The organism is Bradyrhizobium sp. SRL28, assembly GCF_018596315.1.
Lineage (GTDB): Bacteria > Pseudomonadota > Alphaproteobacteria > Rhizobiales > Xanthobacteraceae > Bradyrhizobium.
Genome location: NZ_JAHEAG010000005.1, coordinates 1 through 53,230 on the forward strand (window position 1 = coordinate 1; position 53,230 = coordinate 53,230).

Here is a 53,230-nt window from a genome sequence, read left to right on the forward strand (position 1 = left end):
CAAGAACCTGATCAACGTGCTGCAGACCGGCTCGGGCAACCTGACACTGGCCGACACCAACGAGGAAGCGGCGAACAGCCAGGCGCTGTCGACCCGCCAGTCGATTGCGGTGTCCGCACTGGCGCTGGCCAACCAGAGCCAGCAGAGCGTGCTGCAACTCCTGCGCTAAGCGGGACGGCAACGTCAACGATCAAGGCGGCGGGGAACACCCCGCCGCCTTTCTTTTTGGGTCCGAAACTTTTTCCAGTTTGAGAAGAAGAAAACTTCGGCATGAAGAAAAGCACCGAAGCGGAGAATTTGGGCCTCGATCTTAATTCCATCAGAACCGATGGCCGGCATGCTGACGCAAATATGGATTTTTTGCCGGACTGCCGACACAATCGGTAACTCTTGCTAACCATATTTAAAGGCGCAACCTGTATGAAAGTTGGGCAGTTTTTCTGAAGTCCCGCGGTCCTGCAAAACCGCTTCCCCATCGAGGTTCGTGAATGTCTAATGCAGCCCAGGCCTACGCGCGTACATCGCAAACGACGACGTCCCCCCGTGAAATCGAAGCGCAGGCGCTGCTGAAGGCCGCACGGCAACTCCAGGAAGTCCAGTCCAACTGGAACGGTCCCGACACGGCCATGCACAATGCGTTGCTCTTCAATCGCAGGCTTTGGTCGATTTTCATGAGCGCCGTGGAGACCAACGACAATCCTCAACCGATCGAAGTCCGTCAGAACATCGCCAATATCGGCGTGTTCGTGATGAAGCAGACCGTCGACATGCAGATGAACCCGGATCCGGCCAAGCTGAAGTCGTTGATCGAAATCAACTGCAACCTCGCTGCCGGCCTTTCAGGCCGCGGCTGATTCGATTGAGTGTGCCGCTATGGCTGACCTCTGGAACATCATATCGGCCAACTACAAGACGGTGGGATTGACCGTCCCGTCCAAGACGCCGTACGTGGCGGTCGATCCCAATCTCTATGAAGGCAGCTGGACTGGAAAATACGCCGATCAGAAGACGTTCAAGATCACGGTCTCGAACGTCACGGGCTTCCGCGCCAAGGTGCAATACCAGAGCGGCGGCACCAACAAATATCAGGAAGTGCTGATCAAAGACAATACGTTCCGGATCGGCGACACCAAGTTCGCGCTCGCGGGTAACGATAAGGCGCTGATCAAGAACGTCGTCACCGATCCGTCGAGCGGCCAGACCTATCTCGACCAGGCCTATGCATCACGCTCGAGCTAGCGTCAGCCGTTACGCGTCCTATGCCTGGCGGTCGGTTGCGCGGAGCCGCGTGGGCGCGTCCTTGGTCAGGTCGAGCGTGTGGAAATAAGCCCGCCGGCGCAGCACGGCTTCCTCGGGAAACTGCTTCACCACCTGGCTCGTCCTGGTATCGATGACCTGATAGACGACGGCGCGGGCGTCGCGATCGATCACCACCTGGTTCGACACCGAAGCATTCGAAATGGAGACGCGAACCGCGGCGGAATCGGTGCTGGCGCGCGCGCTTGAATCCACCGCCGCGACGCTCTGGCTCGCCGGCAGTTCGGTCGCGACCGCATGATGTGCCGCCTCGCTCACGTGCTGAACGATCGGCGCGGCAACCGGTGCCCCCACCGGTTTGATGTTGAAATCTGTACTCATGGCAGCCTCCAGGCTTGCGCGAGTCAAATCCCAACCCCTCGTCGGTTGCAATATAGCCCCCTACATCTCAACGCGATGTTAGGGAACACGCTCAATTCCGCGCTGACGCGGACGTGCAAACTTAGTGAAAATTGTAGAGATCCAAAGACCGCAGTCGCTTACAGCGAACGGCTGACCGAGAGCGGGGTGATGTTGCGCGGTCCCGGCACGGCGCGTTGTCCCGAAGCCGTATAGGTGTTCGGAATGTTCTTGCGCTGGATCTCGGCGTTGACGCCGCGCACGATGCCTTCGGACACCGCGTGCGCGGTCGCAAGGACGGTGAGGTTGATCTGCAGCATCGCGCGGAAAGTGTCGTGGTGGCGGCGCAGCGTGGTCAGCAATTCCGGCGACACCTGCGCCAGATATTTTTGTGCATTCTTCAGATTCTCGACCGCGACCATGTAGCGGCGCGACAGCTCGCCCTTCTGAGCTTCCAGCCGCATCGCCTCGCGCACATTGCCGGCGCGAACCAGTTCGGTTTCGCGTTCGATGACGCCGAGCAGGCCGCTCATCACGTCCATCAGATCTTCCGCGAGCTTGCGCGCTTCGGCCGGCGTGGAGATCGCTCTTGCTGGTGCCGGCGCGGGGTTGGCCTGAGGACGCTGATTCATGTCGGGTTTCCTTTTGGATCAGCCGGCGCGGTTGGCTTGCTGCAGGATCAAGGTGCGGAAGACATCGTTGGAAATGCCGATGCCACCGGACTTGGCAAAGGATTTCGAATATTCGTCCGTCAGCATCGAGCGCCAGGCGCCGGTGCCGGTGGTGTCGCCGAACGGCCCTTCGCCTTTGACACCGGTGGTCATCTGCGAAAACATCGAGTTGAGGAACATCGCCTCGAAATCCTGGGCCTTGGCGCGCGTCTTTTTCTGCGCCTCTGGCGAAACCTTTTTTAGCGCGTCGGCGAGTTGCGGATCGTTGCGGCCGTTGATCAGCGAAGTCTTTTTCTTCGAATATGCGCCGATGCTATTGATAAGGCTCGTGTCCATTACATCACCTCGATGTCGGCCTGGATCGCGCCGGCGGCCTTGATCGCCTGCAGGATGCCGATCAGATCGCGTGGGCCGATGCCGAGGCCGTTGAGGCCGTCGACGAGCTGCTGCAGCGAGACGCCGTCCTTGACGACCGCGAATTTCTTGCCGTCTTCACTGACGCTGACCCCCGTCCGCGGCGTCACCACGGTGCGGCCGCGCGACAGCGGGTTGGGCTGGCTGACTTGCGGGCTTTCGGAGATCGTCACGGTGAGATTGCCTTGCGCCACCGCCACGGTGGCGACGCGGACGTCGCGGCCCATCACGATGATGCCGGAGCGTTCGTCGATGACGATCTTGGCGGCGAGATCCGGCTCGACCTGCAATTGCTCGATTTCGGTCAGGAAGGCGACGACGTTGCCCTTGAACTCGGCGGGGATCGCAAGCTGCACCGTGGAGGGATCGATCGGCTCGGCGGTCTTGACGCCGAGGAAATCGTTGACGGCCGCCGCGATGCGTTTGGCGGTGGTGAAGTCGGCGTTGCGCAGCGCCAGCCGGACATTGGGCAGGCGATTGAGCGCGAACTCGATCTCGCGCTCAATGATGGCGCCGTTGGCGATGCGGCCGACGGTTGGCACGCCGCGGGTGATCTTGGCGGCTTCGCCTTCGGCCTGAAAGCCGGAGATCGCCAGCGAGCCCTGGGCGACCGCATAGACGTTGCCGTCGGCGCCGAGCAGGGGGGTGACGAGCAGGGTGCCGCCCTGCAGGTTCTTGGCGTCGCCGAGCGCAGACACCGTGACGTCCATCCGCGTGCCTTGGGTGCCGAACGCCGGCAGGTTGCCGGTGACCATGACGGCGGCGACGTTGCCGGTGCGGATGGTGGCGCCGCGGATGTTGACGCCCATGCGCTCGAGCATCGCCTGCAGCGATTGCTTGGTGAAGGGGATGTTGTTCAGCGTGTCGCCGGTGCCGTTGAGGCCGACCACGAGGCCGTAGCCGATCAACTGGTTTTGCCGCACGCCTTCGATGTTGGCGAGATCCTTGATCCGCGAGGTCGCGCCCGCGGACGAGGGCGATAGCCCCAGCACCAGCAGCGCGGCGCAGGCCACCCAAATCAGTCTTGCCGAACGGATGCCGGGCATCCTGTGCTCCCCTCGAGGTCTTCCACCGGACCGCTGACGCCACTCCCATGACGGCGGTCCGCCATTAACTATGCGAGGGTCATGCCATGTCGCGTTTCTGAGGCAATGCCTTGATATTGCGGAATGTTCGCCGGAGACATGATGCCGCGGCGGCTTCACCACGATGGGCGAAACTGCCGCACGTCGGCAGATTTTGCCGGGCTATTTACGCATCATTAACCATAAGGAGGCGAAGGTCCCTGTATTCTCACGCCGAGAGCACCACGATGCGCATCTACGGACCGAACGGCACCACGCTTGGATCGCCCGCGAGTAACACGCGGCGAACCAGTTCAAGCGGCTTCTCGCTGCCGGAAGCGCCGTCGACTCCCGAGGAGCCGCGCTCGGCTGCTGCACCCAGGGCCGCCGGCAACATCGATGCACTGCTCGCGCTGCAGGGCGTCGAGGATACGACCGAGCGCCGCAAGCGTTCGGTCGCGCGGGGCAGGGGCGCGCTCGATGTGCTCGACGAACTCAAGATCGGACTGCTCTCCGGCAATCTCGATGCTTCCACGATGAACCGGTTGCGTGATGCGGCTGCGAATCTGAAATCCTCCTCCGGCGATCCCGGCCTCGATGCGGTGCTGTCCGAGATTGAGCTGCGGGTTGAAGTCGAACTGGCGAAGGCCGGACGGTTCTAGATTTCAAATGTCGTTGCCTGGCTTGACCGGGCAGCCTGTATTCCAGAGACGCCCAGGCCTGACCGACAGGCCGCGGCGTACTGGATGCCCCGCCTGAAGCGGGGCATGACAGTGGTGGATGGCTTCACGCCGCCATGTCCTTGCGCGCCGCGTCGTAACGGCGCTGCGCGTTCAACACCTCTTTCAAATTCTTCTCCGCCCAGTCCCGCAACGGATCGACGGCGCCGGCGAGTGTCGTGCCGAGCGGTGTGATCGAATACTCCACCGTCACCGGCACGGTCGCGATCGCACGGCGCCTGATCAGTCCGTCGCGTTCGAGCGACTTGAGAACCTGGCTGAGCATCTTCTGCGAGATGCCTTCAATGGTGCGGCGTAACGCATTGAAACGCATCGGCTCGTCGCGCACGAGAAGCAGGATTAACACCGCCCATTTGTCGCCGACGCGATCGAGAATCTGGCGCGTCGGGCAATCGGCCGAATAGGCGTTCGGGGTTTTCGAATTGGCGGCTTTCACGGCGGTTACTCCGGCGTAATCAGGTGACCCACAAGTGCTCTCTTCACACTTACATCCCTTTCGCTATCTAGTCACTATTGGATACCGAATTCGCGTATCGCAAGGGAGACTTTCCATGAAAATCGCCGTCATCGGCGCATCCGGTAACGCCGGTTCGCGCATATCAGCCGAACTCGCCCGCCGCGGTCACAGTGTGACCGCCATCGCCCGCCATCCCGAAAAGATCGCAAGCGGAGCCAACGTCACGCCGACCAAGGGCGACGTGATGGATCAGGCCGGGCTTGCCCGGCTGCTGGCCGGCCACGACGCCGCGATCAGCTCGGTGCACTTTCTTGCCAGCGATCCGGTCAAGCTCACCGGCGCCGCCAAGGAATCGAAGGTCGGCCGCTACCTCGTCGTCGGTGGCGCCGGCAGCCTCGAAGTGGCCCCGGGCGTCCGCCTGGTGACCACCCCGGGCTTCCCCGTGGCATACAAGGCGGAAGCCGAGAAGGGGGCCGCTTTCCTCGACCTGCTTAGAGCTGAAACGGAACTCAATTGGACCTTCCTGTCGCCCTCGGCCCTGTTCACGGCCGGCGAGCGCACCGGCAAGTTCCGCCTCGGGACCGACCAGCTTTTGACCGCTTCCGACGGCAAAAGCTCGATTTCCTTCGAGGATTTCGCAGTTGCACTCGCCGACGAGGTCGAGCGGCCGGCCCATATCCGCCAGCGTTTCACGGTGGGGTATTAAGGCAACGGGTCGCCCCGATAGTTTTGCCTGTGCAAGGTCTTGGGGGCGGTACTCCCACGGGGACGGACGATATTGTCTGTCACAACCCGCCGCTATATAAGGCCGGCGCGGACGGACAATTTTCCGCCCCGCCTTGCACGTGAAGATGGGCTGACCTTGGAAAAGTTGAAGAATTATCGACCCTCCGAAAAAGAGCCTTTCATGAACGACCGCCAGCGCGACTATTTTCGCGCCAAGCTGCTGGCGTGGAAGGATGAGATCCTGAGGGAATCGAAGATTACCCTGCAGACCCTCCAGGAAGAGAACGTCAATCATCCCGATCTCGCTGATCGCGCCTCTTCCGAAACCGATCGCGCCATCGAACTGCGCGCCCGCGACCGCCAGCGCAAATTGATCTCCAAGATCGACGCCGCGCTGCAACGCATCGAGGACAACACCTACGGCTATTGCGAGGAGACCGGCGAGCCGATCTCGCTCAAGCGGCTGGAGGCCCGCCCCATTGCAACGCTGTCGGTGGAAGCGCAGGAACGTCACGAGAAGCGCGAGAAGGTTTATCGCGACGAGTAGAGCAATGCCTGATGTCTGACCGCGTCCGGTCAGCGCTGCAGGCCGCAAACGAGAGAGCCGCCGCTGATGGACAACATTCTTGCGGCCGCACAGACCATTGCTACGGCCCGCCGCAACCGCGCGCCGCTGGCCTCGCTTCCCGCTGAGCTCATGCCCGACGATGAGGCGGCAGGCTATCGCATTCAACGCGCCGTCCACGACCTGCTGCTGCCGCAGACCGGCAGCCTGGTCGGTTACAAGATCGGCTGCACCAGCGCGGTGATGCAGGAATATCTCGACATCCCCCATCCCTGCGCCGGCGGCGTGTTTGCCAAGGGCGTTCACGACAGTGGCGCCAAGCTGCGCCACGGCGACTATGTCCGTGTCGGTGTCGAATGCGAGATCGCGGTGCGGCTCGCACGCAATCTTGCGCCGTCGGAAGCTCCGTTCACCGCGGAGTGGATGATGGAGGCGATCGAGGCCTATCACCCCGCGATCGAGATCGTCGACGACCGTTACGTCGAATGGGAGGCGATGGGCGCGCCGACGCTTGTTGCCGATGATTTCTTCGCCGCCGGCTGCGTGCTCGGCAAGGCGGTGGCGCGCAACAAGGCGCCGGACCTGCTCAAGGTCAAGGGCCGCGCCATCGTCAACGGCAAGGAAGCCGGGCGCGGCACCGGCGCCGACGTGCTCGGCCATCCCCACAACGCGCTGGCCTGGCTCGCCAATCATCTCGCCGACGAGGGCAAGGGGCTGCATGCCGGGCAGGTCGTGCTCACGGGTAGTCTGGTAAAAACCGTATGGCTCAGTGCCGGCGACAGCGTGAAGATGGAACTGGATGGGTTGGGGACGGTCGAAGCGAAGTTCGCGTAGATTTCGTAGGGTGGGCAAAGCGAAGCGTGCCCACCATTCAGCACAATGATTTTGAGAGATGGTGGGCACGGCGCGAAGTGCGCCTTTGCCCACCCTACGGGACGAGTGGGTGTGATGGCTGAGAGCGTTCCGTCGGTTCTCGAATCAGAAGCGAGAGGCGAAATCGCCGACATCTATGCCGACATTCGAAAAGTTCTCGGCACCAGCGTGGTCAATCTGATCTGGCGTAACCTCGCGACGATGCCGGGCGCGCTGGAATGGACGTGGTCCACCGTCCGTCCGCTCTATCTCGGCGACGGCCCATTGCATGCCGAAGCCGTCAGGCGAACGATCGCGCTGCCGGACTGGCCCGGCTTTTCCACCGACACCTTAGCTGCCGCCGGCGTGGACGAGACCGAATGCGCGCTCATCCGTGACGTGCTCGACAGCTATCAATATACCAACGCGCTCGCACTCGTCGTGTTGTCCGCGCTCCTCGCGCATTTCGAACCGCGGCCAGCAGATGCGGTGAAGCCTGCCGGCGCCGCGCCAAACCCGTCCGGCGCCAAGATCCCGGAATTGCCGCCGATGGATGCGCTCGATCCCGAAGTGGCGGCGCTGATCGGCGAATTGAATTCCTTCGGCGAAGACACCGAGCCGCAGCTGATCGCGAGCATGTACCGGCATCTCGCGTACTGGCCGGCCTATCTGGCGCTGGTGCGAACCATGCTGGCGCCGCTGCAGCGGGAAGGGCGGCTGAATGCGCTGACGCTTTCGACTCGCGCGCTTGGGTATGCCCATGGCGCAATTCTCGCGCCGCAACTGAAACCTGCCACGCCGCCGGATACGCTGAACGGAGCGCTCGCTTCCTGCCGACTATTCGTCGAACATCCGATCGCGCGAATGACGGGCTCTGCGCCCTGATCCGGCGCGCGACGCCGGAGTGACGCATCAGCCGTCGGAGCACTTCAGATCGGATTTATCCCAGAATGCCTTGATTGCATTGAAGGGCACGCTGAGTCGTTCCCGATTCCCCATCAATCGCAGCAAGACCTCGAAGCGGTCATCCTTTATGTTCAACTGCTCGAAGTCATTCTGCAGGATGATGGTCATATCGTCGGGATACTTCGACTTGAGGCCGATCGATAGCTTCACACCTTCGGCGTGGGTGCGGAACGTGACGTTGACCGGCCGCTGCTCCGAGGCGAGCTTGAGCGTCTCGGCGATTTTGGCGCGCGCTGTCGGCTTGCTGCACGGCTCGGCGAACGCGGGCGAGGCGGAGATGAGGATCGCGAGGAGGAGAAGCATTGCCGCATAGGAGATGGTCATACCCTGCACTTGCGGGGTATCCAGTACGCCGCGACCTGTCGTGTCCATCACTACTGTCTCTGGAATACTCGATCGCCTGCCTGCGAGCACGAATGACAACTGGCTGTGTTTCGCGTTGCCGCGGCTCGCTTCACCCAAGGTCATGCTAACCGGTTCCCTCAAAAAAGAAAGAGGGCGCAGGGAAGGCAGGGCCGGGCACCCGCAGCCCGTGTGCATTGGTCGCAGGCACGCGCCCGTCACCAACAGGTACGCGGGATCACCCGGCGCTTCCTGTGCAGTGGTTTTAACGGCTTAAGTCGCGCTCTCGCCGACGAGTTCGTCTTGCCGCCGTCGCCGGAAATTAATTAATGGTTAATCGAAAACCTGGTCGGGCTCGAAGAAGGTTCGCCTGCGTGGCGCTAATATTGGATGCCAGGACTACTCGATCGTGCCGCTCGCAGCTTCGTTAACCATCGTATCGGGCGGGCATGGCTGCCGACCAAAGCGCTGACGGAGACGTTGAGCGCCGTTCGTTTGTGCGCCGTTGCGCACTCAGGGAATAGCGCCCTGCGACAAACTTGCACACACACGACGTTGCCGCGCCACCGCATCGTCCGTGACGATTCGCATCATGTCTTTCTTGCGCGGACGCATTCGTGGCGTACCCGCCTTGCAAGGAATACAGGAACGTATGCAGGCAGCTGCAATTAGGCGTGTATCGCTGGCGACCATATGAACGACATACGACGACCGGCGGAGCCGCGATGAAGAACGGCGACCGGCAGCTCCAAGCCTTCGCCGAAGGACGCCAGCACGTAAGGCGCGGGAACTGCGGGCGCGGTCGACAAGAAGGGTGATGCCACTTCTCCTCGCGAAACCATGAAGAAGTGACGTCCGGGAAGGAACGATTCTCTACCGGGAAAATTATGCAATCGTGTCGCTAGACACGAGGTAAACCTTGTCAGGCTTCGGCGCAATCTTTCCCCCCAAGAGGCGCTGGAGCCTTGCTTTTTACCGACCTTCGCGAGGAGACGCGAAGTTCGTTCCGCTTCCCTCGCTCCTGATCGGGGTGAGCGATGGTTTGGGTCGACGCGATGGAACGCGCGATATAGGGAAATGACAAACGTGCCGGTGGCCGATTCCGGCGCCTTTGGTCGAGTTGTCGGCAATCGCCTCGCCCTCACAGGCTGATGACATACGCACTCGTCGCCAGCAAAACGGCGACGCTAATAGCGATAATGATCAAGAAGAATTTTCCCATTGCTCTGTCTCCCGCAGATCCCAACGCCAAGCAGCAGGAATAGTTCTCTGCCGACAGGGGAGCGCACCTGTGTTCGCAGAAGGGCCCGCCATCGAGGCGGGCCCTTCGGGAGTCAGGGTGTGACCGCGATCAGATCGCGACGCCGTAATAGTCGTTGACGGCGCGGGTCCTGGTCGGGTCGCTCCAGTTCCAGGTGTTGTCGTTGCGGTAATGCGGCGCGTCCTTGAGCTGTGCTTCCGTCACGCCGGTGACGTAGCCGCCGAGCGAGGTATCGTATTTCAGCGATTGCCAGGGCAGCGGATAGTGGTCGTCGCCGATGCCGAGAAAACCGCCGAAGGAGAGCACGGCGTAGGACACCCTGCCGCTCTTCTTGTCGATCATGACGCGCTCGATCGAGCCGATCTTGTTTTGATCGGCGCCATAGACCGCGGTTCCCTCGACCTTGTCGCTGCCGATCAGGTTACCGGTTTCGTTTGCTTCCAAAGACATTGTTTTCCTCCAGTTGGGGTTTGAAGGACGGAAAACGAAACGTGCGAGGAAACGTTCCTGACAGGAGGGCTACGCGTCCGCCATAGGCGCTGAATCGTGCGAGTTGCGGAGTTCCTGTGTTACGTTTTGAACAAGCGATGATTGCTGATCGCCGATGTCGCGCCAGTTGCCCGCGAAGAAATCGCGACGCGGCCGTGAAGCGCGCTCGATCACCTGACAGTGACGTCAGCGATGTGAAGCACCTCATGCGGTGCTTCCGAGATTGGGCGCAACGAATGTCGGAGGAAACGTAGGAGGGAAAGATGCGTATAGTATTTCTTGCCTTCGTTACATCGGCAATTGCCTTCTTCACCGGCATTAACGCGGCCTCTGCGAAGGATTACCCTTATTGCATTCAGGGCGACGACTTCGCCGGCGGGCCGGGCGAGTGTATCTTCACGACCAACGCGCAGTGCCAAGCTGCGGCTTCGGGCCGGACGGCTTCTTGTGTGGAGAATAGCAACTTCAGCGCCAACGCCCAGCTCATCGACAAGAGCCGTGCGCGTCGTCGTTCGAACTGAAACCGGACGGCGCCAGTCGCATTCGTTGCTTTTCGCGATACAGCCTTCAAAAAACGACCACGGCCTCGGTCAGGGGAGTTGGCGAGGGCCGTGTTGATACATTTCATCGCGCCTAGGTTCGCGCAATGGGGTGTAGGAGCTCGGGATAAGACTCAGAACGCCATCACCTGCTGGCCGTAGCGGGCATGCGAGCCGCTGCAGGGCTTTCCCCTGCGGGGTTCGGCTGTTATTGTCCCGACAGAGAGCCGGAACGGCCCGCGAAAACGACCAGGGAGATGACGGATGGCGAGGACATTCGTGACGATGGCCGGCGCTGCTGCGCTGATCGGGGCACTCGCTGCTTTATCGGCGCCGGCGATGGCGCAATATCCCGACCGTCCCATCAAGATGATCGTGCCATGGGCCGCGGGCGGCGATACCGACAACATCTTCCGGCCATTCGCCGTCGAATTCCAGAAGCACATAGGCCAGCCGGTGGTCGTCGCCAATGTCGGCGGCGCATCCGGCACGACAGGTGCGCGCGAAGCCAAGGCCGCGGCGCCTGACGGCTATACGGTCTACGCCGTGCACGACTATATCCATCTGACGTTCTACGCGGGCATCAGCGACGTCAAATACAGCGACTTCGAGCCGATCTGCCTGGTCGCAGCGACGCCCTCGGTACTGACCGCAAGCGCCAAAACGCCCTGGAAGAACTGGCAGGAGCTAGCCGACGATGCCAAGAAGCGGCCGGGCGAGATCACGGTCGGCGCCACGCTCGGCTCCACCAGCCATATCTTCCCGGCAATGATCGAAAAGGCGGCCGGCGTGAAATTCAAGTTCGTTTCCTACGACGGCCTGGCCCCGCGGATGAACGCGCTGCTCGGCGGTCACATCAACCTCACCGACTCCAACCTGACGCAGAAGGGCAAGGTCGAAGCCGGCCTGCTGCGCTACATCGCGATCGCCAGCGAGAAGCGCGATCCGGAATCGCCCGATGTGCCGACGCTCAAGGAACTCGGCATGAACATCGTGTACGAAGTGGCGCGCGGCATCCTGGTCCCCAAGGGGACGCCCGCGCCGGTGCGCGCCAGGCTCGAGGAGGCTTGCACCAAGGCAACCGGCGAGCCAAGCTTCGCCCAGGCGATGAAGCTCCAGGGCACCCGCGTGGCGTTCCTCAATGCCAATGAGTATGCGCAGTTTCTCGCCAAGATCGACGGCGAGAACAAGGTCGTCATGACCGATCTCGGCCTGATCAAGAAATGAGCATCGGACGCGACGGAATTGCCGGGCTGATCCTGCTCGCGATCAGCCTGTTCCTCCTGTTCAAGTCCTTCCAGCTTCCGTCCCTTCCCATCGTTCCGGTCGGGCCGGGCTTTTACCCGGCCATCGTGCTGTCGTTCATGGCGGCCGCGAGCGCGCTGCTGGTCCTGCAGGACCTCATGAAGCGCCGCCCGGCGGCCGCAGCCGGCGAGAGTGACGCGCCACGACGAAATTATCGCTTGGTCGTGATCGCATTCGCGATCGTCGGCGCCTATGTGGTGCTGCTGCCGCTCGTAGGATTTCGCGTCGCCACGGTCCTGTTCGTCGGCGCGTTGCAGGCCGCATTGGACCGGCCGCGAACGGTGCGGCAATGGGGTGTGCTCGCTGCGATCGCGCTCGGCACCGCCGTGGTGAGCTATTTCATCTTCGAACGATACCTGCTGGTGCTGCTGCCACGCGGCGCGTGGACGGGTTTCTGATGCTCGATTTACTCTGGAACGGCCTCGTCAACGTCGCCCAGTGGAAGTATCTGCTGCCGCTGTTCGCCGGCACATTCATTGGCGTGATCGGCGGCTCCCTGCCGGGCGTCACCATCACCATGACGGTCATCGTGGTGCTGCCGTTCACCTACGGGCTCGATCCGCTGGCGGGCCTTGCGGCAATGACCGGCGTCTATGTCGGCGGATCGACCGGCGGCCTGATCGCCTGCTGCCTGCTCGGTATTCCTGGCTCGCCTGCTTCGATCGCCACCACGTTCGACGGCTTTCCAATGGCGCGCAACGGCGAGCCGGGCCGCGCCATCTGGCTCGGCGTCTGGGCTTCGGTGTGGGGCGGTCTGCTCGGCGCTTTGTTCCTGGTGTTCCTGACCGGGCCGCTTGCGGCGATCGCGCTGGAATTCGGGCCATGGGAATACTTCTCGCTGTTCGTGCTCGCCATGGCGATGGTCGCGGGTCTCACCGAATCCTCGCTGCTGAAGGGACTGATCTCGACCGCCATCGGGCTGTTGATCACGGTAGTCGGCCACGATCCGATCGGCAGCGTGCCGCGCTTTACCTTCGGCTCGGCGTTCATCGGCGGCGGCTTTCCGTTTCTCCCCGTGCTGATCGGCATTTTCGCCTTCGCGCAGATCATGACCGATCTGGAAAAACTGAATTCGCCGCGCGGCCAGGCGGTGCAATCGCTGGTCGGGATCAGGCTCGAGCGCTTCTCGCATCTCAAGGTGAACCTGGAAATCTTCAAGCAGCCGTTCCTGCTCGCATGGGCAACGATCGTCGGGCTGATCATCGGAATCCTGCCTGCCATCGGCGGCAGCGCATCGAGCGTCATGGCCTATGATCAAGCCAAGAAATTCTCGAAAACGCCGGAGCGTTTCGGCAAGGGCCACCCCGAGGGCATCATCGCTTCGGAAGCCTCGAACAACGCCAATGTCAGCGGCTCGCTGATGACCATCATGGCATTCGGAATTCCCGGTGACGCCGTGACCGCCGTGATGCTCGGCGCGATGACGATCCACGGCATTCAGTCGGGACCGCTATTCATCTCGCAAAATCCTGATATCGCCTATGGCATCTATGCGGCCTACATCCTGGCGCACCCCTGCATGCTGCTCATCTGCCTCGCGCTGATGCCGCTGATGCTGCGCGTGACCTCGGTGCGGATGGCGGTGCTGGCGCCGGTCGTGCTCGTGCTCTGCGTCGTCGGCGCCTACGCGCTCAACAATACGATGCAGAGCGTTTACGTGCTTCTGATGTTCGGCGTCGTCGGCTACGTGCTGGTCAAGCTCGGCTTTCCGCTCGCGCCGCTGATCCTCGGCTTGATTCTCGGCGACCAGATCGAGATCAACCTTGTGCGCGCGATCATGACCGACGGGAATCCCTGGCTTTTCCTGACGCGGCCGATTTCCGGCTTGCTGCTGCTGGCGGCGGCAGCCTCGGTCGGGCTGGCCATATGGCAGCATTGGCGCCACCAGGCCAGGGTGGCTGAGGAAGAGCCGGATTTTTGAGCCGCAACGAGGTGCCGTTCGGCAGCCTGCGCCGCGGCGACTGTAGTGGCGAGCGGCGTTTAACTTCGGCTCCCGACGCTTGCAGCCTCGGAAAGAAATCCAGCGTAATCCTGGCTCCACGCCACCCGTTCACCTAACAGTGAGCCGGCAGATGCGAAATAGCTCACGCTGCACATGCTCCAATCGGCCCTAGGAAGGAGCGGGCGACTTAAATTGCAGGAGAGAGAAATGCGTACCGTAGTTATTGCTCTCGCGACCTCCGCAGCCATATCCGCTGCCGCCTCAACTCCGTCAGCAGCGCAGACCTATCTATACTGCCTTCAGAGCGAGGAGTACGCCGGCGGGGCAGGCGACTGCAGCTTCTCGACCTACGCGCAGTGCCAGGCGAGTGCTGCAGGCCGAACGGGTTCCTGTGCACCCAATCGCAACTTCAATGCCAACGCCCAACTGATCGTCAAAGCCCGGCCTCGTCATCGTTCGAACTGATATCGTCCGAGCGGCATGGCAATGCGGCCTCCGCCGGGGAAGCTGACGGAGGCCGTCAAACATCGCGTCGCGTCCAGGTTGGCAACGCGACGAAGGATTGCGCCGCCGATCCAGGCCCGACGCTAACCATCAGGTCCAGCTCTTTAGATCGATCGCCGTTGCCGGCCCGCGAAGAAACCGTAGACAAGGAGCACAATGATGGCACCGACTACCGCACCGATCAGACCCGCGCCTTCTCCGGGCCTGTACCATCCGAGCGCCTGGCCGAGATAAGTCGCCACGAAGGCGCCGACGATGCCCAGTATGGTGGTGAGAATGAAGCCTGAGGGCTCGTTATCTCCAGGCATAACGAACTTGGCAACTACGCCGGCAATGAAACCAATGATGATCGTCCAAATTATGCCCATCTCGATGCTCCGTTCCTGATTACCCCGACGTCACGTCCATCAATTCATGCTGCGGGCAAACGGCCGTCCGGCGTGTATTTGTCGACGGCTGCCGGAAGCTCGCGCGACAATCTCGCCAGGAGTTCCTCCTGCGACAGTCCGGTTTGCTGTTCGAGTTGTGCCAGAACGTCGGAGCCGATCGCCTGCTTCAATTCCGGGGGCGAGACATCCTTGTTCGGACCCTGATTGACCCAGGATTCAGCCTTGTCGCCCTGGCCGTTTTGCTGGAACTTATCGAGCAGTTCGCCGATCCCGCCGTTGAGGAGGCCGCCAACCCCGGCGCCGCCCAACATTCCGCCCAGGTTGCCCAGCAAGCCGCCCAGAGGCTGCTGGCCGGCGCCTGCATCCGGCTGGCCGCCGCCAGCGCCCTTGAGAAGTTCTGCCAGTTTGTCGCGGTTCTGATATCCGGCAATGGCGAGTAGCCCGAGAAGGGCAGTCATCGATGGCATTCCGCGGCCCATGGTAGCCTCCCTTGTAGTTCGGTTCCCTGTATTCGATGCTGTCAGCAACGCAGGGTGGAAGCTTAGGTTCCATTGCGTGAGCGGTCGTAAGGAAGACAACACGCGCCCGGGCCGCCGCAAGCTCAAGATGATCCTCCCGCAAACGACCACGGCCTCCGTCAGGGGAGCTGACGGAGGCCGCGTTGATACACTTCATCGCGCCTAGGTTCGCGATGGAGTGTGGGAGCTCGGGAGGAGGCTAGAACGGCAGCAGCACGTCCATCACCTGCTGGCCGTAGCGGGGTTGCTGCACGTCGGTGATCTGGCCGCGGCCGCCATAGGCGATGCGGGCCTGCGCGATCTTGCTGGAATCGATGGTGTTGTCGCTCTGGATGTCCTCGGGGCGGACGATGCCGGCGACGATCAGCTCGCGGATTTCGAAGTTGACGCGGATTTCCTGCTTACCTTCGACGACGAGATTGCCGTTCGGCAGCACCTGCGTCACCACGGCGGCGACGTTGGTCTGCAACGCTTCCTGGCGATTGACGGAACCCTTGCCGTCGCTCGACGACGTCGAGTCCGTGGTCAGGATCTTGCCGGGCAGGATCTTGTTTGCCTGCGTGATCGTCTGGGATCCGATGAAATCGGTAATGCCGGAATCTTCCTTGCTGGAGCGGCTGCGTTGGGTCTCGTTGGACAGGTTGGCCTTGTCGGTGATGTTGACGGTCACCGTCAGGAGATCGCCGATCCGCGCCGCGCGCTGATCCTTGAAGAAGGCGCGGCTGCCATTCCGCCACAGCGAGTTGGCGTTGTAGGAGGCCTGCTCCGGCTTCGGCATCGGCATCTGCACCGGCTTGTAGCCGGGCTGCGTGGTCGGGTTTTCGATCTCCGTCAGCCTTGGCTTTTCGCCGATCTGCGACAGACGGTCGATCGAGGAACAACCGCTGGCCAAGGCGGCCAGCGACAGCATGGCGCCCGTGAGAATGATGCGGTTGAGACGGATGACTGACATTTACATTACTCGGCTTTTGGAGCGACTGGCGAACTGACGGTAGCTACGGCAACGGGCGCGGGTTGGGTTGCGCCAAGCGAGGAGGTGGCATCGCTGGTCTGCGGCAGGCGGGACGGCGCCGGCGTGATCGAAATCTGGCCGCGGCCGGTCACGGTGCCCGACAGCGTTCGCTTCGACTGCAGGTTCATGACGTTGACGACATCGCCTTCGGTGCCGTTTTCCAGCGCCTTGCCGCGCATGGTGAGGTAGATTCCGGGCGCCTCGTAGATCAACGTGACGTTCTGGTCGCGCTGCACCAGATCGGGCTTGACGAGATCGGCGGTGCGGATCGCCTGGCCGGCGCGGAGCTGGCGGCGGGCCTGCATGCCCACCGCGCGATCGCGCGCGGCGGGATCAGCGCCGACTTCCGCTTTCGGGCGCCGCTCGACCACGACGTCGGATGATTTCAAGATCTCATTGCGCTCGACATTACGTGCCAGCACCGCGGCTTCGACGGTCTCGATCGCCGTGCCGGTGAAACGCAGCTTGGCCGCGGCGGCGCCGTTCTCGTTGCCGATTTCAAAGGTGACGTCGAAGCGGCCGTTGCGGTTGTCGTAGCGCACGATGGCTGCTTGCATGGCGCCGGTGAAGCCGGCGTCCAGCCTGACGTCGCTGGGGTCGCGGTCGAAGGTCAGCGACAGATTGGCGGCGTCGCCGAGACCGTTGCGGCGCTCCAGCGCGCGGGCGATCTGCATCTCGATATCCTTCCCCTCGAGCGTACGGGCCAGGCGCGTCACCGAAATTTCCCTGAGGTCGCGGGTATCGACGCCGATCACTTGATGGGCGCGAAGGGAGTTGAGCACTTGGGCTACCGGCAGCGAACCCGTGGTGCCCAGGTCAGGCGCGCGGTAGATCGCGATCTGCGCGGCGCTGCCGGCATTGTCGATGACGTCGCCGATCCGCACCAGATCGCCCGACACCTGCACGTTGGCGCGCAGCATCGGTGCGGCGATCAAATTGCGGTTCGTGAAGGTTTCCTGGGCCTGTGCGACCGCGGCCGCGCTCGATGCGGCGATCAGGGCTGTGGCAAGGAGGAGGGCGCGGGCGATCATGACCAGTCCTTTAGCGGAACATGTTGGCGGTCGATTGCATCATCTGGTCGGCCGCGCTGACCACCTTGGCGTTCATCTCATAGGCGCGCTGGGCGGCGATCAGGTCGGAGATTTCGGTCACCACCTCGACATTGGCCTGTTCGAGGTTGGCCTGCTGCATGTCGCCGAAGCCATCGGTGTTGGCGACGCCGTCCTGCGGCGCGCCGGAAGCCGGCGTGTCCGTGAACAGATTGTCGCCGATCGGGTTGAGGCCGGCCTTGTTGATGAAACGCGTCAGGCCGATCTGGCCGACCTGGGTCGGCGTGGTCGAGCCGGGCACAATCACGGTGACTTGACCCTGCGCGTTGATGGTGATCTGCGAGGAATTCTGCGGGATCGTGATCGTCGGCTGCACCGGATTGCCCTGTGCGGTGACGACGCGGCCTTGCGCGTCCATCATGAATGAGCCGTCGCGGGTATAGGCATAGGTGCCGTCGGGCACCTGGATCTTGAAGAAGCCTTCGCCGCGGATCGCGATGTCGAGGTCGTTGCCGGTCGGCGACAGCGTGCCCTGGCTCATCAGGCGCGGCGTGCCGACGGTCTTGACGCCGCCGCCGATGTCGACGCCGACCGGCAGGATGGTGCCCTGGTCGGAGGCTTGCGCGCCGACGCGGCGCACGTGGTCATAGATCAGGTCCTGAAACGCCGCCCGCTGCTTCTTGTAGCCGGTGGTGCGCATGTTCGCGATGTTGTTGGAGATCACCTGAACGTTGAGTTCCTGTGCCGCCATGCCGGTCGCTGCTGAGTATAAAGCGCGCATCGATCTATTCCTTAAGCGTTATGCCGGAACGTCGGCGAGTTTCTCGACTGCAGTTCGGTGCAGGTCGTGCTGCTGCTGCAGCATCGCCGAGATCTGCGTGTAGGTGCGCGTGATCTCGATCATGCGGCTCATTTCGTGGACGGAATTGACGTTCGACTTCTCGATAAAACCCTGGCGGACCCGCGAGGTGGTGTCGGGCTGGGCGGCGATGCCCTGGCCCGCCGAGTAGAGATTGCCGCCCTCCTTCACGAGCTTCTGCGCGTCGGCAAAATTGACCAGCCGCAGCTTGCCACGGACCGAGTCGGTGCTGCCGGTGCCCTCGAGGACCGTGATGTTGCCGTCGGCTGCGATGTTGATCGCCTTGTCGGTCGACTGGAACACGATCGGGCCGGAGGTGCCCAGCACCGGATCGCCGCTCGCGGTGACGAGCTGGCCCTGATTGTTGATCTGCAGGCCGCCGTCGCGGGTGTAGCGCTCGCCGGCGGCCGTCTGCACCACCAGGAAGGCGTTGCCGTCGATCGCGACATCGAGCGGGTTCTTGGTCTGCTCGGAGGGACCGGCTGCGAAATCGTGGAAGGTGGCGCGGTCGTGCACGAAGGACACGCGGCGGTCGGCGCGCATGAAATTGTCTTCATGCGCCGGCGAGCGCAGATATTCCTCGAACAGCGAGCGGTCGGCCTTGAAGCCGGTCGTGTTGATGTTCGCGACGTTGTTGGCAACGACATCCATCTGCCGTTCCAGCGTCATTTTCCGCGAAAGTCCGATGAGAAGCGTATTCTCCATCGGTGGTTCTCCCCTTGATCGATCCGAAGCAGGCTCTCCCAAGCCCGCGGTCCGGATCCGTCGTAAACCTTGGGGCTCTCCCAAGCCGGCAGGTCACGCCAGTTACTCAGCGAAAGCCGTGCCAAGTCATGAAGTGCTGATTTTTTAAGGGGTTAGGCATTTTTCGGGGCGCGGCGGGGGCGGCAGAAAGGTCTTGTTGACCATGTTTGCCCGGCAGATTTTTCCTACTTGGGCGCCAATGGAAAGGTTCCGTTAACCATTATTACCCTAGCGTTGCACATGTGGAGAGCGCGTGTGCGCTGGCGGCTTTTGTTTCGCGTTGTGGGGGCATCGTTACCCAGGCTGGTGGCAACCGCGTTCGCTTTTCGGAATCGAAGCGGGCGGGGCAATGGCTGACAACGAGCAAGCGGAAGGCGCAGACGGCGCAGATGCCGCACCGTCGAAAAAGGGCAAGCTCAAGCTGATCATTGCGGCCGCCGGGTTCGTCGCCATCCTCGGCGCCGGCGCCGGCTGGTTCTTCCTGATGCGCGGCCATGGCGAAGAGAAGCACGCCGAAGCGCCGCCGCCGAAGCCGCCGTCCTTCGTCGAAGTGCCCGATATGATGGTCAACCTGGTCGGAGCCCCCGGCGAGCGGGTGCAATATCTCCGCGTCAAGGTCGTGCTCGAGATCAAGGATGAGAAGCATGTCGAGGCGATCAAGCCGAACCTGCCGCGCGTCACCGACCTGTTCCAGACCTACCTGCGCGAATTGCGGCCCTCCGACATCAACGGTTCGGCCGGGCTGTTTCGCCTCAAGGAAGAGCTGACCAAGCGGGTCAACAACGCGGTGGCGCCGCAGCAGGTGAGCGCCGTGCTGTTCAAAGAAATCGTCGTGCAGTGATGGGACGGATCTAGCATCATGGCCGGCAACCAAGACCAGATGGACCAGGACGCCATTGCCGCGCAATGGGAAGCCTCCCTGGATTCCGAAGATCCCGCGGCGGCTGCGGAAGAAGCTGCCGCCAATGAACTCTCCGAGAGCATGGCGCTGCAGTGGGCGGCCATGGTCGAGGATGGCGGCCGCGAGTTCGGCAACAAGAATTCCGGCGAACGGGTTCTGTCGCAGGAAGAAATCGACAATCTGCTCGGTTTCACCGTTGGCGACGTCAATCTCGACGACCATTCCGGCATTCGCGCCATCATCGATTCCGCGATGGTGTCCTACGAGCGTCTGCCGATGCTCGAAATCGTGTTCGACCGCCTGGTGCGGCTGATGACCACGAGCCTGCGCAACTTCACCTCTGATAACGTCGAAGTCTCGCTCGACCGCATCACCTCGGTTCGCTTCGGCGACTACATGAATTCAATTCCCTTGCCGGCAGTGCTCAGCGTGTTCAAGGCCGAGGAGTGGGAAAATTTCGGCCTTGCGACGGTGGATTCCAGCCTGATCTATTCGATCATCGACGTGCTGCTCGGCGGCCGGCGCGGCCAGACCTCGCTGCGCATCGAGGGCCGGCCCTACACCACGATCGAAACCAACCTGGTCAAGCGGCTGGTCGAGGTGGTGCTCGCAGACGCCGAACAGGCATTCCGGCCGCTGTCGCCGGTGACGTTCTCGATCGACCGGCTGGAAACCAATCCGCGCTTCGCCGCGATCTCGAGGCCCGCCAACGCCGCGATCCTGGTGCGGCTGCGCATCGACATGGAAGACCGCGGCGGCAATATCGAATTGCTGCTGCCTTACGCCACCATCGAGCCGATCCGCCCGGTTCTGCTCCAGATGTTCATGGGCGAAAAATTCGGCCGCGATCCGATCTGGGAAGGACATTTCGCAACCGAAGTGGCGCAGGCCGAGATATCGGTCGATGCGGTGCTCTATGAAGCCGACATTCCGCTCAAGCAGCTGATGATGCTGAAGGTCGGCGATACCCTGCCGCTGGAAATGCGCCCTGAAGCACTGGTGCAGGTCCGCTGCGGCAACGTGCTTTTGACCGAAGGGCGCATGGGCCGGGTCGGTGACCGCGTCGCCATTCGCGTCACCAAGCAGTTGCGCAAGCCCAATACCACCTTCGCGATGTTCGAGAAGGCCGACGAGCAAACCAAGTTGATGGAGGCACAATGAGTCATTCCCTTGGCGTTGTAATTGAGAGTCTGGTGGCGGTGCTGCTGATGCTCACGATCGGCTACTGCATGCTGCTCAACAAGCGGCTGCAGCGGCTGAAGGCGGACGAGCATTCGCTGAAGGCCACGATCGCGGAACTGATCACCGCGACCGAAATCGCCGAACGGGCGATCGGCGGCCTCAAGCACACCGTGCGTGACGTCAACGAAAATCTCGGCAGCCAGCTTACGGCGGCGACGCAGATGGCGGGGCATCTGAAGAACATGCTCGCCGAAGGCGACGGCGTCATTCGCCGGCTGTCCAAGATCGCGATCGCGGCGCGGCCCTCGCAGGAAGCCGAACCCGAAGCGCCCAAGGTCTCTTCCGCCAAAGCGGTTGCCGCGGCGGCTGAAGCATTCTCCGAACGCCGAAGGGCCAGTGGCCTCGCCGCATGAAGTCGTTTCGCGACATCCGCGTCATTCCGGTCGTGCTGGTCGCGATCTTCGGCCTTGCAGTGCTGAAGATCGCGGGCCTCGTGATCGATGGCGGATACGTGTTCGACTATCAGGTCAGCCAGCCGGCCAAGCGTTCGTGGGCGCAGGACAATCTGGGTTATCCGCGTAGCGCCAAAGCCGATCCCGCCGACATCACCGGTTCGGTCAAGAAGGAAGAGAAAAAGGAAGAGCCGCCGAAGCCGGCCGCTCCCGCCACCGAAACGCCGAAGCCCGACGGCGTCGTGGTGTTTCCGGACCAGAACCCGCAATCGGTGTCGCCGTCGGAGCGCGCCATTCTGGAGCGGCTGCAGGCGCGGCGCCAGGAACTGGAGCAGCGCGCGCGTGAGGTCGAAATTCGCGAAAGCCTTTTGAAATCCGCCGAAAAGCGCATCGAGGGCCGCGTCGAGGAAATGAAGGCCACCGAGGCAAAGATCTCGACCGCGACGGGGCAAAAGGCGGAGCAGGACGCCGCCCGCTTCAAAGGCATCATCACGATGTATGAGAACATGAAGCCAAAGGACGCCGCCAAGGTATTCGACCGGCTGGAAATGTCCGTGCTCTACGAAATCGCCTCCCAGATCGCGCCGCGCAAGATGTCGGACATTCTGGGCCTGATGCAGCCGGAAGCGGCCGAGCGGCTGACGGTCGAACTGGCCCGCCGCGCCGGCACCGATAAATCCACATCCACGGCCGAGCTGCCGAAGATCGAAGGCAAGATCCTGCAGCAAAAGCCCAATTAGCGCGGGGCGCCGGGCACCCCACGGTAAAAGGGCATTGGTGCCGCCCGGTCAGAACCTACGCGGCCCCGACGAAACGAACGAGCGATGAGCTACGGAGAGCGCGCCGCGCTCGTTGGTTTCAAGGGCGATCTTCTGCGCCAGCATGACATCGCCTGCGACGAGGTCGCCATCCGGAACGAAGCACCATTTGCAGACGTGGTGGCCCGTGCCGTTGAGTTCCTCGATATTCGTCTGCGTGCCATGATGGATTCGATAGCGCGTCCCGGTGTCGCTGCCGATGACGTCGAAATATCGGAAGCGCTCGTAGCAGGCGCGCTGCTTCGGCGAGAGCCAGCCCCTCAACAGGGCCAGCGCTCGTGCCTCGGTTTCGAAGCGGAACGATCTGCTGCATGAACCAGATCGCGCCACCACCAGCGAAAGTGCCGAAAGCAGCAGCGTGCCAAGCAAAGCCAGGATGAACGAGCATATCGCCAGAACGATCTGCTGGGTCACGGCCGTCAGCCACCGACGAGACGCGGATAAAACAGCGTTTCCTCCGCCGTAGGATCGAAGGAGCGGATAACCCGTTGTTCGCCGGGCCCGGATCGGACCGCTGCCGTAAAACCTGCGCCGGTCAATTCCCTGAACCGCCGCTCGGCCTTTTCGACCTCCGCGCGATCATGGATGTCGAATGAGTGGCGGGTGTCACCGGTACGATCCATCACGATCTGGGTTGCCATTTCACGCACTCCGAATTGGCTGCCTGAGGCAGGTTTGGCGACCCGGGGCGCATTGCTTGATTGACTGCCGGCCCCGCGTCCCGGGTCCATTATTTCCCTAAGACGGGATGGCTGATGTTGGTTCCATCCCGTCGTGAGATTAATGATCTAGATCAAAGAGCGGGGCTGCGCTGTGACAATAACCGCAGCCCGCGAACCGGCGCGTGCCGGATGATCACGAAAAGGGGTCGGATTCCGACCCATCCTGCGACGTGTAATGCGTCGCCTGGGCGTCGATCTGCCCCTTCAACGAAATCAATAAGTTGACGTTAACAAAGCCTTAAGCCGGCCAATCCAAGATTCAACGTACAGGCGAGGGCGCTTCGCCGCTGAATTCATTGAGGCACGAGATCTTCTGGATGGGGCGAAGGGCTGCCGCTGGAATTGGGTCGCCGGGCCGCGCATTGGCGCGGGCGGTGAGGCGTTGCCTTCACAACCTCGGCCAGACCCTTGCCCTTGCTCTGCTATTTGCCAGTCTGACGTTTTCGCAAGCGTGCCGCGCCGACGATCCGGTCCGGGGCGAGGCGACCTTTACGGCCGCAGGTGGTTTTGCCCGGCTGGTGCTGAAGCTGGCGGAGGACGTCGAATCCGACGTTTCGACCGCGGGTTCGATCATCATCATCCACTTCAAGCGCCCGGTGGATATTCCCGTCGACAAATTGTCGGACGCCGTTCCCGATTATGTCGGCTCGGCGCGGCGCGATCCCGACGGTACGGCGATCCGGCTGTCGCTGGCGCGGCGGGCCACCGTCAACACCATGACGGCGGGGGAGCGGATCTTCATCGACTTCCTGCCGGATAGCTGGACCGGTCCGCCGCCCTCGCTTCCTGCCGAAGTCATTCGCGAACTGGCGGGGCGGGCGCGGGCCGCCGAACGGGCGCTGCGCGCGCAGATGGCGGTCAACGCTGCGAAGAAGCGGCCGCCGGTACGGGTCCGTGCCTCGGTGCAGCCGACCTTCGTCCGCTTCGTGTTCGAGATGCCCGACGGCGTCAACGTGTCGTCGGTGCTGAACGATCAGAAGCTGACGCTGCAGTTCAACAGCGTGCTCAATTTCGACCTGGCGGATGCGAAGGTGGCGGCGCCGCCGAACATCGCCTCGATCAACCAGCGGGCCGACGTCGACTCTTCCGCAGTCGACATCGTGCTGATCGGCGAGGTCGACGTGCATTCCTTCCGCGAGGAAAAGAACTATGTGATCGATGTCGCCTTCCAGCAGGCGGAAAAGCCCGCTTTGCCCGAGCCGCAAGCCGCGGCCAAGCCGGCCGTGCCGGCCAGACCGGGCCCTGCCTCGCGGGTTTCGCGCGACAAGGCCCTGAAGGAAACGCCGCCACCGCAACTGCCGGCGGAGATTCCGCCGGTTACTTCGGAGATGATTGCCGAACAGGCCAGGATCGAGATCAAGCCCGCCCAGGTGACCGAAGCACCGGCCGTGGCCGAGGCCGCAACGCCTGCCCTCGAAAAAGCGACGCCGGCCAAGGACAATGCGGCTCCCGCGGCCGAGAAGATGGCGGCTGCACCTGAAAAGACATCGCCGCCGGCGGATGCCGCGAAAGTGACGCAGCCTGCCGAACAGGTCCAGGCCGCCGCTGTGGAAGCGCCGAAGGCCGTGGCGCCCACGCAGGCTCCGCCTCGCACGGAGCCGTCGAAGGGGGCCGCGCCGGCGGCATCCAGTCCGCCGCCGGAAAGCAGCGCCAGGGACAAGACCGCCACCGTCGAGGCGAGGCGTGACAGCGACGGCCTGCGCGTGAAGTTCTCCTTTGCCACGCCGACCCCGGCTGCGCTGTTCCGCCGCGCCGATACGGTGTGGCTGGTGTTCGACCACACCAAACCGATCGATGTCGAACCGATCCGCGCCAAGGGCGGCGCCATCATCGGCGATGTCAGCCGGCTGCCGCTGGAAAAGGGTCAGGCCATCCGCCTTCGCCTCAACCGGCCGCAGATCCCTTCGCTCGAAAGCGAAGGCCGCGCCAACGGCGCCGAGTGGACGCTGACCTTTGCCGACCGCGGCCAGGCGTCGCCACTGCCACTGATGGTGCTGCGGAACATTGCCGATCCCGCGCTCGCCAATGTCACCGTGCCGCTGGCCAATCCCGGTGCGATGCACCGGCTGGTCGATCCCGACGCCGGCGATACGCTGTTGGTCGTCACCGCGCCGCCGCCGACCCGCGGCCTCATCAAGCGGCAGGATTTCGTCGAGCTATCGCTGCTGGAATCCGTGCACGGCATAGTCGCGCATCCGAACTCCGACGATATCAACGCTGAGGTCGGCGCCGACAAGGTGATGCTTGGACGGCCCGGCGGATTGACGCTGTCGTCCGCCGACGTCGCGGCCGAACGCGCCACCGCGGCGGTGAGGCCGCTGTTCGATGGCAACGATTGGCGCAAGAACCGGGAAGAGAAGTTTTTCGCCAAACTGGATGCGTTGAACAAGGCCGCGGCCGCCGCGGGGCCTGAGCAAAAGGCGCAGGCCCGCCTCGAGCTTGCCAATTTCTACATGTCGCGCGGGATGTATCAGGAGGCGAGGGGGATGACCAACCTCATCCTCTCCGAGACCGACCAGGGCAACGAAGATGCCACCGTGCTGATGGTGCATGCGGTCGCCAGCATCCTGATCGGCCATCCCGAGCGGGCGCTGAAGGATCTTGCAAGTCCTGCGATCGGCAACGGCTACGATTCCCAATTGTGGAAAGGATTTGCGTTCGCCCGTCAGGAAAAATGGGCGGACGCGCGTGAAAAGTTCAAGAATGCCGAATTCTCGATTGCCGCGCTGCCGCTGGAATTGCAGCGCATCGTCACCACGGATGCGATGCGGGCCTCCCTCGAGGTAAAGGATTATGCCGGGGCTTCGCGGCGGCGCAGCGAACTCGAGGTGATCGGCATTCCCAACGAGATGAAGCCCGAGATCGCGGTGCTGCGCGGGCGGCTGGCCGAAGCGCTGGGGCACGACAAGGACGCGCTCGACGCCTACAGGTACGCGGCGCAGTCGAGCGATCGCCAGGCGTCGGCCGAGGCGAGGCTGCTGGAAGCCCTGCTGCGGCACAGGCGCGGCGAACTCGGGCAGGCCGAGTTCATGGCCGAACTGGAGGCGTTGTCCGTGATCTGGCGCGGCGACGCGATCGAGTTGAGGACGTTGAACAAGCTGGCCGAGATCTACTCCAAGAACGGCCGCTATGCCGATTCGCTCACCGCCGCCAAGACCGCGACGAAGCTGCAGCCCAATTCCGAATTGTCGCGACAGGGCCAGGATGCGGCGTCCGCCTTGTTCGCGGAGATCTATCTCGGCTCGAAGGGCGACGACATGAAGCCCGTCGACGCGCTCGCCATGTTCTACGAGTTTCGCGAATTGACGCCGATCGGCCGGCGCGGCGACGAGATGATCCGGCGCCTCGCTGACCGGCTGGCTACCGTCGACCTGCTCGACCAGGCCGCCGAACTGCTGCAGTACCAGGTCGACAAGCGGCTGGAGGGAGCCGCGCGCGCGCAGGTGGCGGCGCGCCTTGCCATGGTCTACCTCACCAACCGCAAGCCGGACCGGGCGATCGCGGCGCTGCGCTTGACCCGGATCGCCGATCTCTCCGGCGAACTGCGGCAGCAGCGGCTGCTCCTTGAGGCACGGGCCCAGAGCGACATCGGTCGCCATGACCTCGCGCTTGATATCATCTCCAACATCACCGGCCGCGAAGCGATCCGGTTGCGCTCCGACATCTATTGGGCGTCGCGGCAGTGGCGGGAGGCTTCCGAACAGATCGAATTGTACTACGCCGACCGCTGGCGGGATTTCAAACCGCTGAACGCCGCCGAGAAGAGTGACGTGATCCGCGCCGTGGTCGGCTATGCGCTGGCCGGGGACGCGATCGGCCTGGCCCGTTTCCGCGAGAAATATGCGCCGCTGATGACCGGCGAGGCCGACCGGTCCGCTTTCGAGACCGCGAGCAAGCCGGCCGCCTCCAACAGCACCGAATTCGCCCTGATCGCCAAGATGGCCGCCAGCGTCGACACGCTCGACGGCTTCATCCGCGAAATGAAGATCCGCTTCCCGGATGCGACCGCCCGCGCGCCGCTGTCGCCGGAAATGTCCGGGGCCGAGCCGGTCCATACCGGTGCCTTGCCCGCGATTTCAGGCATCCGGCGGATCGATTTGAAGAAGCCGGCGAAGTAGCGGATTTGGCCGCAGGTTCGGCCAATTTTTGACCAGTTGACGCATTACGCAGGACGTCAGCGTCGCCTTGGCGCTGCCTGTTACCGTCTCTAGCTAGCCGTCCAAAACTGGCCGTCCGATGCCGCTGACCCGCGACCGAATTATTGGACACGACAACGAACGCCTGGCGTTCAGGTTCACCATGCTGAACGCCGCCGATACGGTCGAGTGTCAGATCAGCGATGCCGCGATGGACGAACTGGCCGGCACCAAAGGAACGGAAAGCATGGCCAGGCAGGCGCAATTCCTGGCGTTGCGGGATGCCGTCGAAGGCATTGCATCGGATATGTTCGACCGGGTGCCTGTCGTCAAAGGCCGCGTCATCAGGATATTCACCAAGCACGTTCAGAAGTCACCGTCATCGCTGGCCGACCCGAGCGCGACCGGCTCGGAGCCGGATACGGACAACACTGTTTCGCTGCGGGTGATTGCCGAAACGAGGTCGGCAAGCGCGGCGCAATAACGCGCCGCGCTGCGATCGCCTCGAGAGCGGCCGCAAAACAGCGGCCACGTGTCCAGTCACGGTCCCGGCGTCACCCAGGCGGTTACAATCATTCCTTTCGCGTCCAGCGCAATCCGCCAATGCGAAGCGCCGTTTTCGTGCCTGACGGTGTAGACATCTTCGCCTTGGGGGGCCACACCGAGAAATCTGATGGACTCGACGGCGCGCAGTTCAGCAAGGCCAGGTTGCAGGTTTGGCAATTGCTGGCGGGTAGCTTCGGCGAGCGCCGCACTCATTTCGTCGTAATTGGGCTGGCCGCTGATGAGGCCGTCAATCAGGCGACGAAGGGCCGTCTCGGTCCCCGGGCTGGCGGACTGGCTTTTCACCTTCTCTTCCGTCCGGCTTGCAATCTGCTGCGCCGTTGCCGCGTCGATGCGTTGCATCGGATGACTCCCGCCACCCTGATGCAGGATCACGGATGTCGGCAGCCCGCGCTCGTCCCGGACGAAAGTGATCTGTGCGTCGACGACGTCAGTGAAGAATTCGGTTGGGCTCTGCGCATAAAATGCGACGTGCCGTTGCCCGGTCAGATGGGTGAGCAAATGATCCGCCTCGCGCGTCACGGTAAAGACGGCGTTGTCGCCGAGCTGGTAGAAACCGGCATAGTCGTCGAGAATTGCCGTATCTACGGCGACCTTCTGCCGCGCAGCTTGGTCAGGTGGGCTGTTGCCGGCCGGCGGCGATGCTGCGGGGGAGCTGGTCTGACCGTTGCTGGACTGAATTCTTGCAGCCAGCGCGTTCCAGTCCCGACAGCCCAGAATTTTGGCAATCAGCTCCAGGGACTCGCTGTGGGTGAGGGAAACGGACTTGGCGTTCAGCGCTTCACGTAGTGTTTGCGCCATAGCTTTTGCGTCGCGGAAATCGCGCATGGACGATCCTCTGCATCGACGAACGGAGATACGTCAGGGGCTTGCGTTGCTGACCCGTTCGCTCGGGGCATGAGGAAAGCCTCAAAGCTCGGCTTGATACATTCGCCATACCCCGGGAGGGGCGCAAGCAGCGGGTCGTATCCACCCGTCGACTATGTGTGCTTGCGATCCCGGATTTGTCAATCGTGACGGCGGACGGAATGGGGCCATCGAGCGCGACGAGATGGCGCGTCGTTCCGTCACCCTCGACAGATGCGTGTCAAAGCGGCAACCTGCGGGAAAACAACCTGCCGGAGGACACCGTCACGATGAGCAAGCCCGCCAAAACCGAAGCCGAACTCATCGAGATGGCACGGGCCGAATTGAAGGTTCACGCCAATTGCCCCGACGGCATCGTCATCTCGGTGATCCCTGATGGCGATAGCTGGGAATTCCGCGCCGAAGCCGACGACGCCACGATCGCCAAACCGGGCTATCCCGAATGCGTCGCCATGCTGGTCCAGATCGGTGACCATCTCTGCAAGCAGTATAATTTCAAGGAGTGAGGGGGCAGTTGCGAGCGCCTGGCCCGGCTTGATCGCCCTGGACGTCTTCACACCGTGAAGATCCGCCCCGGGTTCAAGATGTTCTTCGGGTCCAGCGCGCGCTTCAGCGCGCGCATGGTTTCGATTTCCTCTTCGGTGCGACTCATTTTCAGGTAAGGCCGCCTCGAGATGCCGATACCGTGTTCGGCCGAGATCGAGCCGCCGAATTCGCCCGTGAGGTCGTAGACCAGCTTCTCGAACTCATCGTGCTTCTCGGGCGTATGTTCATGATACACGCTGGGATGCAAATTGCCGTCGCCGACGTGTCCCATCACGATGGTGAAGGCTTGCGGATCGATCGCTTTGACGCGTGCATCAAGCGTATCGGCATATTCCTCCATCCTGTCGATGGCCACACTGACATCGAACCCCATCCGTGCCGTGAATGGAAAGCTGCGACCGAGTTCGACGCTGGAATCGCGGATGCGCCACATCGCAGCCACGGACGCGTTCGAGGTAGAAAGCGTGGCGTCGAGTATCACGTCATCGCCCATCGCCGCCTCCAGCATTTTCTCGAGGCCGTCCCGAATGCGTTCAGCGTCGCTTCCGGAGGCCTCCAGCAGCACATAGAACGGATGATGGGTCGGCAGCGGGCCCACCACGCCCTTCACACGTTCGACGGTCTGGCGGTAGTAGGCGTTCCACATCGCTTCGAACGCGGTCAGCTCGCCGCCGAGCGATTTTCGCGCCAGCTTGAGCAAGGTCATGACCTGCCCGAACGAAGGGAGCGCGCACAGCGCCACCTGGCGTTCCGCCGGCGCCGGAAACACGCGGAGTGCGGCGCGCGTCACCACGCCCAGAATACCTTCGGTGCCGATATACAGCTGCTTCAGGTCGATGCCGGTGTTGTTCTTGATATATTTGCGCAGGCCCTTGAGCACGGTGCCGTCGGCCGTGACGACTTCGAGGCCGAGGATCAGGTCGCGCGTCATGCCGTAACGGATGACGCGGTTGCCGCCGGCATTGGTCGAGATATTGCCACCGATGGTGCAGCTGCCGCGTGCGCCGAGGTCGAGCGGAAACATCAGGCCGTCCTGCTCGACCCGCTCCTGGAGCTTTTGCAGTGGTGTGCCGGCCTGCGCGATCGCGACGCCGGCGGAGGTATCGACCTCTTCAACGCTGTTCATGCGCTCCATCGACAGCACGATTTCGTTCGCATTCGGCAACGCGCCGCGCACCAGCCCGGTCATGCCGCCCTGCGTCGTAACGGGGACACCTTCGCGATGACAGAGCCGCAGCAACGCGGAGACATCCTCCGTCGTTCTCGGCCGGACGACCGCGCGCGGTTTCGGCACCGGATTGCCGGCGAGATCGTGATGATAGCGCGCGTCGATATCGCCGCCTGATAGCACCGCGCCCTTGTCAAGCGCGTTGCGCAGTTCGTTAATGAAGTTCTCGGACATGCCCCTGCCTCTTCTTTATGGGAAGTTTGGCCGAAGCTTTACATGCGGCATGGCCAGGAAGAAACCCGGTCCGGACGCAATCGCGGCGTTTTCCGAACTGGAAAGACGCGCTCTGAAGCCGCCATCCCTGGGCCGGTGCTGTGACCGGCGATCAGTGCGGCTGTCGGCGGGAGATCCTGTCCGTGGTCTTCTTGATGCGCGACTTCGGCATCGGCGGGGTGGTGGTGGGGCTGATGGTGGGGCTGTCCTGCCGCTCCGGCTCGACCGACGTGATCTGGTTGCAGGCGTCGCACTTGTAAACGTAGACGAGGGGGCGCAGTCCGATCCGGGGCAGCTTTCCGATCCGGGCCGTGCTTACGCCGCAGATCTCGCAGCGCGGCGGCAGACCGGTATCTGAAGGATGGACGGGCATATCAACTATCGCTGAAACAACAAAACGACTCAAACGACTCAATCCAACAATGGTGGCTGCCGATTGCATCCTAATCGTGGACAGAAAGTCCGTAAGACTACGAGGTCGTGCCGCTCATTCGCCGCAAGCATCCATTTTTTGCCACCAAATCGACCCTGCCCGGGCATCCAAGCAACATACTGCACGGTGCAAACTCACAACGCCAACGCGTGACCACACGGAAATTCCACCGGATCGAATCCCGGCCGAATTCCAATTTGTAAGGCGTACAGAAATGTCTTCCACCAACGGTCACGACACATCGATGCAAGCGATGCTGGCCCTCGTGGAGGCTGCGGCGTCCCGTCCATCGCCCGCCGACAGATTCAATATTGACCGGGAAGGGCCGGCGAAGCGCGCCGTAAAACTTCGGGCGTTGCAGCAACAATTCCAGAAACTGAATGAGTATTGCGACGAGGCGGCCGCTGAAATTCGCGCTTCGCTGGAGCGGGCGCCGCGCTAGCGCCTGACTTTCCTGGGAATGTTCGAGCGGGCGTTTGCGGAGTATCAAGGCAAGCCCGGCCGGATTGCCTTGATGTGCATTTAACGCCGGGCGGCTCCCTGTTCCGGATGGGCAGCTCCGATGACAAAGCCCGGACTCCCGAAGCAAATGACATTTCGAGGAAACGTCATTTGCTTTGGGAGTCCGGGCCTTGCTATTCTCTGATCGAAGCGATCACGAGGTTGACGTCGCTTCGGTAGCGCCTCACTTCTTGTCGATCTTCGTGACGGCGTCAGCCTTGTCGATCTTCGTGATGGTCTTGGTCCCCGCCGTTTCGCTCACGGCGAAGGTGACCCTGTCGCCCGCGTGCAGGGCGTTCAGCCGCGCGCCATCCTGAATCTTGAATTCTTCAGTCGCCGCGCCTGTGTTCGCGCCCGTGGTCCCATCAGGCATATCCTTGATCGTGATAGTGCCGCTGATCCGGTCTATTCTCGTCACCATTCCGGTCCGCGCCTGCTGGGCAAGAACCGACGTACTGGCGATGCTGAGGGCCGCGGTGGCGGCCATAATCATCCCTGCGATTTTCATGGAATACTCCCGGCTGTGGGACGTCTGCGATAAGCCGGGATTGCGGCATTTGTTCCGTGCCGGAGCCGGATTGCGGCTTTTTCTTCCGTACGAATCCGGGCAATTCCGCAAACTGCAAAAGTGAAGGCGGAATTCTGATTCGAACAGAACAGATGAAGTCCTAGGCCGCGCCGGCCTCGGGCTCGAGTTCGGTTTCCGTCACCGTGCGGTTGCGGCCGAGCCGCTTGGCTTGATAAAGCCCGCGGTCGCAGCGCTCGATCATGGCGTCCGCCGATTCGGCAAGGCGGAATTGCGCCACCCCGATCGAAACCGTGATGCTGCCGATTTCCTTGCCGGTTGCGCGGCGGGTCAGCTTCGCCTCGGCAATGCGGCGGCGAATACGCTCGGCGACCGACGTGCAATCCTCGAGATCGGCTCCCGGAAGCACCGCGATCAATTCCTCGCCGCCGTAGCGGGCTGCGAGATCGACTTCGCGAACACCTTCCTGCAGGACCTTGGCCACAAGGCGAAGCACCTGGTCGCCGACCTGATGGCCGTAATCATCGTTGAATTTCTTGAAGTGATCGATGTCGATCAGGAAGACGCTGAGCGCCTCGTCCTTTTCCATCGCCGCGATCTGGGCGAGGCGGAGGAATTCATCCATCGAGTGCCGGTTGGCGAGCCCGGTCAGCGCATCGGTGTTGGAGCGTTGCTCAGCCGCTTTCAGCGAGTCGCGGATGCTGTCCAGTTCCTCCGAGGTGGCGGCGAAATTTGCCTCCAGCGTTGCGGCTCGCGCCGTTGCCTTTGACAATTCGTCAACCAGCTTCGAAATGATTGTCCGGGGATCGCCGGTGACAGCGGCTTCGGAAGATACCTGGTCGAGCGCCTTGATGTGGGTCTGGTTGTCGGTGACGGCCGTGTTGAGGAATTGCTGGGCGGTGGCGATCAGGCCGCTTAATTGCTCGGGAAGGTCACCGAGCGGGTCGGGGCTGGACTGCGGCGTCACATAGGTAATGTAGAGTTCGTGGTTGATCGCCGGGTCGAATTTGCGCTTGCCGGCGATCAGGATGTCGATGGTCTTTCGCAGCGCCAGCGAACTGCCAAGGGCATATTCGAACCAGACGGCGAAATTGGTCGGGGTGGCAGGAACGGACTGCTGCGCCATCAACCGCATTGCCCGGTCGGCAATCGTCGTGGCGTATTCGGCGTCCATATCGCCGATCGGCTGGCCTGCCATTGTTTGACCCGGTAATGCGCTTGCTGCGAAAATCTGTTCCCTGGCATCCATTGTTGTGCACGAAGGAACTAATCTGACCTTAAATTCGCTCGGAAACTCCTCGGCAAATACGTAACTAATATTGACCTATTTGGCCGTGGAGCCTGCGGGAACCGGCCGCTAGCTGCCGCCGTAGCTCTGCACCAGGCTCCCCGCCACCAGCGACCAGCCGTCGACCAGCACGAAAAAGATCAACTTGAACGGGAGCGACACCACGACCGGTGGCAGCATCATCATACCCATCGACATCAGGACCGATGCGACGACGAGATCGATGATCAGGAAGGGGAGGAACAGCAGGAAACCGATCTCGAAGGCGCGTTTCAGTTCGGAGATCATGAAGGCTGGGACCAGGATCCGCAGCGACAGGTCTTCCGGCGTTGCCGGCGGCGGCTCGCCGGAGAGATCGACGAACAGCTTCAGATCCTTTTCACGAACGTTCTTCTGCATGAAGCCGCGCAGCGGCACCGAAGCCTTTTGCAGCGCTTCCTCGACCCCGATCTGGTTGGCGACGAGGGGTTTGATGCCGTCGTCATAGGATCTCTGCAGGACGGGGCCCATCACGAACGCGGTCAGGAACATCGCGAGCGCAATGATCACCGAGTTGGGCGGGGCGGTCGCGGTGCCCAATGCGGTGCGCAGCAGCGACAATACGACGACGATCCGCGTGAACGACGTCATCATGATCAGGATCGACGGCGCGATCGACAGCACCGTCAACAGCGCGATCAACTGGATCGCACGCTCGGTGACCCCGCCGCTGCCCTGGCCGAGATTGATGCTGATATCCTGCGCCATCGCCGGATCGGCGAGCGATCCGGCGGCGGTCAGGATTAAGAAAAATAAAACTCTACGCGGAGAAGCCGGCGGCCTCACGAAGGATTCTTCGGACGGCCCAGCAAGGACGCCATTTCGTCTTCGAGATTTTCGAAGCCGCTCTTCTGCGGAGCGGGTGTGGGAGCGGGAGGCTCGCTGCGGGAGTTACGGGCGGGCGGCGTTTCCGGCGCAACCGGCGGCGCCACCGGCTCGGCCGGCCGGCGCAGGGCGGCTTCCAGGCGCTGCGCCATTTCAGCCAGGTTCTGGTCGGCACTCGACGGCGCGGGGGCCGGAGGGGACGGAGGCGGCGGCGCCGCGGCGCGTTCAGGCGCTCGGGCCGGCGTCTCACGAGCGGCCGGAGTGTCGCGGACAGGCTGCGCCTCACGGATTGGCGGTGCCTCCCGGGCTGGCGATGCCTCACGGACAGGCAGTACGTCGCGTACCGGCGGCGCCTCACGGGCTGGCGGTTTGGGCAACTCGCGCTGCGGCCGTGGCATCAGCGGTTCGTTGCGGGGCAGGCGCGGGGGGGCCGGTTCGGGGCGACCGCTGATCGATTCCGGCGTAAAGCCCGTCAATGGATCGCTGCGACGTTCCGGCATCGGCGGTGGCGCAGGGCGGCGGATTTCGTCGGCGAAGGCTGGCCGTGCGGGGCGCGGCGGCGGCTCCGGCATTTGCGGTTCGGGATGATCGAAGGTGTCGGTCGATCGCGAATCGGATCTTGCCGCCTCGTCGTTCCAGGCGGCGTCGGGCAGCGGCGCGATGCGCGGCGGCTGCTCGCCGACCGCCGGGCGCGGCGCCATTTGATCGCGGTTGGGCATTGCGCGCACGATGTTGGGTTCGACCACGATGTCGCTCGGGCCGCCGATCATGAGCAGATGCTCGACATTGTCGCGCCGTACCAGCACGAGGCGCCGGCGGCCGTCCACGGCGGCGGCGTCGATGACGGCGAGCCGCGGCATCCGTCCGCGCTGGGTGTTGGCGCCGAGGCGGTTGTTGGCGAAACGGCGAACCAGCCATGCGGCCACGCCGATCAGCGCCAGAACGGCGATGAATGCGAAGAGGAATGTCAGTGTCTGCATTCTTTAGTCCCCGGCCACGGGCCGTTCTCTTGATGCTGGATTCGACAAGTGCGGTCTTAGGTCTTGCTGTCCGAGCATGTTCCCCGGGAACACGGTTCCCGCCATCCTGACCATGCTCCGAAGCGATCCGCAGACGGCGAATCACGCCCGAGATCAGCCTTATTCCTTAATTCCCCGCGGCGAACGCCGCCGCCCGGTTAATTAATAGACCAAGAATCGCTTGAGCCAAAACGACTTCTGTGCGCCCCAAGCCGCGTCGGCTGCTGCTGGTTAACGCAGTTTTCGTGGCGAAAATGCGCTCGTTTTGTCGCAGTCAGCGGGCAATGGCTGATGTCGGCGGCGGCAGAATCCAATTTTAACCGGCCGTTAACCATACACCGGGCAAATTCTGCCTACCTCGCGGCGCCTGCCAGAGGTTAACGGGGAGCCGCTCGCGATGGCCATCAACGACCTTCCGATCCTGTCGGCGCTGCGCACCAAGATGCAGTGGCACCAGGAACGCCAGCGCGTGCTCGCCGAAAACGTGTCCAACGCCAACACCCCGAATTTCAGACCGAACGACTTGGTCGAGCCGAAATTCGACAACAAGGGCGCGAACGTCGGCGGCGGGATGGGCTCGCTTGCCATGATGCGCACCGCATCGACCCATATCGGCGTTTCCGGCGGCGCACCAAGCTTCAGGGGAGACGGCGGCAAGAACGGCTTTTTGACCAAGCCGGCCGGCAATGCGGTCAATCTGGAAGAGCAGATGCTGAGGGTTTCGGCCAACCAGATGGACTACGCCGCGGCGACTTCGCTCTACAGCCGCAGCCTCGGACTTCTCAAAACCGCCATCGGAAAACGCTGACGCGTAAGGGAGCCGGATCATGGCAGACGACGGAAGCGATTTTGCCCGCTCGATGAGCATCGCGACGTCAGGCCTGCGCGCGCAGGCAGGGCGTATGCGGGTGATCTCGGAAAACATCGCCAATGCGGACTCCACCGCGCCGACCGCGGGCGGCAACCCGTATCGCCGCAAGGTGCCGACATTTTCGTCCGCGCTCGACCGCACGTTGGACGCCCGGGTGGTGACACTCGGCAAGGTCCGGACCGACCAGTCGGCGTTTCGCGTCAAGCACGAGCCGAGCAATCCGGCGGCCGATGCCGCGGGCAACGTCAAATATCCGAACGTCAATCCGCTGGTCGAAATGACCGACATGCGCGAGGCGCAGCGGTCCTATGAAGCCAACCTCAACATCATCAGCGCCACGCGCCGCATGATTCAACGCACGCTCGACATCCTCAAGGCCTGAACAGGAACCATAGAAAATGGCTTCACCGACCGTTGCAGCAAACGCCTACGCCGCGCTTTCGCGCATCATGGAAACCGGTGGCGCCGAGAAAAGCGGCTCATCCACCGGCGGCCCGTCCTTCAGCGCGCTGCTCAAGGACGCGGTGGGAAGCGTGCTGGATGCCGGCAAGAAATCCGACGCCCAGACCATGGCGATGAGTTCGGGCAAGGCCAACGTCATGGACGTGGTGACCGCGGTCGCGGAGACCGACGTCGCGGTCTCGACGCTGGTGTCGGTGCGCGACCGGGTGATCCAGTCCTACGAAGACATCATGAAGATGCCGATCTGACGTCTATTGGGACGTTCGGACTCCATCGTTCGTCATTGCGAGCGCAGCGAAGCAATCCATCGCCCGCAAAAAGAATGGATTGCTTCGTCGCTGACGCTCGTCGCAATGACGGTGGGGAGAGCGCGGGCTAGATTAAGGAAGTCAACTATGACCGGTGCTGAAACCCTCGACGTGGCGCGCGATGCGATCTGGACCATCGTGGTGGTGTCGTCGCCCTTGATGGTGATCGGCCTTGTGGTCGGCGTCGTGGTGTCGCTGTTCCAGGCGCTGACCCAGATCCAGGAACAAACGCTGATCTTCGTGCCGAAGATTCTCGCGATCTTCGTGACATTATTGCTGGCGCTGCCGTTCATGGCGGATTCGCTGCACGGTTACATGATGCGGATATCGTCGCGAATCATAGGCGGTTGATGCATTGTAGATGAATGCGCGTCGACATATCCCTGCTGCCGGCCCTTGCCGCCACATTCATGCTGGTGTTCGCCCGCGTGGGCGCCATGGTGATGTTGATGCCGGGGTTCGGCGAGAGCAACATCCCGGTGCGCATCAAGCTTGGAATCGCGCTGCTGCTGACGCTGATCATCCTGCCGCTGCACCGCGCCGCCTATCAGGTCGACCTCAACTCGATGAGCTCGCTGGGCGTGCTGATGGTGCACGAGATCGTCATCGGCATCGTGCTCGGCGCCACCGCGCGCGTCACGCTGTCGGCGCTGGCGGTGGCAGGTTCGGTGATCGCCCAGCAGCTCGGCCTCGGCTTCGTCACCGCCGTCGACCCGACCCAGGGGCAACAGGGTCTCTTGATCGGCAACTTCCTCACCATCTTGGGCATGACGCTGCTGTTTGCCACCGACAGCCATCACCTGGTCATATCGGCGCTGAACGAGAGCTACCGGATTTTCTCGCCGGGCGAATTGCCGCCGAGCGGCGACGTCGCGGCGCTCGCTACGCGTGCGTTTGCCACGGCCTTCAAGATCGGCATGCAGCTTTCGGCGCCATTTCTGGTGTTCGGCATCGTCTTCAATATCGGCCTTGGCGTGCTGGCGCGGCTGATGCCGGCGATGCAGGTCTATTTCGTCGGCGTGCCGTTGTCGATCATGGCAGGCTTTCTGATCCTCGCCCTCGTCCTCACCGGAATGATGGCGACCTATCTCAACTACTTCATCGGCGTGATGCACGAGCTGACGCCGCTGAAATAGAGCATGATCTCCGGGCAAACGCGGAACGCGTTTGCGCGGAGATCATGCTCAAACAAAATGCTAGGACGCCGCGATGGCCGACGATTCAGACGACAAAACAGAAGACCCTACGCAAAAACGTCTCGACGATGCGCTTGCCAAGGGGGACGTCGTCAAGAGCCAGGAGGTCAACACCTGGTTCATCATCGCGGGCGCCACGCTGATATTATCGACCTTCGCGGGATCGATCGGCGGCGGCATCCTGACGCCGTTGCGCAACCTGATCGCCAATGCCGGCCAGCTTCGAGCCGACGGCGCGGCGCTGCTCGCGCTCAGCAACACATTGGGCTATGCCGTGCTCGGCGCCATCGGCGTACCGCTGTTGATGCTCATGCTCGCCGCGGTCGCCGGCAACATGATCCAGCACCGGCTGGTATGGTCGTCGGAATCGCTGACACCGAAATTCAGCAAGGTATCGCCCGGCGCCGGACTGAAACGCATCTTCGGCAAGCAGGCGATAGCGAATTTCGTCAAGGGCCTGTTCAAGCTGATCGCGCTCGGCGCCGTTATGATGGCGGTGCTGTGGCCCGAGCGGGACCGGCTCGAATCGTTCCTGCGGTTCGATCCTTCGGCAATCCTCGGCGTCACCACCAATCTGACATTGCAGTTGATGGGCGCCGTGGTGGCGATGCTGGCCGCGGTCGCAATCGCGGACTACTTCTTCCAGTACCGGCAGTGGTTCGAACGCCAGAAGATGTCGCTGCAGGAGATCAAGGACGAGTTCAAGCAGTCCGAAGGCGACCCCCACATCAAGGGCAAGATCCGGCAGTTGCGCCAGCAGCGGATGAAGAAGCGCATGATGGCCGCTGTACCCAACGCCAGCGTGATCATCACCAACCCGACTCACTATTCCATAGCGCTGTCCTATGATCGCGGCATGTCGGCGCCGATCTGCGTCGCCAAGGGCGTCGACAACGTTGCGTTCAAGATCAGGGAAATCGCCAAAAAGCACGACATTCCGATCGTCGAGAACGTGCCGCTGGCGCGCGCGCTTTATGCCACCGTCGATGTCGATGAGGAGATACCGGTCGAGCACTATCACGCGGTCGCCGAGATCATCGGCTACGTCATGAACCTGAAGAGCGGGCTTGGCGCCCGGAGAATGTGAAAGGAACCGCTGGAAATCCCCTTGAAATGCCTTCAATCTGTCAAATAGCCGCCTGATGGGCTTGCGCTTGCGGGGCCGATTCAGGCACTCAGGAGGGGCGCGCCAGCCGAACGCGGGGTTACCCGCGGCCGGCCGATCCCGACCGGCGCGTGACCTCCCTCGTCGAAGGGCAACACCGCTTCATATGACCGTCGAAACTGACAGCCATTCGCCGACCGAGCCCTTTTCGGCCCACGAACCGGCGCGGCGGGGCGGTAGCATCGTGCTGGTGCTGCTGGTGGCGGCCGGCATCGTGGCCGTGGCGGTGGCGCTGATGACCATCGGTCGCGCGCAGGCCCAGCCCTATATCCTCGGCGTGCTGGCGCTGCTCGCCATGGTCGGCCTGTTCAATCTGTTCGCTTTTGCCGCCGGTATCATTCGCTTCACCGACCGCAGCGCCGACGACCCCGTAATGGGCCGCATCGCCGATCAAGCCCATGACGGCTTGGCCGTGACCGACCCGAAGGGCCATGTCGTCTATTCGAACGCCGCCTATCTGGCGCTGACGGGCGCTGCGAGCCCGCAGGACGTGCGCCCCATCGAACGCGTCTTCATCGGCAACCCGGACGTCTCCGAAGCCGTGTTCCGCCTGCTCAAGGCCGCCCGCGAAGGCAAGCGGCAGCAGGAGGAGGTCCGCATCGCCGGCTCTGACGGTGCACCGGGACGCTGGTTGCGGATGCGGGTTCGTCCGCTCGGCCAGAGCAAGCGCGAAGCAAAATACGCGGTGTGGTCGATCGCCGACATCACGCGGGATCGCGAGCGCCAGGAAGATGTGTTCCGGGAACTGCAGCACGCGATCGAATATCTCGACCACGCGCCATGTGGCTTCTTCTCGGTCAGTCCGGCCGGCGACGTCATCTATGTCAACGCCACGCTGGCGAACTGGCTCGATTACGATCTCGCCGAGATCGGTTCGGGCGGGCTGAAGCTCACCGATATCGTCTCCGGCGATGGCGCTGCGCTGTTGACCTCGATCGTGGCGGTGCCCGGCGAGGTCAAGACCGAGGTGTTCGACATCGACCTGCGCATGCGCGGCGGCAAGACCATGCCGGTGCGGCTCTATCACAAGCTCGCCTTCGGCGCCGACGGCGCGCCGGGTTCGTCGCGCACGCTGGTGATCAGCCGCGCGCGCGACGAGCATTCCGACCCCGAACGCGCCGCCGAAGTCCGCTTCATGCGATTCTTCGACCATACGCCGATGGCGATTGCGACGGTGGACCGCAGCGGAGCTGTTGTCCGCGCCAACGCCCGTTTCGCCAAGCTGGCGCAGAGCCTCAGCCCGGACGGCGCGGCCAACAAGTCGATCTTCCGCACCGTGAATGCGCGCGACCGCAGCCTTCTGATCGCGGCGATCAACCAGGCGGCGGAAGGACAGGGCGACATCGCGCCGGTCGAGGCCATGCTCGACGGCGCCAAGGAGCGCTGGGGGCAGTTCTTCGTCACCGCGGTCGAGGAGGACGAGCGCGACACCGAGGCCGCCATCGTCTATCTGCTGGAGACCACCGAGCGGCGCACGCTGGAAAACCAGATCAACCAGTCGCAGAAGATGGACATGGTCGGCCAGCTCGCCGGCGGCATCGCGCACGACTTCAACAACGTGCTGTCCGCCATCATGATGGCGAACGACTTCCTGCTGAACGCGCACAAGCCGACCGATCCGTCGTTCCAGGACATCATGCAGATCAAGCAGAACGCCACCCGCGCGGCGACGCTGGTGCGGCAACTGCTCGCGTTCTCGCGCCGCCAGACGCTGCGGCCGCAGGTGCTCGACCTCGGCGATGCGCTTTCCGATCTCACCATGCTGCTGCGGCGCCTGATCGGCGAGAAGGTCAAGCTCGACCTCGTGCACGGTCGCGACCTCTGGCCGGTCAAGGTCGACGTCTCGCAGTTCGAACAGGTGGTCGTCAATCTCGCGGTCAACGCGCGCGACGCCATGCCCGATGGCGGCAAGCTGACGGTGAGAACCGCCAATGTGACGGTGGATGAAGCCGCCCAGCTCACTCACAAGGGCATGCCGGCCGCCGACTACGTGCGGATCGACATTTCCGATACCGGCACCGGAATCCCGGCCGACATCGTCGACAAGATCTTCGAGCCGTTCTTCTCGACCAAGGAGGTCGGCAAGGGCACCGGGCTTGGTCTCTCCACGGTGTACGGCATCGTCAAGCAGACCGGCGGCTTTGTCTATGTCGACTCCACACCCGGTGAAGGCACGTCGTTCCGCATCTTCCTGCCGCGGCATCGTCCCGAACTGGATGCCCAGCCCGAAGCGCAGGGAGCGAATGGCGCAGCAAAGGACGCGGCAACCGAGCCGCCGAAGCCGCGGCCCGACCTGACCGGGCAGGGCACCATCCTGCTGGTGGAAGACGAGGATGGCCTGCGTTCCCTGAATGCGCGCGGCCTTCGTTCGCGCGGCTACAGCGTGATCGAGGCTTCCAACGGCATCGAGGCGATGGAGGCGCTCGACGAAAAGGACGGCGCGGTCGATCTTGTCGTCTCCGACGTCGTGATGCCGGAAATGGACGGCCCGACGCTGCTGCGCGAAATGCGCAAGCGCAATCCGAATCTCAAGATCATCTTCGTCTCCGGCTACGCCGAAGAGGCCTTCGACAAGAGCCTGCCGGAGAACGAGCAATTCGCCTTCCTGCCGAAACCGTTCGCGCTCAGCGCGCTGGTCGAGAAGGTGAAGGAGACCATGACGGCGTCGTGAGCTCGGCCGGGCAGGCAATGTCCAGGCTTGCGGCGGCATGACGGTTGCTCCACCACAACCTCCACCCGGTCTACCGGCGCACGGAACCATTTCGGCGCGCTGCGCCGGACCTTGTCGTGCCTAGCGCCTGTGGGACGGCAGATGTTCTGCCGGGGCGGGTGAGGATGCCCGTCAAACCTCATAATTGCTGCTAACCCCCTGCCAAATCGTCACATCCCCGCGACTGAGGGCCGCAGTTCCGGTTCCCGATAGTGGCTTCACTTTTAAGCAACTGTGCCCATCTTAGGGGCGCTTCCCCATCCTGGGGACTGAGGAAAAACACATGAATTTCTCGCAAGGCACGCGCGGAATTATTCGGACACTGGCCGTTGTCCTGTCCGTGGCGCTTCCGGTGGCGATCACGATCTCGGCGGCCGACGCCCGCGTTGGCGGCGGCGGCAGTTCCGGTTCGCGGGGATCGAAAACCTACTCGGCGCCCCCGAGCACGACCACAGCGCCCGGCGCGGCGCAGCCCATGAACCGTACCTTTACCCAGCCCGGCACCCCCGGCGTGGGCGCACCGGCGGCTGCCGGCGCGGCCGCCAAGGGCGGCTTCTTCAACCGGCCCGGAATGATGGGGGGCATGCTCGGCGGTCTCGCCATGGGCTTCCTTGGCGCCGGCTTGTTCGGCCTGCTGTCCGGCGGCGGGTTGTTCTCCGGCCTCGGTGGCCTGTCGTCGATTATCGGCCTGCTGCTGCAGGTTGGCCTGATCATCCTGGTGGTGCGGCTGGCGATGTCGTGGTGGCAGCGCCGCCATACACCGGCCTCCGCCTACGCGACGGGACCTGCTCCTGCCGCCGAAGGCCCTGGCGCCCAGACCAGCTTCCGCTCCGGCCTGAGTGGCTTTGGGCTGGGATCGAACCAACCGGCGCTGGAAATCCAGCCGGCTGACTATGAAGCCTTCGAGCGTCTGCTCGGTGAGGTCCAGGCCGCATGGTCGAACGAGGACGTCGCCAAACTGCATACGCTGGCGACGCCCGAGATGGTGTCCTACTTCTCCAAGGATCTCGAGGAGAATAAGGCCCGCAACGACGTCAACAAGGTGACCGGCGTCAAGCTGCTGCAGGGCGACCTCGCCGAAGCCTGGCGCGAAAGCGAAACCGATTTCGCCAGCGTGGCGATGCGGTTCTCGCTGGTCGACAAGACCCTGGAGCGCACCACCGGCCGCCTGGTCTCGGGCAGCGAAACGCCGATCGAAGCGACCGAAGTCTGGACCTTCGCCCGCCGGCGCGGCGCCGATTGGGAACTCTCGGCGATCCAGCAGACCAGCTGATCGCCCACACAAAGACGACAGAGGCGCTGCGGCTTGTTCCGCAGCGTCTTTTTCTTTGTCTCGTTCTTTGCCTGCCCTTTGTCTTCGGCACGATCCGGTTGTTTCGAACGCGGCGTGCGTTCTTCATCCTGCACCGGAATAATGTTTGCCGGGGTGGGTTGATGACAAACGACCCATAAAAACAAAAGGGAGGACTTCGATGAACAGCTTCACTCGAATCATTTTGCCGGCATGCTTCGCCGCTGCAGCCATATCAGCTTTCGCCGGCACGCCCGCGCAGGCGCAATCGGCCGATACCAGTTTCTTCCTGACCAGCAACGGCATCGGCAATGGCGGCAATCTCGGCGGGCTCGCCGGCGCCGACAATCACTGCCAGACATTGGCGCAGGCAGCCGGAGCGGGCGGCAAGACCTGGCGCGCCTACCTCTCGACGCAGGCCGCCGACGGTCAGCCTGCCGTCAATGCGCGCGATCGCATCGGCAAGGGGCCGTGGAAGAACTCCAAGGGCGTCGCGGTCGCCAAGGATGTCGCCGATCTCCACAGCGCCAGCAACAACCTCACCAAGCAGACCGCGCTCTCCGAAAAGGGCGAGGTCATCAGCGGTGCCGGCGACTCGCCGAACCGCCACGATGTGCTGACGGGATCGCAGGCGGACGGTACTGCGTTTGCGGCCGGCGAAGACCGCACCTGCAAGAACTGGACGAGCAGCACGCAAGGCGCCGCGATGGTCGGTCATTTCGACCGCAAGGGTCTGCGCGACGATGATGCGTCAAAGTCCTGGAACACGTCGCATCCCTCGCGCGGCCCGGATGGCGGCTGCTCGCAGGCCGATCTGAAGAGCACCGGCGGCGACGGGCTGATGTATTGCTTCGCGGCGAATTGAGTTCAAGCCGTAGCCCGGGTGAAGCCACCGGGTCTCGCGAATGCGCGCCCGATGACAGGCTCCGCGAAACCCGGGTTCTCCTGCATGCGTTCCCGGATTGCGCTTCGCTTCATCCGGGCTACGAACCTCGCAAGCCGCGGCTTGCGCGAAAGGTCGCCCGCTAGGCGGCCTTTTTCTTTGCGCGCTTCTTTGTCGTTTTCCTGGGAGCCTTGCTGGCGCTCTTCGCCTTCTTCGAAGCCTTGCCCTTGGCGAGATGGGCGCCGACTGCCTTCGACGAATGCCCGACGGCGGCAACGGCGGCCTTCAATCTGGCCGGCGTGACCTTGAATTTCTTCGACCAGTAGCCGACCTCGTAAGGCTGGCTCACCGCGATCCGTGCCCTGTCGGCTGCCTTGTGCTTCTGCAGCTTGATGTAGGCTTCGACGTTCTTCGCGGAGCGTCCCGCTTTCTTGACGGCGGACTTCAGTTTGGCCGGCGTGATCTTGAACTTCTTCGACCAATAAGCGACCTCATAAGGCTCGCTCAATGCGATCAGCCCACGATCCGCCCCGCCGCGCTTCTTCTTGTTGTCCGCCATCCCATTCTCCTGGTGCTTGAGAAAATCGACGCCTGAAACGCGAGTAGCGTAACACGCTCCCTCGCATTCGGACAGATTTCGACTGTGGAGATCTGTGCGGCGCGTTCTGTGCCGCCGCGGTCGCGCGGATGCTGCGTTTGGCGTGACGAACCAACCGGGAGGTGATTTGTTAGGCCTGTCAAACCGGCAGCGGAGGTGCCATCGATGCGTTACGAACTCTACTACTGGCCGATGATTCAAGGCCGCGGCGAATATATCCGCCTCGCGCTGGAGGAGGCGGGCGCCCGCTACGCCGACGTCGCGCGCCGTGGCAACGGCATGGCTGCGATGATCCGAATGGTGGAAATGCGGAAGGGAGCGCCGCCCTTCGCGCCGCCGTTCCTCAAAGACGGAAAGCTCGTGATCGGGCAGACCGCCAACATCCTGCTCTATCTGGGATCGCGGCACGGGTTGGCGCCAAAGTCGGAGGCCGGCAAACTCTGGGTACATCAATTGCAGCTCACGATCGCCGATCTGGTGCTGGAAGTGCACGACACCCATCACCCGCTCGGGCCCTCGCTGTACTATGAGGATCAGAAGGCGCCGGCGAAAAAACGCACCGATGAGTTCTGGAAGGCGCGCGTGCCGAAATATCTCGGCTATTTCGAGGGCCTGCTGGCGGCCAACGGCGGCACCTACATCACTGGCCGCCGCCTGACTTACGTCGACTTGTCGCTGTTCCAGATCGTCGAGGGACTTCGATACGCCTTCCCGAAACGCATGAAGGCTTTCGAGGAGGAAATCCCGGGCCTGGTCGACCTGCGCGATCGCGTTGCGGCGCGGCCGAACATCAAGTCGTATCTGGCGAGCGATCGAAGGATTGCGTTCAACGAGGAGGGGATCTTCCGCAAGTACAAGGCGTTGGATGCTTGAGGGCGTCATTCCGGGGCATCGCGAAGCGACGAATCCGGAATCTCGAGATTCCCCGATGTGCAATTGCACATCTGAGGTTCGATGCTACGCATCGCCCCGGAATGACCGCTCCGCCGTTACATGCTCCTGCCATCCATCGGCGTCATCTTCAGCTTCGACAGTTCGATGCCGTCGATGCAACTCACATTCACCGCCACCACGTCGGTGCCATCAGGCTTCTTGCCGCGCGCGAAGACGTCGACGCCGCAATCGACGCAGAGCTGGTGGTGGATCGCGTGCTTGTTGAAGAGGTATTCTTGAGGTTTTCCTCGCCGGCGCGGAGCTGGAAACTCTTCGGGTCGAGGAAGGTGAAATGCAGCCCCTTCTTGGTGCAGATCGAGCAGTTGCAGGCGGTAACCATCGCGAGATCAGTGGTGCATTCGAAGCGCACCTGGCCGCAATGGCAGCCGCCGGTATAGGTCTTGCTATCGGGCATCTGATCCGCCTTCGTTGTCTCTTACCAAAGTCCGGGCACCAGACGATAGCGCACGCGCTCGGCGTAGTCAGCATAATCAGGCAGTCCCTCGACCAAAGCGCGCTCCTCGATGCGGGCGCGAATGGCGAACAGGACGGCGAACACCGGCGCGATCGCGACGCCCCACCACGACCCCAGCAGCAGCGGGACGCCTACGAAGAACAGCATGATGCCGCTGTACATGGGATGGCGAACAAAGGCGTACGGGCCGCTCGATACGACGCGATGGTGGCGTTCGGCCTGCACCTTCACAACAGGTGCGGCAAAGGAATTTTCGCGGAACACCCACATGATGATGGCGGTCGAGAGCAGGTACATCGCAAGCCCGAGCGCTTGCAGCACGAGCGGAACGTCGGATGCCTGCGCGCGCCGGTCCAGTCCGATCGCGACGAGCCAGATCAGCGTCACTAGGACGAAGATCAGCATGAATTTCTTGTCGGCGGCGGGCTGGTTGGCCTGAAACGTCGGCCGCATGCGCTCGGCGAGCAGGGCGGGATCGATCTTCGCGAGCCACAATCCGCAGGCGGGGCCGATGATCGCGCTGACGACCAGGAACGCCCACGCCGCCGGCCAGTCCAGCGAACCTGCTGACGCGAACAACAAGGCGCCGAGCGCGATGACGAAGACGGTATTATGCAGCAGAAGCTTTGCGATCATGCGCGGGTTCCATTCCCCCGTGACAGCATGATCGCGCGGTTTTTCGGCAAACTTGCGGCGTTGCAGTTTCCAAGGGCTGTCATACCCGCGAAGGCGGGTATCCAGTACGCTGTGGCCTATCGAGGATATCGCTGGCGTCTCTGGAATACTGGGTCACCCGCCCCAGTGCGCAATTGCGCACAAGGCGGGTGACGACGGTCAGAGGGGTTAGCTCAAGCCAGCTGGTCGATCCGCGTTCCCTGACCCGGCGGCAGGGGAGCGACCAGCGTCGGCTTCGGCGTGCGGGTGCCGTCCGTGGCAGCGCCGTTCTGGACGTCGGGGGTTTTGTCGGGAGCCTTGAACACGGGGACTTCTGGCGGTTTGACCACCACCGTTGCGGGGACACCAGAGACATTCATCGGAAGCATCCTTTTGGTTGCCTCCGACACTGGCCGGGGTGAAGCGAAGGATTGGTGAATCCCGCGCGGCAATCCCGCGCCGTCGCCGTCAATCCCGTCCAATGGTGAACGGACGGCTCGCGAAATCGTTAGAATGCGACGGATCGGGAAAGAGGCCTACTCGTCCTTGCCGCGGGTCACCGCGATCGAGGCCTCGGTCTTGGTGCGCGTGCATTCCATGTTGAGCCGGCGGAAGCGCATGGAAACCTTGTCGCCGCGCAGAATGCCCATGCGCTTGATGCAGCGCGAGGAGCCGGTCGCAACGTCGGGCTTCGGTATCGTGAAAATGATGGCGCCGGCCGAGGCGACAAGTTCGAAGAATTGCGGCTTCGGCTTGCGGTCGGTCTTGGCGTAGAGTTCGTTGGAATAATTGCGGCCGCGGCAGCCGAGCGACAGCTCTTTCGCCGCCGGGTGCGTCAGATAGATTATGTTGCCGGTACTGACGCTGATCTTGAGGCCGTCGATCTGGTTCTTCAATTCCTTGGCGATATCGTCGCAGCGGTCGGCTCTCGCCGGCGATGCGCTGAACGAGGCGAGCAATGCCAGCGTGGCGGCAAGCAAGGTCGGTCGGTGAAATTGTGGTCCCAAAGCCATTGTGAAAGCCCCTTTGCGCTATTGAAACCCGCGCGCGGATTTCCTGCAAGGGGCGCGCGCGGAAGTCAACTTGCTTCTCAGAAACCGTAGAGGATGACGCCGATCCCGAAGGCGATCACGGCGAAGACGCCGTACAGCGTGGGAATGCTGACCAGCATGGTGGCGAGTCCCAGCCGCTGGCCGCGTGCGGCAAGCGCGATGGCGCAGGCGGCCATCAGCGGAAACGCGATGATCCGGACAGGCGTCTCGAAGGCGGAGACACCACGAAAATCCAGCCCGTGCCGCACCACCGAGGGCATGAAGTTCAGCCACGTCATGAGCACGAGCGCGCCGAGCGCCATGATCGCGTAACGCAGCCGGCCAACGGTGGCAAACCCCAGCGCCGCCAGCGCCAGCAGGGGATGGGCAGCGATATACGCCTTGATGATCGCGCCGCCGATGCCGGGGCCGGGAATTTCCGACATGCCACCGAACAACATCGGCGCATGCGACAGCCCCTCGAAGGCTTCGATCGCGGCCATAATGATCAGAAGCAGATAAAGCCCGAGAAGGCGCGGGGGGCGGATCGAGACAGGGGCTGCCTCAGGCAATGTGGTGGCGGAGTTCATTACAGTCGCAATCGGTTGACGGAATATCGGAAATCTCCGGTTTGTCTGAAGAGGACCCGGAACGGTTCAACGAGGATTTGGGTCTACATTCCAAAGTAGTATGGAGTGAGGTTCGTTCGTGCTGATTGTCAGCGAGGGGTTACAGCTATCCTGAACTGTGCTATGATGACGCCATGACGAAAGAGCAGGTAAAAGCTGTCCTGGATCGCGTGCTAACTTGGCCGAGCGAACGTCAAGAGGACGCTGCCAAGGTCTTGATGCTAATGGAATCGCAGAACGAAAGCGTCTACCGGCTGACCGATGAACAGGTCGAGGAAGTCCGGCGTCGGCGCGCCGACCCGAAGGCTCGGAAATTGACGTTGGAAGAGTTCAACGAACGGCTTCGCCGGCGTCTCGGTGAATGAAGATTGTCGTTCACGAATCCGCCGCCCGTGATCTCGACGGGATACTCGACTGGATTTCCAAAGATAGCCCCGGCGCAGCCGCCGAACTGGTTCGGCGCATCCAGCTTCGCATCAATCGGCTCGCTGTTGCCGGCCTTCCGCATATGGGGAGGCCAGGTCTGGTCGAAGGAACGCGCGAATTGTTGGAAACGCCCTATATTATAGTCTATTCGGTAGATGAGGCCGCCGGCGCGATTGAGGTGATTGCCATCGTGCATGGCGCGCGGGATCGGCAAGCCTGATGGGCGATGCGGAAACCGCTGGTCTGGAAGCTCCGCAAAACCTTCCCTTTATCTAAAAAGTGCTTAGAACGGCTCTATCGCCGGCCCGAAGTCCCCTGGATTTCTCCGGCCTTTCGAACAGACGAGCCAGCCATGAACGCCCCGACCGCCTTTCCCGACCAGAAGCCCGTTCCGCCCTACAAGCATACGCCGCTGTTCCCGCTGGGCGCGGACACCACGCCCTACAAGAAGATCACGGCGGAGGGCGTGCGGGTCGAGAAGGTGCTTGGCAAGGACATGCTCGTTGTTTCGCGGGAGGCGCTGCGGGCGCTGTCGGAAGCGGCCTTCGGCGACATCAATCACTACCTGCGGCCGGGGCATCTGAAGCAGTTGCGCTCGATCCTGGAAGACAAGGAAGCCAGCGACAACGACAAGTTCGTCGCCTTCGACTTCCTGAAGAACGCCAACATCGCCGCCGGCGGCGTGCTGCCGATGTGCCAGGATACCGGCACCGCGATCATCATGGGCAAGAAGGGCTGCAACGTCATCACCGACGGCGACGACGAGGCCGCGCTCTCCGAAGGCGCGCGCGACGCTTACTTGCGCCGTAACCTGCGCTATTCGCAGGTAGCGCCGTTGTCGATGTATGAGGAAAAGAACACTGCCAACAACATGCCGGCGCAGTGCGAGATCTATGCCGAGGGCGACGACGCCTACAAGTTCATGTTCATGGCCAAGGGCGGCGGTTCCGCCAACAAGAGCTTTCTGTTCCAGGCGACGCCTTCGGTGCTGACCAAAGATCGTCTGCTGGCGTTCCTCAAAGAGAAGGTGCTGACGCTCGGCACCGCGGCATGCCCGCCATATCATCTGGCCATCGTCATCGGCGGCACGTCGGCTGAACTCTGCATGAAGACCGTAAAACTTGCTTCGGCGCGGTATCTTGATGCGCTGCCGACCCAAGGCTCGGCCGACGGCAATGCCTTCCGCGATCTCGAGATGGAGCAGGAAATTCTCAAGATGACGCAGTCGCTCGGCGTCGGCGCGCAGTTCGGCGGCAAGTATTTCTGCCACGACGTGCGCGTGATCCGGATGCCGCGCCACGGCGCATCGCTACCGATTGGGTTAGGGGTGTCCTGCTCCGCGGACCGGCAGGTGCTAGGCAAAATTACAAAAGACGGCGTCTATCTCGAGGAGCTCGAGCACAATCCGGCGCAGTATCTGCCGGCAGTGGAGCAGTCGCTCGGCGGCGAGGTCGTCAAGATCGATCTCAACAAGCCGATGAAGGAAATCCTCGCAACGCTGTCACAATATCCGATCAAGACGCGCGTCTCGATGACCGGCACGATGGTCGTGGCCCGCGACTCCGCCCACGCCAAATTGCGCGAGCGGCTGGAAAAGGGCGAGCCGCTGCCGGATTATTTCAAGAACCATCCGGTGTATTACGCCGGTCCCGCCAAGACGCCCGACGGCTACGCCTCCGGCGCGTTCGGCCCGACCACCGCAGGGCGCATGGACTCGTTCGTCGACCAGTTCCAGGCGGCCGGCGGTTCGATGGTGATGGTGGCAAAGGGAAATCGCGCGGTCGCGGTGCGCGAGGCCTGCAAGAAGCACGGCGGCTTCTATCTCGGTTCGATCGGCGGTGCGGCGGCAAATCTCGCCGAACACTGCATCAAGAAGGTCGAGGTGGTTGAATATCCCGAACTCGGCATGGAAGCGATCTGGCGCATCGAAGTCGTGGATTTCCCCGCCTTCATCATCATCGACGACAAGGGCAACGACTTCTTCAAGGAATTGAATCTGGGGTGAGGGCGCTCGGCCTCGACGGGTTCAGCAAGGGCTGGGTCGCCGTCCTCCTTGACGGCGACCTTCATGAGATCAGGTTCTGCTGCGACATTACCGATGCGCTGTCCGCTGGCTTTGATCGCGCTGCGATCGACATTCCCATCGGTATGACAGATGACGGCGAGCGGGCCTGCGACCTCCTTGCCCGCGAGAGGTTACGGCCGCATTCGTCACGCGTGTTTACCGGGGCGCGGCGCTGGATTTGGCAAGACTTCAGCGATCCCGACGAAGCAAACAGGGAATCCGCGCGGCGCGGCCAAAAGCGCGTCTCACGCCAGCTTTGGCATCTCGGTCCCAAGATCATGCAGGTTGACGCTTTCCTGCGTGCGCATCGCTCGCTGGACGTTCGCGAGGTTCATCCCGAACTGGTGTTTCTGAGGTTGAACGCAAACGAACCCTTGCCGTCGAAGAAGTCCGAGGAAGGAGATTCCCTTCGCCGGACGTTGCTCAAGCGAAGCGGGTTTCGGAATATCAACCGATGGCTCACCAAAACGCGGATCGGCACCGGGGCGAAGCGTGACGACGTCCTGGACGCCTGTGCCGTGGCGATTGCCGCGCGCGAACCTGCAGGCAGTGTGGGATTGCCGCCGCCAGACAAGTACGGCCTGCCGATGCAGATTTGGTTCTAGCGGTGTTCGTTAGCCCCGTGCGGGCGCCCACATCAACTACAATTCGTCACCTGGCTGGAGCACAGGCTTCGCCACCAGCCGCGCACGCCGTCATGGCTTTCCACCAGTCCCCAATGGCCGCTGCAGGCGAGGATGCGTTTCGGGCCGCCGTCGGTATCGAGCGTGCCGCCGAGCTTGCGCTGCGCCGGCATCCACTGCGCATCGACAAACGGCGCCTGGAACAGCCCACCCATGCGGGTGCCGCCGTTGGCATAGTTCGCGCCGACCTTGTTGGCTGCGACCCAGCCGCGGCCGGCATAAGGCTTTGGCGCATGGCGTGGATACTTCTTCTCGTCCTCGTATTCCTTGCCCGGCGGCGTCGCGCCCTCGATCAGGAACCAGCCGTCCTTGAAGCCGATGATGCGGAATTCGGTCAGCCAGCCGCCCTCGGGCGTGTTTTCGCTGCCGCCCATCTTCAGCCGGTAGGGCGGCGGCAGCGTGCCGAGCACGCGCGCCTTGACCGAGGGTTCGGCGCGCACGTTCAGGCCCTTGGGATCGCGATCCCAAGACCAGGCGCCGAGACTGCAGGGCTCGGTACCCTCAGGGAGTTTCGCGCGGCCGGTTGCGAGTTCGGCGTCCAGTTTGTCGAACTGGCGTTCCTCGCCATCCGGATCGGTCATCGCGGTGTCGCGATTGCCCCGCGTCGGATCAATACGGGGTTGCAGCTCGGCCGACGATGCGCGGAGCGCACCATCGCTTTTCGCGAGCTTGACGACGAGCACCTGCCGCGGCGCGAATACGCTTCCCGGAGATTTCGGATCGGTCGCATTCGCCGGATAGACGGCGAGATAGCCCGTCATCGCGGCTTCATCGGTGCGATAGGCATCGCCCCCGACATAACCGGCCGGCACCAAGGCGAGCGCGCTCTTGCGCCACGCCGGTTCAGGCTCCGGCGCTTGCGCGATCGCCGCACCCACCAGCGAGGCGAGGGCGGCGATCGAAGGCCAAGTTATCTTGTGCATGGATGAGTGGACGAGGACCCGCGCCAGGCCCCCTCGCTATCGGGCTTATGCCCGCGTGCCGGTGAAGGGGAAGCTGCCCATCGGGCCGATACCCATCTCGCCGCTCATGCTGTCGCCGGAGACCTTTCCGATGAACTCGAGGGTCAACGGCATCGGGTTGGTGATCGAGACCTTCCAGTTGACGGCGTCGCCGCTGATGGCGCCATCGAAGATTTCGGTGGAATTGCCATCGGCGCCCTGCGTGCCCGTCAGCGTACCGCCGGAGGCCAACAGGGTCAGCGTTGCCTTGCGCTCGCCCATCGGCGTGCTCATGGTGAGATTCCAGTTTCCGTCCACGGCCATCTTTGTCTCCCCGACATTTCTTCCCGACAAACCGGAATGGCTTGCGAGATCCGCTAAACTCGATCGGCGGTATAGCCTATCTCGCCATACAAGCCCAACCGTCTCAAGCGTCCTTTTGACGCGTATTCTTCAGGCGCGTTGAGCGGCAGCGCGAAGCCGGCTGCCGACCAAAACACGAAACGCGATGTATTGAATTGCGAAGGCGGCAATCTTGGCGCCGACCAGTACGACGGTCACGTAGAACGTCCACAGCTTCATGTC

At 62.8% G+C, this 53,230-nt stretch carries 65 protein-coding genes and 1 pseudogene (1 of these 66 cut by a window edge); 35 read left to right on the plus strand and 31 right to left on the minus strand.

Annotated elements, in window-relative coordinates:
* The 3 genes from KIP88_RS13610 to KIP88_RS13620 form a co-directional block, all read left to right on the plus strand.
* The coding region (locus KIP88_RS13610) for a flagellin (protein ID WP_283848514.1) at positions 1-169 on the plus strand (169 nt) is incomplete at its 5' end.
* A gap of 319 nt (positions 170-488) precedes the next feature.
* Positions 489-854, plus strand: coding sequence for a flagellar biosynthesis regulator FlaF (gene flaF / locus KIP88_RS13615; protein ID WP_214488433.1), 366 nt, complete (start codon positions 489-491; stop codon positions 852-854).
* Positions 855-873: 19 nt separating this feature from the next.
* Positions 874-1,239 (plus strand): hypothetical protein, encoded by a 366-nt coding sequence (locus KIP88_RS13620; RefSeq protein WP_214488434.1) that lies wholly within the window; start codon positions 874-876, stop codon positions 1,237-1,239.
* Between the two features lie 18 nt (positions 1,240-1,257).
* Here the strand turns inward: KIP88_RS13620 and KIP88_RS13625 are convergent, their stop codons facing one another.
* The 4 genes from KIP88_RS13625 to KIP88_RS13640 form a co-directional block, all read right to left on the minus strand.
* Positions 1,258-1,638 (minus strand): hypothetical protein, encoded by a 381-nt coding sequence (locus KIP88_RS13625; RefSeq protein ID WP_214488435.1) that lies wholly within the window; start codon positions 1,636-1,638, stop codon positions 1,258-1,260.
* 158 nt (positions 1,639-1,796) lie between these two features.
* On the minus strand, positions 1,797-2,288 hold the full coding sequence (locus tag KIP88_RS13630) for a hypothetical protein (RefSeq protein WP_214488436.1): 492 nt from the start codon (positions 2,286-2,288) through the stop codon (positions 1,797-1,799).
* 18 nt (positions 2,289-2,306) lie between these two features.
* A complete protein-coding gene (flgJ, locus tag KIP88_RS13635) occupies positions 2,307-2,663 on the minus strand; it encodes a flagellar assembly peptidoglycan hydrolase FlgJ (protein ID WP_214488437.1) in 357 nt (118 codons plus the stop codon).
* On the minus strand, positions 2,663-3,787 hold the full coding sequence (locus tag KIP88_RS13640; protein WP_214488438.1) for a flagellar basal body P-ring protein FlgI: 1,125 nt from the start codon (positions 3,785-3,787) through the stop codon (positions 2,663-2,665). The genes flgJ and KIP88_RS13640 overlap by 1 nt, the downstream gene beginning before the upstream one ends.
* A gap of 266 nt (positions 3,788-4,053) precedes the next feature.
* Here KIP88_RS13640 and KIP88_RS13645 point away from each other — a divergent pair, with 266 nt between their 5' ends.
* Positions 4,054-4,467 carry a flagellar assembly protein FliX gene (locus KIP88_RS13645; protein WP_214488439.1) on the plus strand — a complete coding sequence of 138 codons (414 nt, stop codon included), beginning with the start codon at positions 4,054-4,056 and terminating at the stop codon, positions 4,465-4,467.
* Positions 4,468-4,591: 124 nt separating this feature from the next.
* Here KIP88_RS13645 and KIP88_RS13650 read toward each other — a convergent pair whose 3' ends face one another.
* Positions 4,592-4,981: a helix-turn-helix domain-containing protein gene (locus tag KIP88_RS13650; protein ID WP_214488440.1), complete on the minus strand. Its 390-nt coding sequence runs from the start codon at positions 4,979-4,981 to the stop codon at positions 4,592-4,594.
* A gap of 115 nt (positions 4,982-5,096) precedes the next feature.
* On the opposite strand from KIP88_RS13650, the gene KIP88_RS13655 reads away from it, so the two are divergent.
* The 4 genes from KIP88_RS13655 (at position 5,097) to KIP88_RS13670 (ending at position 8,030) form a co-directional block, all read left to right on the plus strand.
* Positions 5,097-5,708 (plus strand): NAD(P)-dependent oxidoreductase, encoded by a 612-nt coding sequence (locus KIP88_RS13655; protein WP_214488441.1) that lies wholly within the window; start codon positions 5,097-5,099, stop codon positions 5,706-5,708.
* Between the two features lie 201 nt (positions 5,709-5,909).
* Positions 5,910-6,275, plus strand: coding sequence for an RNA polymerase-binding protein DksA (dksA, locus tag KIP88_RS13660; RefSeq protein ID WP_092509290.1), 366 nt, complete (start codon positions 5,910-5,912; stop codon positions 6,273-6,275).
* Positions 6,276-6,341: 66 nt separating this feature from the next.
* On the plus strand, positions 6,342-7,127 hold the full coding sequence (locus tag KIP88_RS13665; RefSeq protein ID WP_214488442.1) for a 2-keto-4-pentenoate hydratase: 786 nt from the start codon (positions 6,342-6,344) through the stop codon (positions 7,125-7,127).
* A 114-nt stretch (positions 7,128-7,241) separates the two neighbouring features.
* Entirely contained in the window at positions 7,242-8,030 is a 789-nt protein-coding gene (locus tag KIP88_RS13670) for a hypothetical protein (RefSeq protein ID WP_214488443.1), read from the plus strand.
* Between the two features lie 27 nt (positions 8,031-8,057).
* Here KIP88_RS13670 and KIP88_RS13675 read toward each other — a convergent pair whose 3' ends face one another.
* Together KIP88_RS13675 and KIP88_RS13680 are read right to left on the minus strand one after the other, a co-directional pair.
* Complete coding sequence (locus tag KIP88_RS13675) at positions 8,058-8,579, minus strand: ClpXP protease specificity-enhancing factor SspB (protein ID WP_214488444.1); 522 nt, start codon at positions 8,577-8,579, stop codon at positions 8,058-8,060.
* A 1,225-nt stretch (positions 8,580-9,804) separates the two neighbouring features.
* Complete coding sequence (locus KIP88_RS13680; RefSeq protein WP_214488445.1) at positions 9,805-10,164, minus strand: PRC-barrel domain-containing protein; 360 nt, start codon at positions 10,162-10,164, stop codon at positions 9,805-9,807.
* A 302-nt stretch (positions 10,165-10,466) separates the two neighbouring features.
* Between KIP88_RS13680 and KIP88_RS13685 the strand changes: the two genes are divergently transcribed.
* The 5 genes from KIP88_RS13685 (at position 10,467) to KIP88_RS13705 (ending at position 14,454) form a co-directional block, all read left to right on the plus strand.
* Complete coding sequence (locus tag KIP88_RS13685) at positions 10,467-10,724, plus strand: DUF3551 domain-containing protein (protein ID WP_214488446.1); 258 nt, start codon at positions 10,467-10,469, stop codon at positions 10,722-10,724.
* A 282-nt stretch (positions 10,725-11,006) separates the two neighbouring features.
* The gene (locus KIP88_RS13690; RefSeq protein WP_214488447.1) at positions 11,007-11,969 is read left to right on the plus strand and encodes a tripartite tricarboxylate transporter substrate binding protein; all 963 of its coding nucleotides are present in this window, start codon (positions 11,007-11,009) and stop codon (positions 11,967-11,969) included.
* On the plus strand, positions 11,966-12,445 hold the full coding sequence (locus tag KIP88_RS13695) for a tripartite tricarboxylate transporter TctB family protein (RefSeq protein ID WP_214488448.1): 480 nt from the start codon (positions 11,966-11,968) through the stop codon (positions 12,443-12,445). The genes KIP88_RS13690 and KIP88_RS13695 overlap by 4 nt, the downstream gene beginning before the upstream one ends.
* Positions 12,445-13,968 (plus strand): tripartite tricarboxylate transporter permease, encoded by a 1,524-nt coding sequence (locus KIP88_RS13700; RefSeq protein WP_214488449.1) that lies wholly within the window; start codon positions 12,445-12,447, stop codon positions 13,966-13,968. Before KIP88_RS13695 ends, KIP88_RS13700 begins: the two co-directional genes overlap by 1 nt.
* A gap of 228 nt (positions 13,969-14,196) precedes the next feature.
* The gene (locus KIP88_RS13705) at positions 14,197-14,454 is read left to right on the plus strand and encodes a DUF3551 domain-containing protein (protein WP_214488450.1); all 258 of its coding nucleotides are present in this window, start codon (positions 14,197-14,199) and stop codon (positions 14,452-14,454) included.
* Between the two features lie 143 nt (positions 14,455-14,597).
* On the opposite strand, the gene KIP88_RS13710 is transcribed toward KIP88_RS13705, so the two are convergent.
* The 6 genes from KIP88_RS13710 to flgF all read right to left on the minus strand — a co-directional run bounded on the left by KIP88_RS13710 (position 14,598) and on the right by flgF (position 19,025).
* Positions 14,598-14,861 carry a GlsB/YeaQ/YmgE family stress response membrane protein gene (locus tag KIP88_RS13710; RefSeq protein ID WP_214488451.1) on the minus strand — a complete coding sequence of 88 codons (264 nt, stop codon included), beginning with the start codon at positions 14,859-14,861 and terminating at the stop codon, positions 14,598-14,600.
* Positions 14,862-14,905: 44 nt separating this feature from the next.
* Positions 14,906-15,361, minus strand: a complete 456-nt coding sequence (locus KIP88_RS13715) for a YidB family protein (RefSeq protein WP_214488452.1) — start codon at positions 15,359-15,361, stop codon at positions 14,906-14,908.
* 238 nt (positions 15,362-15,599) lie between these two features.
* Positions 15,600-16,352 (minus strand): flagellar basal body L-ring protein FlgH, encoded by a 753-nt coding sequence (gene flgH / locus KIP88_RS13720; RefSeq protein WP_214488453.1) that lies wholly within the window; start codon positions 16,350-16,352, stop codon positions 15,600-15,602.
* Positions 16,353-16,357: 5 nt separating this feature from the next.
* Positions 16,358-17,443, minus strand: coding sequence for a flagellar basal body P-ring formation chaperone FlgA (gene flgA / locus KIP88_RS13725; RefSeq protein WP_214488454.1), 1,086 nt, complete (start codon positions 17,441-17,443; stop codon positions 16,358-16,360).
* Between the two features lie 10 nt (positions 17,444-17,453).
* The gene (gene flgG, locus KIP88_RS13730; protein ID WP_214488455.1) at positions 17,454-18,242 is read right to left on the minus strand and encodes a flagellar basal-body rod protein FlgG; all 789 of its coding nucleotides are present in this window, start codon (positions 18,240-18,242) and stop codon (positions 17,454-17,456) included.
* An 18-nt stretch (positions 18,243-18,260) separates the two neighbouring features.
* Positions 18,261-19,025 (minus strand): flagellar basal-body rod protein FlgF, encoded by a 765-nt coding sequence (gene flgF / locus KIP88_RS13735; RefSeq protein WP_214488456.1) that lies wholly within the window; start codon positions 19,023-19,025, stop codon positions 18,261-18,263.
* 388 nt (positions 19,026-19,413) lie between these two features.
* Between flgF and fliL the strand changes: the two genes are divergently transcribed.
* From fliL to KIP88_RS13755, 4 genes are read left to right on the plus strand one after another with little or no spacing between them, the layout of a single operon-like run.
* Positions 19,414-19,905, plus strand: coding sequence for a flagellar basal body-associated protein FliL (fliL, locus tag KIP88_RS13740; protein WP_214488457.1), 492 nt, complete (start codon positions 19,414-19,416; stop codon positions 19,903-19,905).
* A gap of 18 nt (positions 19,906-19,923) precedes the next feature.
* Positions 19,924-21,126: a flagellar motor switch protein FliM gene (gene fliM, locus KIP88_RS13745; protein ID WP_214488458.1), complete on the plus strand. Its 1,203-nt coding sequence runs from the start codon at positions 19,924-19,926 to the stop codon at positions 21,124-21,126.
* Positions 21,123-21,560 carry a DUF6468 domain-containing protein gene (locus tag KIP88_RS13750; RefSeq protein WP_214488459.1) on the plus strand — a complete coding sequence of 146 codons (438 nt, stop codon included), beginning with the start codon at positions 21,123-21,125 and terminating at the stop codon, positions 21,558-21,560. The genes fliM and KIP88_RS13750 overlap by 4 nt, the downstream gene beginning before the upstream one ends.
* Complete coding sequence (locus KIP88_RS13755; RefSeq protein WP_214488460.1) at positions 21,557-22,339, plus strand: MotE family protein; 783 nt, start codon at positions 21,557-21,559, stop codon at positions 22,337-22,339. Before KIP88_RS13750 ends, KIP88_RS13755 begins: the two co-directional genes overlap by 4 nt.
* A gap of 48 nt (positions 22,340-22,387) precedes the next feature.
* Here the strand turns inward: KIP88_RS13755 and KIP88_RS13760 are convergent, their stop codons facing one another.
* Both KIP88_RS13760 and KIP88_RS13765 read right to left on the minus strand, forming a co-directional pair.
* Positions 22,388-22,753 (minus strand): hypothetical protein, encoded by a 366-nt coding sequence (locus KIP88_RS13760; protein ID WP_214488802.1) that lies wholly within the window; start codon positions 22,751-22,753, stop codon positions 22,388-22,390.
* An 83-nt stretch (positions 22,754-22,836) separates the two neighbouring features.
* Positions 22,837-23,058 (minus strand): hypothetical protein, encoded by a 222-nt coding sequence (locus tag KIP88_RS13765; RefSeq protein ID WP_214488461.1) that lies wholly within the window; start codon positions 23,056-23,058, stop codon positions 22,837-22,839.
* A 398-nt stretch (positions 23,059-23,456) separates the two neighbouring features.
* On the opposite strand from KIP88_RS13765, the gene KIP88_RS13770 reads away from it, so the two are divergent.
* Positions 23,457-27,257 carry a lipopolysaccharide assembly protein LapB gene (locus tag KIP88_RS13770; protein ID WP_214488462.1) on the plus strand — a complete coding sequence of 1,267 codons (3,801 nt, stop codon included), beginning with the start codon at positions 23,457-23,459 and terminating at the stop codon, positions 27,255-27,257.
* Between the two features lie 118 nt (positions 27,258-27,375).
* A complete protein-coding gene (locus KIP88_RS13775) occupies positions 27,376-27,759 on the plus strand; it encodes a DUF1488 family protein (protein ID WP_214488463.1) in 384 nt (127 codons plus the stop codon).
* Positions 27,760-27,815: 56 nt separating this feature from the next.
* Here KIP88_RS13775 and KIP88_RS13780 read toward each other — a convergent pair whose 3' ends face one another.
* Entirely contained in the window at positions 27,816-28,667 is an 852-nt protein-coding gene (locus tag KIP88_RS13780) for a glyoxalase superfamily protein (protein ID WP_214488464.1), read from the minus strand.
* A gap of 308 nt (positions 28,668-28,975) precedes the next feature.
* Between KIP88_RS13780 and KIP88_RS13785 the strand changes: the two genes are divergently transcribed.
* The gene (locus tag KIP88_RS13785; protein ID WP_214488465.1) at positions 28,976-29,212 is read left to right on the plus strand and encodes a hypothetical protein; all 237 of its coding nucleotides are present in this window, start codon (positions 28,976-28,978) and stop codon (positions 29,210-29,212) included.
* Between the two features lie 47 nt (positions 29,213-29,259).
* On the opposite strand, the gene KIP88_RS13790 is transcribed toward KIP88_RS13785, so the two are convergent.
* Complete coding sequence (locus tag KIP88_RS13790; protein WP_214488466.1) at positions 29,260-30,654, minus strand: FAD-binding oxidoreductase; 1,395 nt, start codon at positions 30,652-30,654, stop codon at positions 29,260-29,262.
* A gap of 151 nt (positions 30,655-30,805) precedes the next feature.
* Positions 30,806-31,066 (minus strand): hypothetical protein, encoded by a 261-nt coding sequence (locus KIP88_RS13795; protein ID WP_214488467.1) that lies wholly within the window; start codon positions 31,064-31,066, stop codon positions 30,806-30,808.
* A gap of 304 nt (positions 31,067-31,370) precedes the next feature.
* Between KIP88_RS13795 and KIP88_RS13800 the strand changes: the two genes are divergently transcribed.
* Positions 31,371-31,568 carry a hypothetical protein gene (locus KIP88_RS13800; protein WP_214488468.1) on the plus strand — a complete coding sequence of 66 codons (198 nt, stop codon included), beginning with the start codon at positions 31,371-31,373 and terminating at the stop codon, positions 31,566-31,568.
* A gap of 243 nt (positions 31,569-31,811) precedes the next feature.
* Here the strand turns inward: KIP88_RS13800 and KIP88_RS13805 are convergent, their stop codons facing one another.
* From KIP88_RS13805 to KIP88_RS13820, 4 genes are all read right to left on the minus strand, one after another.
* Entirely contained in the window at positions 31,812-32,135 is a 324-nt protein-coding gene (locus KIP88_RS13805; RefSeq protein WP_214488469.1) for a copper-binding protein, read from the minus strand.
* Between the two features lie 160 nt (positions 32,136-32,295).
* On the minus strand, positions 32,296-33,279 hold the full coding sequence (locus KIP88_RS13810) for a GGDEF domain-containing protein (RefSeq protein WP_214488803.1): 984 nt from the start codon (positions 33,277-33,279) through the stop codon (positions 32,296-32,298).
* 231 nt (positions 33,280-33,510) lie between these two features.
* Positions 33,511-34,266: a flagellar type III secretion system pore protein FliP gene (gene fliP / locus KIP88_RS13815; protein WP_214488470.1), complete on the minus strand. Its 756-nt coding sequence runs from the start codon at positions 34,264-34,266 to the stop codon at positions 33,511-33,513.
* Positions 34,263-35,285 carry a flagellar biosynthetic protein FliO gene (locus tag KIP88_RS13820; protein ID WP_214488471.1) on the minus strand — a complete coding sequence of 341 codons (1,023 nt, stop codon included), beginning with the start codon at positions 35,283-35,285 and terminating at the stop codon, positions 34,263-34,265. The genes fliP and KIP88_RS13820 overlap by 4 nt, the downstream gene beginning before the upstream one ends.
* 436 nt (positions 35,286-35,721) lie before the next feature.
* Between KIP88_RS13820 and flgB the strand changes: the two genes are divergently transcribed.
* The 9 genes from flgB to KIP88_RS13865 all read left to right on the plus strand — a co-directional run bounded on the left by flgB (position 35,722) and on the right by KIP88_RS13865 (position 44,192).
* Positions 35,722-36,132 (plus strand): flagellar basal body rod protein FlgB, encoded by a 411-nt coding sequence (flgB, locus tag KIP88_RS13825; RefSeq protein ID WP_214488472.1) that lies wholly within the window; start codon positions 35,722-35,724, stop codon positions 36,130-36,132.
* Positions 36,133-36,151: 19 nt separating this feature from the next.
* Positions 36,152-36,577: a flagellar basal body rod protein FlgC gene (gene flgC / locus KIP88_RS13830; RefSeq protein ID WP_214488473.1), complete on the plus strand. Its 426-nt coding sequence runs from the start codon at positions 36,152-36,154 to the stop codon at positions 36,575-36,577.
* A gap of 16 nt (positions 36,578-36,593) precedes the next feature.
* The gene (gene fliE / locus KIP88_RS13835) at positions 36,594-36,905 is read left to right on the plus strand and encodes a flagellar hook-basal body complex protein FliE (RefSeq protein ID WP_214488474.1); all 312 of its coding nucleotides are present in this window, start codon (positions 36,594-36,596) and stop codon (positions 36,903-36,905) included.
* Between the two features lie 147 nt (positions 36,906-37,052).
* A complete protein-coding gene (gene fliQ / locus KIP88_RS13840; protein WP_161855737.1) occupies positions 37,053-37,316 on the plus strand; it encodes a flagellar biosynthesis protein FliQ in 264 nt (87 codons plus the stop codon).
* A 14-nt stretch (positions 37,317-37,330) separates the two neighbouring features.
* Positions 37,331-38,101 (plus strand): flagellar biosynthetic protein FliR, encoded by a 771-nt coding sequence (fliR, locus tag KIP88_RS13845; protein ID WP_214488475.1) that lies wholly within the window; start codon positions 37,331-37,333, stop codon positions 38,099-38,101.
* A 73-nt stretch (positions 38,102-38,174) separates the two neighbouring features.
* Positions 38,175-39,248, plus strand: a complete 1,074-nt coding sequence (gene flhB / locus KIP88_RS13850) for a flagellar biosynthesis protein FlhB (RefSeq protein ID WP_214488476.1) — start codon at positions 38,175-38,177, stop codon at positions 39,246-39,248.
* 184 nt (positions 39,249-39,432) lie between these two features.
* Positions 39,433-41,997 (plus strand): cell cycle histidine kinase CckA, encoded by a 2,565-nt coding sequence (cckA, locus tag KIP88_RS13855; protein ID WP_214488477.1) that lies wholly within the window; start codon positions 39,433-39,435, stop codon positions 41,995-41,997.
* 322 nt (positions 41,998-42,319) lie between these two features.
* Entirely contained in the window at positions 42,320-43,309 is a 990-nt protein-coding gene (locus KIP88_RS13860) for a Tim44-like domain-containing protein (RefSeq protein ID WP_214488478.1), read from the plus strand.
* A 199-nt stretch (positions 43,310-43,508) separates the two neighbouring features.
* Entirely contained in the window at positions 43,509-44,192 is a 684-nt protein-coding gene (locus KIP88_RS13865) for a lectin (protein WP_214488479.1), read from the plus strand.
* A gap of 160 nt (positions 44,193-44,352) precedes the next feature.
* Here the strand turns inward: KIP88_RS13865 and KIP88_RS13870 are convergent, their stop codons facing one another.
* Positions 44,353-44,769: a DUF3606 domain-containing protein gene (locus tag KIP88_RS13870; protein WP_214488480.1), complete on the minus strand. Its 417-nt coding sequence runs from the start codon at positions 44,767-44,769 to the stop codon at positions 44,353-44,355.
* Positions 44,770-44,973: 204 nt separating this feature from the next.
* Here KIP88_RS13870 and KIP88_RS13875 point away from each other — a divergent pair, with 204 nt between their 5' ends.
* Complete coding sequence (locus KIP88_RS13875) at positions 44,974-45,681, plus strand: glutathione S-transferase (protein ID WP_214488481.1); 708 nt, start codon at positions 44,974-44,976, stop codon at positions 45,679-45,681.
* Between the two features lie 116 nt (positions 45,682-45,797).
* On the opposite strand, the pseudogene KIP88_RS13880 reads toward KIP88_RS13875, so the two are convergent.
* From KIP88_RS13880 to KIP88_RS13900, 5 genes and pseudogenes are all read right to left on the minus strand, one after another.
* Positions 45,798-46,156 (minus strand): annotated as a pseudogene (locus KIP88_RS13880) (GFA family protein).
* A gap of 21 nt (positions 46,157-46,177) precedes the next feature.
* On the minus strand, positions 46,178-46,852 hold the full coding sequence (locus tag KIP88_RS13885) for an isoprenylcysteine carboxylmethyltransferase family protein (RefSeq protein WP_214488482.1): 675 nt from the start codon (positions 46,850-46,852) through the stop codon (positions 46,178-46,180).
* Positions 46,853-47,064: 212 nt separating this feature from the next.
* On the minus strand, positions 47,065-47,250 hold the full coding sequence (locus KIP88_RS13890; RefSeq protein WP_214488483.1) for a hypothetical protein: 186 nt from the start codon (positions 47,248-47,250) through the stop codon (positions 47,065-47,067).
* A 156-nt stretch (positions 47,251-47,406) separates the two neighbouring features.
* Entirely contained in the window at positions 47,407-47,883 is a 477-nt protein-coding gene (locus KIP88_RS13895) for a hypothetical protein (protein WP_214488484.1), read from the minus strand.
* 77 nt (positions 47,884-47,960) lie between these two features.
* On the minus strand, positions 47,961-48,491 hold the full coding sequence (locus KIP88_RS13900; protein ID WP_214488485.1) for a hypothetical protein: 531 nt from the start codon (positions 48,489-48,491) through the stop codon (positions 47,961-47,963).
* 173 nt (positions 48,492-48,664) lie between these two features.
* On the opposite strand from KIP88_RS13900, the gene KIP88_RS13905 reads away from it, so the two are divergent.
* The 4 genes from KIP88_RS13905 to KIP88_RS13920 all read left to right on the plus strand — a co-directional run bounded on the left by KIP88_RS13905 (position 48,665) and on the right by KIP88_RS13920 (position 51,626).
* The gene (locus KIP88_RS13905; RefSeq protein WP_214488486.1) at positions 48,665-48,895 is read left to right on the plus strand and encodes a hypothetical protein; all 231 of its coding nucleotides are present in this window, start codon (positions 48,665-48,667) and stop codon (positions 48,893-48,895) included.
* On the plus strand, positions 48,892-49,176 hold the full coding sequence (locus KIP88_RS13910; protein ID WP_214488487.1) for a type II toxin-antitoxin system RelE/ParE family toxin: 285 nt from the start codon (positions 48,892-48,894) through the stop codon (positions 49,174-49,176). The genes KIP88_RS13905 and KIP88_RS13910 overlap by 4 nt, the downstream gene beginning before the upstream one ends.
* Before the next feature lie 132 nt (positions 49,177-49,308).
* Positions 49,309-50,961: a fumarate hydratase gene (locus KIP88_RS13915; protein ID WP_214488488.1), complete on the plus strand. Its 1,653-nt coding sequence runs from the start codon at positions 49,309-49,311 to the stop codon at positions 50,959-50,961.
* Entirely contained in the window at positions 50,958-51,626 is a 669-nt protein-coding gene (locus tag KIP88_RS13920) for a DUF429 domain-containing protein (RefSeq protein WP_214488489.1), read from the plus strand. Before KIP88_RS13915 ends, KIP88_RS13920 begins: the two co-directional genes overlap by 4 nt.
* Positions 51,627-51,658: 32 nt before the next feature.
* Here the strand turns inward: KIP88_RS13920 and KIP88_RS13925 are convergent, their stop codons facing one another.
* From KIP88_RS13925 to KIP88_RS13935, 3 genes are all read right to left on the minus strand, one after another.
* Positions 51,659-52,627, minus strand: a complete 969-nt coding sequence (locus KIP88_RS13925) for an SH3 domain-containing protein (protein WP_214488490.1) — start codon at positions 52,625-52,627, stop codon at positions 51,659-51,661.
* Positions 52,628-52,672: 45 nt separating this feature from the next.
* Positions 52,673-52,969 (minus strand): hypothetical protein, encoded by a 297-nt coding sequence (locus tag KIP88_RS13930; RefSeq protein WP_025588796.1) that lies wholly within the window; start codon positions 52,967-52,969, stop codon positions 52,673-52,675.
* Positions 52,970-53,098: 129 nt separating this feature from the next.
* On the minus strand, positions 53,099-53,230 hold the 3' portion of the coding sequence (locus KIP88_RS13935) for an inner membrane-spanning protein YciB (RefSeq protein ID WP_214488492.1). 426 nt of this gene lie beyond the right edge of the window; 132 of the gene's 558 nt are visible here — the last part of the coding sequence; its start codon lies beyond the right edge, outside the window; it ends in the stop codon at positions 53,099-53,101.

Bases quoted from the DNA above. Each gene is read 5' to 3' on its own strand.
- KIP88_RS13795 (WP_214488467.1), bottom strand. From the start codon at position 31,066: ATGCCCGTCCATCCTTCAGATACCGGTCTGCCGCCGCGCTGCGAGATC.
- KIP88_RS13775 (WP_214488463.1), top strand. From the start codon at position 27,376: ATGCCGCTGACCCGCGACCGAATTATTGGACACGACAACGAACGCCTG.
- KIP88_RS13755 (WP_214488460.1), top strand. From the start codon at position 21,557: ATGAAGTCGTTTCGCGACATCCGCGTCATTCCGGTCGTGCTGGTCGCG.
- KIP88_RS13705 (WP_214488450.1), top strand. From the start codon at position 14,197: ATGCGTACCGTAGTTATTGCTCTCGCGACCTCCGCAGCCATATCCGCT.
- flgJ (WP_214488437.1), bottom strand. From the start codon at position 2,663: ATGGACACGAGCCTTATCAATAGCATCGGCGCATATTCGAAGAAAAAG.
- KIP88_RS13630 (WP_214488436.1), bottom strand. From the start codon at position 2,288: ATGAATCAGCGTCCTCAGGCCAACCCCGCGCCGGCACCAGCAAGAGCG.
- KIP88_RS13805 (WP_214488469.1), bottom strand. From the start codon at position 32,135: ATGAAAATCGCAGGGATGATTATGGCCGCCACCGCGGCCCTCAGCATC.
- flgG (WP_214488455.1), bottom strand. From the start codon at position 18,242: ATGCGCGCTTTATACTCAGCAGCGACCGGCATGGCGGCACAGGAACTC.
- KIP88_RS13700 (WP_214488449.1), top strand. From the start codon at position 12,445: ATGCTCGATTTACTCTGGAACGGCCTCGTCAACGTCGCCCAGTGGAAG.
- dksA (WP_092509290.1), top strand. From the start codon at position 5,910: ATGAACGACCGCCAGCGCGACTATTTTCGCGCCAAGCTGCTGGCGTGG.
- KIP88_RS13765 (WP_214488461.1), bottom strand. From the start codon at position 23,058: ATGGCAACCCAGATCGTGATGGATCGTACCGGTGACACCCGCCACTCA.
- KIP88_RS13900 (WP_214488485.1), bottom strand. From the start codon at position 48,491: ATGAACTCCGCCACCACATTGCCTGAGGCAGCCCCTGTCTCGATCCGC.
- fliM (WP_214488458.1), top strand. From the start codon at position 19,924: ATGGCCGGCAACCAAGACCAGATGGACCAGGACGCCATTGCCGCGCAA.
- KIP88_RS13670 (WP_214488443.1), top strand. From the start codon at position 7,242: ATGGCTGAGAGCGTTCCGTCGGTTCTCGAATCAGAAGCGAGAGGCGAA.
- KIP88_RS13885 (WP_214488482.1), bottom strand. From the start codon at position 46,852: ATGATCGCAAAGCTTCTGCTGCATAATACCGTCTTCGTCATCGCGCTC.
- KIP88_RS13800 (WP_214488468.1), top strand. From the start codon at position 31,371: ATGCAAGCGATGCTGGCCCTCGTGGAGGCTGCGGCGTCCCGTCCATCG.
- KIP88_RS13910 (WP_214488487.1), top strand. From the start codon at position 48,892: ATGAAGATTGTCGTTCACGAATCCGCCGCCCGTGATCTCGACGGGATA.
- KIP88_RS13675 (WP_214488444.1), bottom strand. From the start codon at position 8,579: ATGACCTTGGGTGAAGCGAGCCGCGGCAACGCGAAACACAGCCAGTTG.
- KIP88_RS13870 (WP_214488480.1), bottom strand. From the start codon at position 44,769: ATGGCGGACAACAAGAAGAAGCGCGGCGGGGCGGATCGTGGGCTGATC.
- KIP88_RS13685 (WP_214488446.1), top strand. From the start codon at position 10,467: ATGCGTATAGTATTTCTTGCCTTCGTTACATCGGCAATTGCCTTCTTC.
- KIP88_RS13640 (WP_214488438.1), bottom strand. From the start codon at position 3,787: ATGCCCGGCATCCGTTCGGCAAGACTGATTTGGGTGGCCTGCGCCGCG.
- flhB (WP_214488476.1), top strand. From the start codon at position 38,175: ATGGCCGACGATTCAGACGACAAAACAGAAGACCCTACGCAAAAACGT.
- KIP88_RS13770 (WP_214488462.1), top strand. From the start codon at position 23,457: ATGGGGCGAAGGGCTGCCGCTGGAATTGGGTCGCCGGGCCGCGCATTG.
- KIP88_RS13905 (WP_214488486.1), top strand. From the start codon at position 48,665: ATGACGAAAGAGCAGGTAAAAGCTGTCCTGGATCGCGTGCTAACTTGG.
- flgB (WP_214488472.1), top strand. From the start codon at position 35,722: ATGGCCATCAACGACCTTCCGATCCTGTCGGCGCTGCGCACCAAGATG.
- KIP88_RS13790 (WP_214488466.1), bottom strand. From the start codon at position 30,654: ATGTCCGAGAACTTCATTAACGAACTGCGCAACGCGCTTGACAAGGGC.
- KIP88_RS13780 (WP_214488464.1), bottom strand. From the start codon at position 28,667: ATGCGCGATTTCCGCGACGCAAAAGCTATGGCGCAAACACTACGTGAA.
- flgH (WP_214488453.1), bottom strand. From the start codon at position 16,352: ATGTCAGTCATCCGTCTCAACCGCATCATTCTCACGGGCGCCATGCTG.
- KIP88_RS13915 (WP_214488488.1), top strand. From the start codon at position 49,309: ATGAACGCCCCGACCGCCTTTCCCGACCAGAAGCCCGTTCCGCCCTAC.
- KIP88_RS13860 (WP_214488478.1), top strand. From the start codon at position 42,320: ATGAATTTCTCGCAAGGCACGCGCGGAATTATTCGGACACTGGCCGTT.
- KIP88_RS13875 (WP_214488481.1), top strand. From the start codon at position 44,974: ATGCGTTACGAACTCTACTACTGGCCGATGATTCAAGGCCGCGGCGAA.
- KIP88_RS13865 (WP_214488479.1), top strand. From the start codon at position 43,509: ATGAACAGCTTCACTCGAATCATTTTGCCGGCATGCTTCGCCGCTGCA.
- cckA (WP_214488477.1), top strand. From the start codon at position 39,433: ATGACCGTCGAAACTGACAGCCATTCGCCGACCGAGCCCTTTTCGGCC.
- KIP88_RS13695 (WP_214488448.1), top strand. From the start codon at position 11,966: ATGAGCATCGGACGCGACGGAATTGCCGGGCTGATCCTGCTCGCGATC.
- fliE (WP_214488474.1), top strand. From the start codon at position 36,594: ATGGCTTCACCGACCGTTGCAGCAAACGCCTACGCCGCGCTTTCGCGC.
- flaF (WP_214488433.1), top strand. From the start codon at position 489: ATGTCTAATGCAGCCCAGGCCTACGCGCGTACATCGCAAACGACGACG.
- KIP88_RS13625 (WP_214488435.1), bottom strand. From the start codon at position 1,638: ATGAGTACAGATTTCAACATCAAACCGGTGGGGGCACCGGTTGCCGCG.
- flgA (WP_214488454.1), bottom strand. From the start codon at position 17,443: ATGATCGCCCGCGCCCTCCTCCTTGCCACAGCCCTGATCGCCGCATCG.
- KIP88_RS13820 (WP_214488471.1), bottom strand. From the start codon at position 35,285: ATGCAGACACTGACATTCCTCTTCGCATTCATCGCCGTTCTGGCGCTG.
- KIP88_RS13690 (WP_214488447.1), top strand. From the start codon at position 11,007: ATGGCGAGGACATTCGTGACGATGGCCGGCGCTGCTGCGCTGATCGGG.
- KIP88_RS13680 (WP_214488445.1), bottom strand. From the start codon at position 10,164: ATGTCTTTGGAAGCAAACGAAACCGGTAACCTGATCGGCAGCGACAAG.
- KIP88_RS13715 (WP_214488452.1), bottom strand. From the start codon at position 15,361: ATGGGCCGCGGAATGCCATCGATGACTGCCCTTCTCGGGCTACTCGCC.
- KIP88_RS13925 (WP_214488490.1), bottom strand. From the start codon at position 52,627: ATGCACAAGATAACTTGGCCTTCGATCGCCGCCCTCGCCTCGCTGGTG.
- fliQ (WP_161855737.1), top strand. From the start codon at position 37,053: ATGACCGGTGCTGAAACCCTCGACGTGGCGCGCGATGCGATCTGGACC.
- KIP88_RS13620 (WP_214488434.1), top strand. From the start codon at position 874: ATGGCTGACCTCTGGAACATCATATCGGCCAACTACAAGACGGTGGGA.
- KIP88_RS13655 (WP_214488441.1), top strand. From the start codon at position 5,097: ATGAAAATCGCCGTCATCGGCGCATCCGGTAACGCCGGTTCGCGCATA.
- flgC (WP_214488473.1), top strand. From the start codon at position 36,152: ATGGCAGACGACGGAAGCGATTTTGCCCGCTCGATGAGCATCGCGACG.
- KIP88_RS13930 (WP_025588796.1), bottom strand. From the start codon at position 52,969: ATGGCCGTGGACGGAAACTGGAATCTCACCATGAGCACGCCGATGGGC.
- KIP88_RS13645 (WP_214488439.1), top strand. From the start codon at position 4,054: ATGCGCATCTACGGACCGAACGGCACCACGCTTGGATCGCCCGCGAGT.
- KIP88_RS13890 (WP_214488483.1), bottom strand. From the start codon at position 47,250: ATGAATGTCTCTGGTGTCCCCGCAACGGTGGTGGTCAAACCGCCAGAA.
- KIP88_RS13665 (WP_214488442.1), top strand. From the start codon at position 6,342: ATGGACAACATTCTTGCGGCCGCACAGACCATTGCTACGGCCCGCCGC.
- KIP88_RS13750 (WP_214488459.1), top strand. From the start codon at position 21,123: ATGAGTCATTCCCTTGGCGTTGTAATTGAGAGTCTGGTGGCGGTGCTG.
- KIP88_RS13710 (WP_214488451.1), bottom strand. From the start codon at position 14,861: ATGGGCATAATTTGGACGATCATCATTGGTTTCATTGCCGGCGTAGTT.
- KIP88_RS13895 (WP_214488484.1), bottom strand. From the start codon at position 47,883: ATGGCTTTGGGACCACAATTTCACCGACCGACCTTGCTTGCCGCCACG.
- KIP88_RS13810 (WP_214488803.1), bottom strand. From the start codon at position 33,279: ATGGCGCAGCAGTCCGTTCCTGCCACCCCGACCAATTTCGCCGTCTGG.
- KIP88_RS13785 (WP_214488465.1), top strand. From the start codon at position 28,976: ATGAGCAAGCCCGCCAAAACCGAAGCCGAACTCATCGAGATGGCACGG.
- flgF (WP_214488456.1), bottom strand. From the start codon at position 19,025: ATGGAGAATACGCTTCTCATCGGACTTTCGCGGAAAATGACGCTGGAA.
- fliR (WP_214488475.1), top strand. From the start codon at position 37,331: ATGCGCGTCGACATATCCCTGCTGCCGGCCCTTGCCGCCACATTCATG.
- fliL (WP_214488457.1), top strand. From the start codon at position 19,414: ATGGCTGACAACGAGCAAGCGGAAGGCGCAGACGGCGCAGATGCCGCA.